Below are 57,671 nucleotides of genomic sequence, written 5' to 3'. Positions count from 1 at the left end.
TCACGGACCACTCGATGTCCACCTCGGCCTTGAAGAAGGTGGTGCCGCCGGCGGCGGGCAACTCCATCTGCAGCGGCGTCACATAGGTGCCGAGCGCGATCTCGCAGATGCTGTGCGGTCTGGCCAGCACGGGCTTGTCGACGTGCTGGACGCCGTTGGCCCGCTTCACCGTGTAGCCGCCGTTCCGGTAGAACTGCACCACCGCCGAGCGGGGACTCACCCGCGGGTAGCCGTCCGCCAGGGTGCCGAAGTCCCGAAGGAACGGACCCGCGGGGCCCACCGACGCGCTGCTCTGCGACCCGTCCGCACCGGCCGCCCCGTCCTCGTTCTCAGCCATACCTCTCCTCCTCGCGCGTCCTGTCCCGACGCGTCCTGTCCTGGCGCGGCACTGCCTGGCGCGGTCTCTCCCGCGGTTCGACGGCGAGCCACCACAGGTCGCGCGCCTTCGGCTCGGGGAGCGGTTTCTCCGGGTCGTTCATCATGCGGCGCAGCAGCCAGTCCAGCCGCCGCCGGTCGTGCTCCTCCGTGGCCAGGGCGGGCAGCAGTTCCGCCAGCCCCGGCCGGGTCCACTCGGTGCCGTCCTTGCGCTCGGCCGAGCGCAGCAGTTGCTCCAGCGCGTCCATCGCCACGTCCTTGGACCGTGCGGTGTTCAGCGCGGACCACATCAGGTCCGCCATCGGATCCACGAGTTCGGGCCGGACGGCGGCGAGCGCGAGCACCAGCGGCCAGTCCCCGCAGTCCCCCCACGGCGAAGCGCAGTCGTCCGCCAGGGAGTCGGGATCCATCAGCAGTTCGTCGACCGTCGTCAGGGCGAGCCGGACGGTGGCGGCCAGCCCCAGGTCCTGGTACGGCTCGCGCTTGTGGTGGGTCCATTCGGCCATCCGCGCCAGCACTTCAGCGGCGTCCGGGAGCACCAGCAGCCGTACGACGTTGTGGGAGGCGACGGAGACCAGTTCGCCGTCGTCCCGGACCCCGATCCGGGCCAGGGCGTCCAGGGCGTCGTCCGTGGTGGCCGCGGCGTTGCCGTAGCCCAGCGTCCACGCGGCGGTCCAGCGCTGGGACGGGGTGCCCTTCCTGCTCCAGTCGCCGATCAGCTTGTGCACGGTCCTGCGGTGCGAGGCGTGACCGGCGGTCTGGTCCAGCGTGGTGGCCGCGAAGATCAGCCGCCGGTGGGTGGTCGCCTCGGCGAGCGGGCGGACCAGCTCGGTGTAGCCGTGGTCGAAGTCCCGTACGCACAGCTCCCCGGCCGCGACCGCGGCACGCATCCACACCTGGGAGCGGGGGTCGTCCGCCAGCTGCCGCAGCCAGCGCACCACCGGCGCCCGGACCGGGAAGTGCCGGTCCCACAGCTCGGTCAGCACCGCGGACGGCAGGGCGGACCCCCGGTAGAAGACCAGCCGGGCGGGCACGTCGTGCCCCTCCACCTCGACCTTGCCGTCGGTGAGTTCGGCGCGGGAGAGCGCCACGTCGGCTTCCGGGTCGTCGCAGAACAACGGTCGCGCCGGGGTGTTGTCGGGGTCGGACTGCACCGACAGTTCCCAGGTGAGCAGCTGGGCGGCGGTGGCCACGGCGCTGTGCGAGGCTCCGCCGAGCACGGCGAGCGCGATCCGGAAGGCCACCGGGTGGAACAGCGTCGCCGCCCCCGACCGCATCGCGCCGCGGTCCGCCCGCTCCGGCTGGTCCGCAACCGCCGTCAACGCGCGGTCCACTCCGGCGAACCACTCCTGGGCCTGCTCGGCGGCGATGCTGCGGCAGCCGGACAGCAACTCCTCGTAGGAGACGTCTCCCAGGACATGCCCGGCCAGCAGGGACGCCAGCAACTCGGCCTCGGCGGGACGCAGATCGTCCAGCCCGACCGCCTCCGTGACGTCGTCCCCGGCCGCGAGGTCCTCCGCGCGGGCCAGCAGGTCCTCCAGCGGTGTGTCGTCCTCCCGGGTCCGGGCGGCCCGTTCCTCCAGCCGCTCGCGCAGCCGGGTGGCGAGCAGTTCGTCGGTGGGCGCGGGCGGGCAGAGCATGCCGTAGCGCCCGGCCAGCAGAGGATTGGCCGCCGACCCGACCGTCACGACGATCACCGCGAACGCCTCGCGGCGGGACAGGGCGGCGGCGAGCTCGTCGAGGTCCATCTCGTCCGGAGGCAGCGCGCCGGGCCGAGTGAGCGACAGCTCCAGCAGATAGCCGGTGCCGCGCCGGTTCTCCTCGCCCTCGCCGTCCAGCATCTGCGCCAGCTGCCGCGGCCCGCCCTCCGGGTCGACCCGCAGCACCCGGGGGCCGGCGGTGGTCTCGGGTGCCGCGCCGCCCGGCGTGCCGCCGTCGCCTCCCGGCTCGGGCGAAGCCGACAGCTGGGGGACGGTGACCTCGTCGAGGAGCGACAGCGCCGTGCTCGTACGGCCGGTGCCGGGCGCGGCGCCGAGCACGAGCAGCCGCCGGGCGCGCAGCGCGGCGCGCAGCCGCAGATAGCCCTGCGGCTCGACATGGGCCCGCCGGAGCCTGAGCAGCTCCTCCTCGGGCACGGGGCCGCTGCGCATGCCGGCGCCGGTCCGGCCGGTGCCCAGCAGCAGGTTGAAGTTGTCGCCGATGTGGGCGTTCTGGAGCCGTGAGTGGGCGAAGCTGATCAGGTCCCGGCGGACGTCGAAGAGCTGCCGGGTGGCCCGGCGGGTGCGCGCGGCGGCGGCGAGATCGGTGGGCCCGTCCTCGCCCTGGTCGTCGGCGAGCGGGTCACGGGTGCGCTCCTTGAACCGCCCGGCGGCACGCTCGCGTTCCTCCTGCCGCTCCCTCTCCTTCTCCGCCTCCTCGTCCTGCGCGGACTTCTCCTCGTCGGACGCGCCGTCGTCGTTCCGGGACCGGTCGTCCCGGTCCTGCTTCCTGTCGTCCCCGGCCCGCTTGCCGTCGCCGGCCCCGCGCTTGCCGTCACCGGCCTTCTTGTCGTCGTCGGACGACCGTGCCGCGCCGGGCTGCTCGGGGGCGTCGTCGGCGCCGCCGCCCGCCTGCTCGTCGTCGCTCACCCGCCTCAGCCCTTTCGCGGCTCGGTGCCGTGGTGGGTGGCGCCGCCGCCCATCCGCACGTTGCCGTGGTAGACGTTGTGCTCGTTATGGAACGTGTCCCGGCTGACTTTCGGATGAATGCCGAGGTCAGGGGCTGCTTCACCGGTCATGTCCACGACCTCGAAGTCTTCCTCGCCGCCGTCGCCGGGGGCGTCTGCGAGGGCCTCGGCGAGGGCGGGCGGAGGGCCGGCCACGGCCTGGTGGATCACCGGAGCGGGCCGTCCCGGCAGGTGGAACCAGGCGGTGACCTCCCCCTCCTTGAGCCGCAGCCGGGCCGGGGCGTAGTGCGCGGGCTCGATGAACTTGCCACCGGCGCTGACCACTTCCTCGTACAGGGACCCGGAGGTCACCAGCACGAGGTCGGCCTTCTCGGCGTCGAGGAGGTCCCGGGCGACGGAGGAGTCGGCCAGCCGGCAGGCCAGGTCGACGGCGCGTCCGCTGATGCCCCGGCCGTCGTGCCGGACCGGTCCGACGTGCATGCCGATGCGCAGCCCGAGCGGAACGGCCAGGTCACGGTTCTCGTCCCGCAGCTTCTCGTGCACCTCGACCAGCCACAGACCGAGCAGCCGGCTCGCCGCGATCCGGCCCGGCACCGACAGCAGCACGCCGTCGCCGCGGTCCTCCAGGTGCACGGCCTCGCGCGCCACCTTGGCGTGTGTGAAGGCCGTCTCCAGCACCCGGTAGATCCGGGCGCGCATACGCGGCTTGTCGACGTCGTCGTACTCGCCGGACCGTCTGGCGTCGACGCTGATCACCAACTCGTAGTGCGCTTCGGTGAGTTCTGATGCGTCGTGGTTCACCCGTGCCCCCTGCGTCTTCCGTTCGCTTGCCGAAGTGATGGTTCGTCCTGCCGATGAGTGGTCCGCGGAGCCGGCCAGGACGCTGGGCGACGGCGGTGGTCCGCGGAGGGCCGTCCCTTCAGGGTCGGGCCCGGGACGAGAGGCGTCTGTAGCCGTTTACACACGGCGAGGCGTGGGTCTACTCCTGATGGCCGTCCGCGAGGAGGGCGAGGAGCGCGGGGTCGAGGATCTCCACCATCCGGTTGCCGGTGCGGACGATGTTCTGGGTGCGCAGCAGCCGCAGGGCCTTGGCGACGGCTTCGCGGGTGGCTCCTACCGTGGCGGCCAACTCGTCCTGGGCCAGGTGGACCACGGGGCCGGAGACGGCGGTGCCGTTCGGGCGGCCCGCGCCGGAAGGGGCGTAGGGGCCGGAGGGGTCGACTCCCGACAGTTCGACCAGTCGGCCGGCCAGGCGCTGCAGCACGGTGAGCGAGGCGAGCGCGGACCGCTCCTGGTCGGCGCTGCGCAGCCGGGAGGTGAGCTGGCGTATGACCAGGCCGCTGACCCGGGGGTGCAGGGCGAGGAAGCGACGGAACGCGTCCCCGGATATGACCTGGGCCTCTATGGGGCCCAGCGCGCGCACGGTGGCGCTGCGCGGGTGCTGGTCCAACGCGGCCATCTCGCCCAGCAGTTCACCCGGTCCGCGCAGGCCGAGTATCAGCCGGGTGGCACCGCGGTCCGTCGCCACGGACACCGTCACCCACCCCCGAATTACGATCACGACATGGCTGGAACGGTCACCCTCGGTGAGGAGATGGGTATCGGCCGGGTAGCTCTTCCGATTGCCGAGAGCCATGACGCTCTCGCGCTCCTGGGGCGTCAGCGTGTGCGCGAACGCCAGCTCATTTCCGAGCAGCCCCATGGCCAGCCCCCCGCCGCAGTCCGGACGCCTGGAATTTCGATGGGTGTCGATGGTGGCAGGGCGAACGTTCGGGACGAGCGGATTGCGCCATACCAGGGGTACCGGCCGGTAGTTGCGGAATGCCAGGCTGGTCGCCCCGCGGCCATCCCGACCCCGCGGAGCCTGCGCCTCCGCATCCACGGCAGGTGACACGCGCCACGTCCGCGACCGGGGGATCGACCGTGAGGTCAGACCCGACGCTCGAACAACAGGGCGTATCGGCGCCGGAGTTCGGCCAGTCGACGGAGAGTTGGCGCAAACTCGGGTTTGGGCTGTGACAGCGGTGATGACGTGGTGGTGGGGAGGTGAGGGGACCGTGCGCCCCGCGAGATGTGTGGGAGGGGAAAACGTCGAGACCTTCACGGCTGTCGCTCCGATGCCCTGCGGTGGTTGCGCTCGCGGATCGTGAGGGGTGCCACCGTGGTCGCGGCCCCGTGTGACACGGTCAGCCTTCCAGGACGGGCGTGAGGGAATGTTGGGGAAACCTGTACGCGCAGGTCGCGGGGGCGGGATCATGGCCCGTCCGGCCGCGCGGGCGGCGACCTGGGCCGGCTGCGGCAGGGGGGCGTACCGACCGCGCCTTCATGGCGGCCCGCCGGGTGGTGCCGGTCGAGGCCCTGGAACGGTCCGCGGGGGCTGAGGAGTTGACCCGGTTGCGTGTGGCCCGGACCGACGACGCCTCCGCCGTGGTGCGGCTTCCGGGGCGCCCCTGACCCGGGCCGGGGTGCTCACCGCGTCCGCCGCCGCGCACCGCGCACTCGTGTGCGTCGACCGGGTGCCGGAGGCTGACGGGTGCGCGGCGGAGGGGCGCCGGAGGCGGGCGGGCCCTCGGTCCTCCCGGCCTGGCCCGGGGCGCACGGGGCCGACGGACCGAGCCGGACGGTCTGCTGGGCCTGGCCCTGTCACATCGGCGACGGGACCGGTACGACGAGGCAGGCGGCCACGCCCGACGGGCGCTGCGTCAGGCGCGCGAGCACTCGCTGCGAGTGGTGGAGGGCCAAGGCCCTGACCAGTCGGCGAACGGCCGCAGGCCCCGCCCGGGACGCTCCGGAGCGGGGCCTGCGGCCGTCGTGCGGGGTGACTCAGATGAGGCCGAGGGAGCGGACCGCCTCGCGCTCCTCCGCGAGCTCCTGGACGGAGGCGTCGATACGGGTGCGGGAGAACTCGTTGATCTCCAGGCCCTGGACGATCTCGTACTTGCCGTCCTTCGTGGTGACCGGGAAGGAGGAGATGAGACCCTCGGGCACGCCGTAGGACCCGTCGGACGGGATGCCCATGGAGACCCAGTCGCCGTCGGCGGTGCCGTTGACCCAGGTGTGCACGTGGTCGATGGCGGCGTTGGCGGCCGACGCGGCGGACGAGGCGCCACGGGCCTCGATGATGGCGGCGCCGCGCTTGGCGACGGTCGGGATGAAGTCGTCGGCCAGCCACTTCTCGTCGTTGACGACCTCGGCGGCGTTCTTGCCGGCGATGGTGGCGTGGAAGATGTCCGGGTACTGGGTGGCGGAGTGGTTGCCCCAGATGGTGAGCCGCTTGATGTCGGAGACGGTCGAGCCGGTCTTCTTCGCCAGCTGGGTCAGCGCGCGGTTGTGGTCGAGGCGGGTCATCGCGGTGAACCGCTCGGCCGGTACGTCGGGCGCGGCGGCCTGCGCGATGAGCGCGTTGGTGTTGGCCGGGTTGCCGACGACGAGGACCTTGATGTCGTCCGCGGCGTGGGCGTTGATGGCCGCGCCCTGCGGCTTGAAGATGCCGCCGTTGGCCTCCAGGAGGTCACCGCGCTCCATGCCCTTGGTGCGGGGACGGGCGCCCACGAGCAGCGCGACGTTGGCACCGTCGAAGGCGACGTTCGGGTCGTCGGTGATGTCGATGCCCTGCAGGAGCGGGAACGCGCAGTCGTCGAGCTCCATGGCGGTGCCCTCGGCGGCCTTGAGTGCCGGGGTGATCTCAAGGAGCCGAAGCTTGACCGGCACGTCCGCGCCGAGCAGCTGGCCGGAGGCGATGCGGAAGAGCAGGGCGTAACCGATCTGGCCGGCCGCGCCGGTGACGGTGACGTTCACGGGAGTGCGGGTCATGGCGTTCTCCGTATGACAGCTGGCGGTGGGCGTCCCCGCCCCGAGGGGTGGGACGTACAGATGATCGATCTCTTGGCGTCAAGATAGATCCAGCGGTCAGGCTATCGCGCATCCGGGATCACGGACGGCCGGGTCCGTGTGGCCCACCCCACAGAAGGGCCGCCGCTGCGGCGAAAAGGGGGGCGGCCGCCCGGTCCGGGAGAGGGGGGACTGGAGCGGCCGCCGGGTGGGGGTACCGATTGCCGGACTCCCGTGGGGGTACGTTGCGCGTGCCCACTTTCCCGACGCCCATTCCTGCTCATCCCGAAAACTTTCAGCGCCGGGAAACCACCGCCCCGAAATCCCCCCTTCATCCGGCCCGCGCGCCCCTCATCCCCCTCACGGCGCACCGCTCCCCGGTCTCCACCCGGACCACCCCGGAGCCTCCCGGCCGCAGCCACACCGGGATGGGAGAGGCTGCGAGGGAAGACCACGACACCCGGGCCTTGCCGGGCGGGCCCCCGCGCCCGGACCCCGAGAAACCCGTGTCCCTCAATGCCACACCCCGGGGACCGGACGGCCCCCGGGTCCTGTCGGCACGCGTTCTACTGCGTGCACCCTTCCTGGCCCACTGCCAGCGTCACGCAGGCCGTGGCGTCGCCCGCGTCCTTCACCGCCACCATCGGCGTGTAAGCGATCGTGTCACCGGCGACGGTGATCGAACCGCTCTGCTTCGCCTTGCCGGCCGTCACGACCACCTCGTCGCCCTGCGTGGCCTGGGTGATACGGCCCCACGCCGCGCCGCACGCCTCGCTGTAGCGCACCTCGACCACGGCCGTGCCGACGGTCGCGGTCTTGGCCGTGGTGACCAGGTCACCGCTGCAACCCATGCTCTCCGCGTCCTTGCCGGTACAGGAGTCGCCGCTGCACTTCACCCCGGCGGGCAGATCGGGGTCGGTCGTCACGGACGGCGAGGGCGACTTCCCGGCCTGCTCGTTCTTGCCGCCGCGGCCGCCGTCGAGGAAGAAGAACACCGCCGCGATCACGACCAGCACACCGACGACCCCCGCGAGGAACATCGTCAGCCGCCGCTTGCCACCGCCGCCGGACGCCCCACGCCCCGCACGAGGCCCCCGCGGAGGCTCACCGTACGGACTCGGCGTCCCCGGCACGGGCGTCCCCGTGCCGCCGGGCGTCCCGGCCGTTCCCGGCGCTCCGGACGGCATCGCCGTACGGCCGCCCGTCGGCGACGGCCCCCGATACCCCGCGAGGCCCCACGAGTTGCCCTCGGAGGAGCCGTCCTCCCGGACGTCACCCCCCGACCCCCGCACCGCCGAGTCACGCACCTCCGGCGCCGTCGGCTGCACCGGCACCGAGGGCGGCACCGTCGGTGCCACACCCGCCGGGCCCGCCACTCCGGGGGTCGCCGTGACACTGCCGCCCTTGCGGACCGCCTTGCCCGCCTTCGCGTTCCCCTTGGCGTTCGCCGGGGGCGCCCCGAACTCGCTCAGCGCGGCGCGCGCCTGGGAGATCCGGATCGCCTCCATGGTCATGTCGTGGCGCATCTCCGAACGGCTCCACGCCCGCTCGGCGAGCTCCCACATCGTCGTCAGATGGATGGGGTTGGTGCCCGTGACCTCGGCGAGCGCCACGATCGCGCCCTTGGGCGCGAGCAGCCGCCCGTTCAGATACCGCTCCCAGGACGTCTTGCTGTATCCGGTGCGGTCGGACACCGCCGCGATGCTCAGACCACTGCGGTCCACGAGCCGCCGCAGCTGGCTCGCGAACTCCCTGACCTGCGGATCGAGTTCATCCGGCAAGTCCTTCCAACGAGGCATTGCTTCCCCCCTCTTCCCCCCGGTTCGTGCTGGTGTTTCTCGCGTTCCCCCCGCGCGTGACGCCCTCTGCCGAGTCCCCGATGTGGCTACCCACAGGGATGCGCCCAGTAAGGATCTCAGTTCCCGGGGTGGGGGCGCACGGGAGCATTGGGGCCGTGGGCATGCACCGTTGCACGCCCGATCGACCGCGTCCAGTGTTCCACCGGCGCCCCCGGCCGGCCGACGCAACCCTGGCAGTAAGCCCTTGCAGACACGCGGGACGCCCCGGACCGTCCCGAACGACCACGCTAGCCCGCTTGTCGAACGACTTCCTCGCAGATGCGCGAATTTGTCAACACATCGACACACAGAACGCACATAAATGATCGCTGGCGTCACATGTGACGCATCCGGGTAAGTCAGACACGACTGCCACACCGGGCTCAGCCCAGTGCCAGAACCCCGATCGCCGCCGTCAGCGCCAGAACGACGACGAGCGCGAGAGCGACCACCAGCAACCGCCGGGACGGCGGCCGCGGCTCCTGCGGCGGCGCGTCCCACCAGGGGAGCGTGGGCTCGTCCTCGTACTCCTCGTACTCCTCGTACCTCTCGGCCCCCTCGGCCCCCTCGCACTGCTCGTGCCCCGGGCGCTGCTGCGGGCGTTCGGGCTGTTCACGCCGGCCCTGCCGGTCGTGCCGGTCGCCCCGGTCGTGCCGGTCGCCCTCCGGCTTCGTCGGCACCGTCGCCGTCGCCGCCTTCGGCCACGCCCGCACCGCCAGTTCCCACCGCACGCCGAAGCGTTCCGCCTCGGCCTTCTCGACCCCCGCCACCCGGCACAGCGCGGCGACCGCCTGACGGGGCGGGGGCTGCGTGGCGTTGAGGTAGCGCTGCCAGGAGGACTTGCTGTACGCGGTACGCGCACCCAGCGCGACCAGACTCAGTCCCGTACGGTCCTTGAGCTGCCGCAACTGCTCCACGAAATGCCGCACCTCGGGCGGCAGACCGTCGGGCAGCGGCTGCCAGGCACCCATCACTCACCTCCGAACCAGACCCGATCGGGTGACGACGCGGAGCGGCGCCTTGGTTCCCGGCGGCCCGGCGGTGGAAGCGCCGACGGCGGCCCGTTCTCGCCCGGAGGGGAGAACGGGCCGCCGTCGCGGGCGGGTGCTTCAGTTCTCGACCGTGAAGTGCAGCGCGTCCTTGAGGAACGGGACCTTCAGCAGCGGGTCCGGCTGCGCCATCAGCGCCAGCAGCACGATGACCAGGCCCAGCACGCCGTACGTCACGATGTCCGTGAAGCGCGAGCGCACGGCGAGCATGCCGACGCTCGGCAGCAGCCAGCGCAGCACCGCGCCGGTCAGCAGGGCGGCGCCGATCACCAGCGTGCCGGCCCGGAAGACGTCGAGCGCGGTGATCATCAGTCCGATCCCGACCAGGCCGAGGACCAGCAGGACGGGCCACTGCCGGGCCGGCGCCGGCGCGTCACCCGGCGCGGCGCGGCCACCGCCCTCGGGGCGCGCCGTGTCCCGGGTGAACAGCGGGAAGCGGCGGGTGACCCGGCGGGGCACACCGTCCGCGTCCGGTGCGCTCACCGGATCCCGGACCTCGATCTCCTCCGCGCTGTCGGCGCGCCCCTCAGCCGACACCGCGCTCCGCCGCCTCGACCACGTTGACCAGCAGCTGCGCCCGGGTCATCGGGCCCACGCCGCCGGGGTTCGGGGAGATCCAGCCGGCCACCTCCGCGACACCCGGGTGGACGTCACCGACGATCTTGCCCTCGGCGCTGCGCGAGACCCCGACGTCGAGGACGGCTGCGCCCGGCTTCACGTCCTCGGGGCGGATCAGGTGGGCCGAGCCGGCGGCGGCGACGATGATGTCCGCGCGCTTGAGGTGGGCGGACAGGTCACGGGTGCCGGTGTGGCACTGGGTCACCGTCGCGTTCTCGCTGCGCCGGGTCAGCAGCAGCGGCATCGGGCGGCCGATGGTCACACCGCGGCCGACGACCACGACCTCGGCGCCCTTGATCTCGACGCCGTAGCGGCGCAGCAGGGTCAGCACGCCGTTGGGGGTGCAGGGCAGCGGGGCGGGCTCGTTCAGGACCAGGCGGCCGAGGTTCATCGGGTGCAGGCCGTCCGCGTCCTTGTCCGGGTCCATCAGTTCGAGGATGCGGTTCTCGTCGATGCCCTTGGGCAGCGGCAGCTGGACGATGTAACCGGTGCAGGCGGGGTCCTCGTTCAGCTCGCGGACGACGGCCTCGATCTCCTCCTGGGTCGCGGTGGCCGGCAGTTCGCGCTGGATGGAGGCGATGCCCACCTGGGCGCAGTCGCGGTGCTTGCCGGCGACGTACTTCTGGCTGCCGGGGTCGTCCCCGACCAGGATCGTGCCGAGGCCGGGCGTGACGCCCTTCTCCTTCAGCGCCGCCACGCGGGCGGTCAGATCGGACTTGATCGCGGCTGCGGTGGCCTTGCCATCGAGAATCTGGGCGGTCATGGGTCCCATCCTCCCGGATGGGACCCGCCCGGTTCCAATCGGGCCCGGACAGTGGTTCGTATCGGCGCGGCGGGAATACGAAGATTGCATCTGCACAACAGCTTCCGCCGCAGACTGGACAAAATCGCACCGTACCTAGAACGATGAGCGGCGCAGTTTCGCGGATCGCACTCGGGGGGCAAACCGCTCAAACTATGACGTTCCTCCGTGTAATGCCGCACCGTCCCCGCATTTGCAACGGAGGATTCCGGCCATGAGTTTCGGCTCGCCCAACCAACCTTACGGTCAGCCACAGAACCCGCAGCAGGGCTACGGGTACCCCCAGCAGGGGCAGCCCGGTTACCCGCAGCAGCCGGGTTACGGCTACCCGCAGGCGCCGCAGGGCGTGCCGCCGCAGGGGGGTTACGGATACCCGCAGCAGCCGGGTTACCCCGGTGGTCCGGGCACGCCCCGCGTCGCTTCCATGGGCCGCCGCTTCGGCGCCCGGCTGATCGACGGCGTGGCCTTCGGCATCATCTACTTCGTCCTCGCCGCCATCGGTGTCGCCGGTTCCTTCAGCGCGGCGCAGGACTGCGACCCGTATGCCGCCGACTACAACACCTGCATCAACGACGCCAGCACCAACATCGTGGCCTCGATCGGCGCCGTGGTCGGTGTCCTCGCGCTCATCGGCCTGCTGTACGAGTGGCTGATGGTCGGTCTGGTGGGGGCCACTCTCGGCAAGATGGCCGTCGGCCTGCGGGTCGTGAAGGTCGACACCGGCCAGAAGCCCGGCCTGGGCTCCTCGTTCATCCGCTGGATCATCCCGATCGTGGGCAGCCTGGCCTGCGGTATCGGCCAGCTCCTCGTCTACCTGTCCCCGTTCTGGGACAAGTCGGGTCGCCAGCAGGGATGGCACGACAAGGCCGCGAGCACCATGGTCGTGCAGAACTGAGCGGTGCCCGCGGGCATCACCGGGACGCACCCCGGCCGGGCTGTCCTCCCTCCTCTCGAAAGGAGGGAGACAGCCCGGTTCGTCTTTTACGCCGGATCCGTTCCGTCCGCGGACGAAATGCCGCTGGACAACCACGAGGCGCTGAAGAACGATGAGTTCCGCAGTGCCGCGGGCAGCACCGGGGGGACGAACCGCAGACGCACAGCCTTCCTCCGAACCGTGTCACGCGTCCCCACGCAAGAAGGTGAACGGAGGAAAGACCACGATGAGTTTCGGCGACTCGAACAACCCCTACGGGAATCCGCCGCAGCAGCCGGCGCAGCCCGGCTACGGCTACCCGCAGCAGGGCCCGCCCTCGGTCCCGCCGCAGCAGCCGTACGGCGCCTACCCGTCCGCTCCGCCGGTGCAGCCCTACGGTGGCTACCCGCCGGCCGGTCCGGTCGCGATGCCCGGCAGCGCCAAGGCCGCGCGGATCATGCTGGGCCTGGTCGCGCTCGCCCACGTGATCGTCGCGGGCGGGTACCTCTGGGTTCTCTCCCGGTGGGACCGGGAGATGGCTGACGCGGGCATCAGCGGTGACACGGAGGCGGAACGTATCGCCGACGTGGGCAAGGGCTTCGTCGTCTTCCTGGTCGGGCTCGCCACGGTGTTCGCGATCCTCGGCGTCGTGCTGCTGCTGCAGTACGCCAAGGGCGGCAACGCCGTCCGCGTGTGCTCCATCGTCTACGGCTCGTTCGCCGTCATCACCGGCATATTCATGCTCGCCGCCTACGGGCTCGGACTGCTCATCATGATCGCTGCGATCCTGCTGATCGTCTTCTCCGCGAAGCGCGCCAGCGCCGAGTGGTTCAAGCGCCCGCGTTTCTGAGGCCGCCCACGGCTCCTCGCCGGGCCCTCACCAACTCCTTGCGCGGGAGCGCGGTTCGCGCTGAACAGCCGCCGGGGCCGTGTCTCACCCGTTCGAGGGGGACACGGCCCCGCTGCGTCGCCCTACTCTGACGGCATAGCCGTCAGGCACGGGGAGACACACCTTGTACAGCATCATCGTGGTACCTCCGCCGACCACGGAGGACGACAACCACCGCACCCCCATCCGGCTGGCGCCCGGCGAGCGGCTCGGCTTCGGGCGCTCCGCTTCCGGCAACGACCTCACGATCGCGCACGACGGGGTCTCGCGCAGGGCCGGGGAGATCACCGCGCAGGGCGCGTTCTGGATACTGAGCAACCTCAGCCGCGAACAGACCTACGTCGTGGAGAACCCGGAGGGCGCCGGCGAGCACATCAAGGCCGGGCCGGGGCGCCTCGACGCGCCCATCCCCTTCGAGTTCTCGCGGATCGTGCTGCCGGCGGCGGGTGACCTGCTGCCGATCGAGGTGTGGGCGCCGCGCCACGACTACATCGGCTCCGAGGGCGGTCTGGACGGCGCGACCACCGCCCCCGCCTTCTCGGTCGACCGCACCAAGCGCTACTTCGCGGTCCTGGCCGCCCTGTGCGAACCCCGCCTGCGCGGCGAACCGCACGCGCCGCTGCCCACGGTCGACCAGGTGGTGGACCGCCTGCGCCCCAACTGGCCCGCCGCGTCCCGCGCCTCGGTCCAGTGGAACATCGACTACCTCGCCGTGAAGCTGCGGCTCAAGCCCGGCCCGGAGACGGCGGACACGGGCCCACGTCTCAACGGCAAGAAGGAGTCGCTGGTCTCGCTGGCGCTCCGGTTCGATCTCGTGCGGGAGGACGACCTCGTCGTGCTGAGGGAGCCCCTGCGGACGGCTTCGCCCGGCCGCGCGTCCGGCCGGGCGGACCGGTGACCGAGCCGTACGCCGTGCCGGTGCCCAAGGGGTACCGGGTGGGCGCCTGGGAGGTGCGGGAGCCCATCGCCACCGGGGCGTTCGGGAGTGTGTACGTGGGGAGGCGTGTCGCCGCCGACGAGGACCTCGCCGAGGCGCTCCCGAGGACGGTGGCGCTGAAGTTCCTGCCCACCGGCACCGGCACCCCCCGCCAGCTCACCCACCTGCGCGAACTCGTCGACCGCGAGGTCGAGTTGCACCGTCGGCTCCGGCAGCCCCGGCTGATCCGGATGTACGGCACCCTCACCGTCGACGACCCGGCCCGCCCCGCCCTCGACGGCGCCACCGTCCTCGTGCTGGAGAAGGCGGAGGGCTCCCTGTCGGCGCTGCTCACGGCCGAGCCGCGTCCCGCCGCCGGCCCCGCCCTGCTCGCGCAGATCTGCGAGGGGCTGGCGCAACTGCACCACGCCGGCTGGGTGCACGGAGACCTGAAACCGGCCAACGTGCTGCTGATGCGGGACGGCTCGGCACGGCTCGCCGACTTCAACATGGCGGCCGAGCTGGAGGGCACCCACGCCTACACGCCCGCCTTCTCGACGCCCGACTACACGCCTCCGGAGCTGCTCTGGTCGGAGATCGGCGAGCGGGGCCGCCGTATCCGTCCCTCGGCGGACGTCTGGGCCTTCGGTGTTCTGACCCATCTGCTCCTGACCGGCTCCTTCCCGCTGCCCGGCGCCACTGCGACGGCCCGTCGCGACGCGGCCGCCGCCTACGCCCGCGGCACCGACGACCTGCGGCTCTCCCCCGAACTTCCGGACGTCTGGCGGGAGATCGTGCGGGACTGCCTGACCCGTACGCACGCCGACCGGATCGGCACCCAGGACCTGCTGCGCCGGGTGGAGGCCGCGGCCGGCACCGGCCGCTCCCCCCGCCTGACCCGGGCGCTGCTGCCCCGCCGCCGCCCACGCGGTACGGCGATGCTGGCCGCCGCGACCGCCGTGGTGGCCGTCTCCGCCCTCGGCTACGGCGTCAGCACCTGGGCGGACGGCGGGCCGAAAGCGGGCGGGGCGCCCGGCGGCGCCGGCACGAAGGTCACGGCCGCGACCTACGGCGCCTCCGAACTCCGTACGGACAAGGGGGTCCCGGTGGCCTACCGCCGCCTGATCGTCGACTCCGCCCACGACTGCGTCCAGCCGGAGGTCACCCCCGCGCTGATCGCCGCCCTGCTGAAGGCGGAGAGCGGCTTCGACCCCGACCTGTCCGACCCGGACGCGGGGCGTGAGGGCGAGTACGGCATCGCCCGCTGGACGCCGAGCCTGCTGCGCTGGTGGATCCGCGCCGACGGCGTCCCCGCACGCGAGACCCCCAGGCCGCCCCTGTCCCCCGCCGAGTCCATCCCGGCCGTGGGCCGCTACCTGTGCTTCATGGAACCGCGCCTCGACCGGACCGGTCTGTCCGGCGACCGCCGGGTGCTGCTCGCGACCGCCTACCGCACATCGACCAGGGTCGTGAACGGCGCGGGCGGCGTTCCCCCGAAGTACCGCGACTACGCCGACCGCGTCGCCCACTGGCTCAAGGAGTACACGCCGCCCGGGAAGAAGTGACCCTGAGAGTTACGAGGTACCGCCCGTCGCGGGCCGGCGCCATCGTGGTCCGTGTCCACCAACGGGGGTGGCAGAACCGGAAGGACACCGACCATGAAGCGCATGCTCGCCACGCTCGGCGCGGCGGCCGTACTCGCCACGGGCGCCGTCGCCCTGACTCCGACGGCCGCCTCCGCGGCACCCGACGGCTGCTGGGGCAGCGGGCCGAACAACTCCCGCTACTGCCACAACTACCAGGGCGGCAACGTCATGTTCAACGGCGCCGTCGCGGGCTGGCTCAACGCGGGCGACAACTGGTTCGTCTGCCAGAAGAAGTTCCCCGGCCAGGAGAACCCGCCGGTCGGCGACGCCCGCAACGACTGGTGGCTGTGGACCCAGGCCGACACCGACGTCAGCAACGGCGGCTGGGGCTGGTTCCCCGCCAACAAGGTCTCCGGCGGCGTGAACTACGGGGCCGTCCCGGGGCTGCGCACCTGCTGACGCTCCCGTACGCGCACGGTCTCCGGTCCCCTCGGGGGAGGACCGGAGACCGGCACGGAACTCACCGTCCACGGCGACACGGGGCAACGCGTCGCCCGGGTGCAGTGCATGCTGACCGAGCGCGCTCACAGCGCCGGCGAGCCGGGCGTGGACGGCCGGTTCGGCGGCGCCCGTCAGTGGAAGAAGTGCCGCGTCCCCGTGAAGTACATCGTGATGCCCGCCTTCTGCGCGGCCTCGACCACCAGCTCGTCGCGGACCGAGCCGCCGGGCTGGACGATGGCCTTGACCCCGGCCTCGCCCAGCACGTCGATGTTGTCCGGGAACGGGAAGAAGGCGTCCGAGGCGACGTACGAACCGCGGGCGCGCTCGGCCCCGGCCCGTTCGACCGCCAGCTTGCAGGAGTCGACGCGGTTGACCTGGCCCATACCGACACCGACCGAGGCGCCGTCCTTGGCGAGCAGGATGGCGTTGGACTTCACGGCCCGGCAGGCCTTCCAGGCGAAGGCCAGTTCCGCGAGCTCCTCGGTGCCGAGCGCCTCGCCCGTCGCGAGGGTCCAGTTGGCGGGGTCGTCGCCGTCCGCCTGGAGGCGGTCGGTGACCTGGAGGAGGACGCCGCCGTCGACGGGCTTGACCTCGACGGGGTTGCCGGGGCCCTCGGGGCAGCGCAGCACCCGGATGTTCTTCTTCTTGGTGAGGGCCTCCAGGGCGCCGTCCTCGTAGTCGGGCGCCACGATGACCTCGGTGAAGATCTCGGCGACCTGCTCGGCCATCTCCTTCGACACCGGGCGGTTGACGGCGATCACGCCGCCGAACGCCGACAGCGGGTCGCAGGCGTGCGCCTTGCGGTGCGCCTCGGCGACGTCCGCCCCGATCGCGATACCGCAGGGGTTGGCGTGCTTGATGATCGCGACGCAGGGCTCGGCGTGGTCGTACGCGGCACGGCGGGCGGCGTCCGTGTCCGTGTAGTTGTTGTACGACATCTCCTTGCCGTGCAGCTGCTCGGCCTTGGCGAGGCCGCCGCCGCTGCCGTCGACGTAGAGGGCGGCCGGCTGGTGCGGGTTCTCGCCGTAGCGGAGGGTGCTCTCGCGCTCCCAGGTGGCGCCGAGGAAGTCGGGGAACTGCGAGTCGTCCACGGGGGCGTAGGAGGAGGCGAACCAGCTCGCGACGGCCATGTCGTAGGCGGCCGTGTGCTGGAACGCCTCGGCCGCGAGCCGCTTGCGGGCGGCGAGGTCGAAGCCGCCGTCGCGGACGGCCGCGAGGACGTCGGGGTAGCGGGACGGGCTGGTCACGACCGCCACGGAGGGGTGGTTCTTGGCGGCGGCGCGGACCATGGACGGGCCGCCGATGTCGATCTGCTCGACGCACTCGTCGGGGGTGGCCCCGGAGGCGACGGTCTCGCGGAACGGGTAGAGGTTGACCACGACGAGGCCGAACGGCTCGACGCCCAGCTCGGCCAGCTGCCGCTGGTGGTCCTCCAGCCGCAGGTCGGCGAGGATGCCGGCGTGCACGCGCGGGTGGAGCGTCTTGACGCGGCCGTCCAGGCACTCGGGGAAGCCGGTGAGCTCCTCGACCTTGGTGACGGGGACACCGGCCGCGGCGATCTTCGCGGCCGTGGAGCCGGTGGAGACGAGTTCTACGCCCGCCTCGTGCAGGCCGCGCGCGAGGTCTTCCAGACCGGTCTTGTCGTAGACGCTGACGAGCGCCCGTCGAATGGCCCGCTTGTTGCTCTCGGCGGTCACTGGATAACTACCTTTCGTCCCTCAATGCGATAGCCGTTGCGGGCGAGCCGCCCCACGACCTCGACGAGCAGCCTTCGCTCGACTTCCTTGATGCGCTCGTGCAGAGCGCTCTCGTCGTCCTCGTCCCGGATCTCGACCACGCCCTGAGCGATGATCGGCCCGGTGTCGACGCCGTCGTCGACGAAGTGGACGGTGCAGCCCGTGACCTTGGCTCCGTACGCGAGGGCGTCACGGACGCCGTGGGCGCCGGGAAAACTGGGGAGCAGGGCCGGGTGGGTGTTCACGAACCGGCCGCCGAAGCGTGCGAGGAACTCCTTGCCCACGATCTTCATGAACCCGGCCGAGACGACGAGGTCCGGCTCGTGGGCGGAGACGGCCTCGGCGAGTGCCATGTCCCACTCCGCGCGGCTGCCGTAGTCCTTGACCTTCCGCACGAAGGTCGGCAGCCCGGCGCGCTCGGCGCGCGTGAGCCCCTCGATGTTCTCGCGGTCCGCGCCCACGGCCACGATCTCGGCGCCGTACGCCTCGGGGCCGACGGCGGCGATCTCGTCGAGCAGCGCCTGGAGGTTGGTGCCGGATCCGGAGACCAGCACGACGAGGCGCTTGGCCACGGGCTTGGCGGCCACGGTGGGGGCCCTTTCTCGGGGGTGCGTTCCTTCGTGGGCGGCGGCATGGACGCTCACGGTTCACCGTTTGTACGTTCATACGAATGCATCGCGCCCCGCGATACGGGGAAGTCTACGAAGCAGCCGACCGTCAGCAACGATACCGGCACACCGGGCAGCCCCCATGGGACGGGGGCACGGCCGGCAGGTACCGTCTGCCGGGAGCGGGCTCGGGAACGCGGTCGGTGTGCGGTGCGTTCACGCAGTGACAGCTCAAACGCGAGACAGCCGGGGCCGACTGCCAGGGGCAGCCGTGTCCCCGGTGGTACACGGTCGTATCCAGCCGCTTTCACAAGGGGAAGACGCTCACTTGATGCCGGACCGCAGCCTGCGACTCCTCACGCTCCCCCAGCATTCGGTGCAGGGAGGGGAGCACAGCGGCGTGCTGCTGCGAGAGCGCCCCGCCTCACCGCCCGACGCGCCCTCGGGCGGGCAGAACGGCGACGCGGGGGGCCGCGGCGGCCCGGCGCAGGAGGACAACCCCTTCGCCCCACCGCCCGAGGGCACGCCGGACCGCCCGTGGCAGCCGCGGCGCCCCGAGGGGGAGGACGGCTCGCGGGACTCGGGCGACGGCGACGGGAACGCGCCCTGGGGCAGCCAGTGGAGCGACCGCCAGCCGGGACGCTCCTCCAGCGGCTTCGGCGAGCGCCCGCGGGGCGGCGGCCAGGAGGGCCCCGGAAGCGGCGGTCCGGGCACGGGCATGCGCTGGGACCCGACCGACCCCGCGCAGCGCCGCGCCCGCTATGCCCTGCTCTCCGGCATGTGGGCCTTCTTCTTCGCCCTGTTCAGCTGGCCGTACGTGGCCCTGCTGCTGGGCGCACTGGCCCTGTACTGGGGCATCAGCAGCCTCCGCGCCAAGACCCGCACCCCCGACCCGGACACCCCGGCGGCCCGGACCACCGGCCGCCCTCAGACGACAGCGGCGATCAGCGGTCTGGTCACGGCGTCCCTCGCGATCGCGGTGGTCGCCGCCGGGTTCACCGCGCAGGTGGTCTACAGCGACTACTACACGTGCACCAACGACGCCCTGACCCACGAGGCCGAGCAGGCGTGCAACGAACTGCTGCCGAAGGAACTGCGCGGGGTCCTGGGGACGACCGACTGAGACCGGCTCGGGGCCCGGGCGGGGCTGCCCCGGGTTGCGAACGCCCCGTCGGCTGTCCGTCGTTTGCTCACTCCGGGGCCGCGTCCGGTTGCGCCTTCGGGACGTCACGGTCCTCCGGTGCCTCCGGGGCGGTCCGGTTATCCGGGGCGATCCGGTTCTCCGGCGCAGCCGGGACCTCCGGGTTCTGGGTGACCTTCGCGTCCGCAAGGGGATGCGGGGGGTTCGGAGTCTCGGCGGAACCCGAGGGCTTGGGGGCGTCCGAGGCTTCCGGCATTCCCATCCCGGCGGAGATCCCCTTCCCGGCCGAGATCCCCTTCCCGGCTGGGATCTGCCGGCAGCCCGGACCGTCCGCGCCTTCCGGGCCCGCCAGGGCGTCCCGGGCCACCGGGGGCTCCGGGGTTTCCGGGGCTTTCGGGGTTTCCGGTGATCCTGGGGCCTCCCGCGTTTCCGGCGGCTCCGCCGGGGTGTCGGCGGACGGGAAGCCGTGCGGCTCGAACGTGGTGTCGTGGTCGTACTCCAGGTACGGGATCTCCTGGTCGGACACCTCACCCGAGGCGTCCTGAGCCTGCGCCACGCGTCTGCCGCCCTTGTCGCGTCCCTTGGACCGCACCTCCACGGCGCCGCTCTGGGACGGCACCGCCCGCTCCCGCGCGGACGCCCTCACCAGCGCCTCCTGGTCATAGACGGTGCTCTCCGTCCGCGATCCCGCCGACGCCGTCTCGCCCGTCTCCGCCGCCCGCGCACGCCACCGGCCGACCAACGGCAGCCGCTCCCGCAGCCGGCGCCCGTCGGCCCCCGGCTCGCTCTGCGCCGCCCCCTCCACCCGGTGCCTGCCGATCCGGGCATCCTGAGCCTCGCTCCCCCGGTCCGCACGCGGCCGCGGTACCGAGCGGGCCCGCCACCATCGCGCCACCACCGCCACCGGAACCGCCACCACCGTGGCCCACCCCAGCGCCGCCGCCCCGGCCTGCCACCACACCGGCCCGAACTGCGCCAGCGCCCCGACCCCCAGCGGCCCGCCCGACAGCGCGGCCAGCGCCCCGACGAAGACCGCGCAGCACACCGCGGCCTGCAGGGCCACCAGGGCGGTCCGTCCACACGACCAGACGGCGGCAGGCGCCTGGGCGGCCGTGGAGCGGGACTTCGCGGCCGCCTGGCCACCCTTGGTCCGCGGCCCCTCGGGTGCGCGGCCACCGTTCGTCCGCGGCCCTCCGGTCACTCGCCCCCCGAGCGTCCGGGGCCCGCCGGACGCCCGGCCTCCCGATGTCCGAGGCCCCTCGTAGGCGGAGCCGTCCTCCGTCCGGGACCCCCCGTGGACCGCCACGCCCGCGACGAACCACCCCACCACCACCCCGGCCGCCACCGGCACCGCCCCGACCGCCCACTGCACGGGGACCCCGACGCCCGCTCCCGGCACCGCCTCCAGCAACGGGAACGGCGGCAGCGACGGCGTCGGCGCCGAGGAAACCGGCCCCACCGCATGCCCCACCCCGAGAACGAAGCCCGGCCCGAGGGCGTACGACGCCGCCCACACGGCCGCGTTCGGCACGAGGGCCGCGCACAGCATCAGCACCGCGAACCGCCCCGACCACCCCTCCGACAGCTGGAGGAAGGACGTCCGCGCGGCCCCGCCGTGCCACACCAGCGAGACGCCCACGAGCAACGCCCCGCCACCGACGAGCGCCGCTACCCCGGCCCCCGCGGCCCGTGCGGCGACCCCGAGCCGGGCCCGTGCCCGCACGCCGGGCACCAGCCGCCGCACCCGCCTCGGCAACGCGAGCAGTACCTCCTCCACCACCTCGGGCGGCCGACCGCACGCCGTCCACACCCCTGCCCCGGCCACCCCCGTCACGAGCAGCGGCACGAAGAACCCGGTCCACAGCCATGCCGGCCGCAGATCACCCCCCGTGGCGTAGGCGGCGGCGCTCACACCGACCCCGAGGTACCCGAGCACGACGCCCGCCCACGCGGTACGCCCCGACACCAGCAGCTCTCCCTCGCCGCCGTCCGCGGCCTGGTCCCGTGCCGCCCGGTACACCAGCCACACCGGCAGCACGAACATCAGCAACGGGGTCACGCCCACCGGCGCGGGAACACCGGAAAGGGTGTCGGCGCGGACGAGTTCGGCACCGTGGGCCAGCAGCCACAGCACCGCGGCGATCCGCAGCGCGCCCCCCGGCCCGCTGTCGGGGTAGGGCGAACTGACCCACAGCACCATCACCAGCACGGCGAACACACCCAGCCCGAGCCCCGCCGCGACAGCGCCGCTCAGCAGGCTGGCGCCAAGTCCGGGCGAGCGGTGTCGCATGCGTGCGAGCAGGGACGTACGGCGAGCGGTCATCTCGATCACGTTCGCCATGCTCCCAACGACACGCGCTTTTCCGGCGTAACGGGCAAAGCTCCGATGTGTCGCTCAATATATGTTTATGTACTTTTTCGTACGAAAGGGTGTCCGGTGACGCAGAGCCCTGCAACCCCGCTCCCCCCGCCCGAGGAACGCCGACGCCTGCGTGAGGCCGCCTCCATGACGCGGGCTCAGCTCGCCGCGCGCGTGGGCGTGAGTCGCGAGACGGTGCGCGCGTGGGAGACGGGCCGTACGTCACCGAGCGGCCCCAGGAGGGAGGCGTACACCCGGCTGCTGGACGATCTCGCGGCGAAGAGGCAGACGCAGAGGCGGGAGCCCGAAGGGGAGGTGACGGCGGGTCAGCCCGAGGCCGGGTCCACGTCCGCCCCCAGTGCCGCCCACCCCGAACACCCCCTCACCCCCGCCCAGGCCTTCGACGCGCTCTACGCGTTCTGCGCCCCCGCCCTCGTACGGCAGACCTACCTGCTCACCGGACGCCGCGAACTCGCCCGCGAATCGGTCGAGCAGGCCTTCCAGCTGGCCTGGCAGCGTTGGCCGGAGGTGGCCCGCGACCGGGACCCGGCGGGCTGGGTGCGGGCGACGGCGTACGACTGCGCCCTGTCCCCCTGGCACCGGCTCCGCCCCCGCCACCGGCACCCCGAGCCCCCGCCCGCCGACGCATCCCACCGCGCCCTGATGGACGTACTCCTCACGCTCCCGCCGCCCCAGCGCCGCACACTTCTGCTCTACGACGGTGTGGGGCTCGACCTGCCGGAGACCGCGGCCGAGACCGAGGCGAGCACCCTGGCGGCCGCGAACCGCCTCCTGCACGCCCGCGCCACCGTCGCCGAGCGCCTCCCCGTCCTGTCCGACCCCGAGGAACTCCACCGCGAACTGGCCGAACTGGCCGCCACGGAGCGCCTGCGGGCGGCCGAGCCGGCGACGGTACGCGACGGCAGCGAACGCCGGGCCCGCTTCTGGACCCGCGCGGCGATCGCGTTCACCGTGGCGCTCATCGGCACGACGGCACTGACGCTGCGCACGGCCCCGACCCATTACGAACCCCCGGTACCGCCCGGGGAGACGGTGCTCGGCGTCCCGCCGAAGGTGGCGCCGGGGCCGCTGTCGGCGAAACAGCAGAAGCTGCGGGACAAGCTTCGCGCGGACGCCCGGCACGGCCCGGAACGCCTGGCACCACAGCCGCGGTGAGTCCGGCCCGGTACGCGGAAAGCCGGTGGGCCCGTCCCCGTGCGGGGAACGGGCCCACCGGCGTACGGCCGGGCGGCGCCTGCGTGAGGTCAGCCGCCGAGGATCTCGCGGGCCAGCTTCGCCGTCTCGGTGGGCGTCTTGCCCACCTTGACGCCCGCGGCCTCCAGGGCCTCCTTCTTCGCCTGGGCGGTGCCCGACGAACCGGAGACGATGGCGCCGGCGTGGCCCATGGTCTTGCCCTCGGGCGCGGTGAAGCCCGCGACGTAGCCGACGACCGGCTTGGACACGTTCTTCGCGATGAAGTCCGCGGCCCGCTCCTCGGCGTCGCCACCGATCTCGCCGATCATGACGATCAGGTCGGTCTCGGGGTCGGCCTCGAACGCGGCGAGCGCGTCGATGTGCGTGGTGCCGATGATCGGGTCGCCACCGATGCCGACGGCGGTCGAGAAGCCGATGTCACGCAGCTCGTACATCATCTGGTACGTCAGCGTGCCGGACTTCGAGACCAGGCCGATACGGCCCGGCTTGGTGATGTCGCCCGGGATGATGCCGACGTTCGACTGGCCCGGGGTGATGATGCCGGGGCAGTTCGGGCCGATGATGCGGGTCTTGTTGCCCTTCTTGCCGGCGTACGCCCAGAACGACGCCGAGTCGTGCACGGCGATGCCCTCGGTGATCACGACGGCCAGCGGGATCTCGGCGTCGATGGCCTCGACGACGGCGTCCTTGGTGAACTTCTCCGGCACGAAGATGACGGAGACGTTGGCGCCGGTCTTCTCGATGGCCTCCTTGACGGTCCCGAACACGGGTACCTCGGTGCCGTCGAAGTCCACGGACTGACCCGCCTTGCGCGGGTTCACGCCGCCCACGACGTTGGTGCCGTCGCCGAGCATGAGCTTGGTGTGCTTCATGCCCGTGGCGCCGGTCATGCCCTGGACGATGACCTTGCTGTCCTTGTTGAGCCAGATAGCCATGGTGTGTTGGTGTCCTCGTCCTGAGTGCTTACTTGGCGGCGTGGGCCAGCTCGGCGGCCTTGTCGGCCGCGCCGTCCATGGTGTCGACGCGCTGCACCAGCGGGTGGTTGGCGTCGGTGAGGATCTGCCGGCCGAGCTCGGCGTTGTTGCCGTCGAGACGGACGACCAGCGGCTTGGTGACCTCCTCGCCGCGGTCCTCCAGCAGCTTCAGGGCCTGGACGATGCCGTTGGCGACCTCGTCACAGGCGGTGATGCCGCCGAAGACGTTGACGAAGACGGACTTGACGTCCGGGTCGCCGAGGATGATCTCCAGACCGTTGGCCATGACCTGGGCGGAGGCGCCACCGCCGATGTCCAGGAAGTTGGCCGGCTTGACGTTGCCGTGGGCCTCACCGGCGTACGCGACGACGTCCAGGGTCGACATGACCAGACCCGCGCCGTTGCCGATGATGCCGACCTCACCGTCGAGCTTGACGTAGTTGAGGTTCTTCTCCTTGGCGGCGGCCTCGAGCGGGTTGGCCGCGGCCTTGTCGTGGAGCTCCTCGTACTCCGGGTGACGGAACTCGGCGTTGTCGTCGAGCGACACCTTGCCGTCCAGGGCGATGACCTCGCCGGAGGCGACCTTCGCGAGCGGGTTGACCTCGACGAGGAGGGCGTCCGACTTGATGAAGGTGTCCCACAGCTTGATGAGGACGTTGGCGACCTTGTCCGCGACCTCGGCCGGGAACTTGGCGGCCTCGACGATCTCGCGGGCCTTGGCCTCGTCCACACCGTCGATGGCGTCGATCGCGATCTTCGCGACGGCCTCCGGACGGGTGGCCGCCACCTCCTCGATCTCCATGCCGCCCTCGACGGAGGCGATGGAGAGGAAGGTGCGGTTGGCACGGTCGAGGAGGAAGGAGACGTAGTACTCCTCCAGGATCTCCGGGGCCGTCTCGGCGATCATGACCTTGTGGACCGTGTGGCCCTTGATGTCCATGCCGAGGATGTCGGTCGCCCGGGCGACCGCCTCGTCCGCGCTCGCGGCGAGCTTGACGCCACCGGCCTTGCCGCGGCCGCCGACCTTCACCTGTGCCTTGACGACGGACTTGCCACCGAGGCGCTCAGTGGCTGCGCGGGCCGCCTCAGGCGTGTCGATGACTTCACCGGCCAGCACCGGTACATCGTGCTTGGCGAAGAGGTCCCTCGCCTGGTACTCGAACAGGTCCACGCGCTTCCGTCCCTATCAGTGATCTCGCGGTTCGTTGTCTGCGTGGGCGTGCCGCGAGGGCAACGTGACGTCCGACCGCTGTCTGTCACAAGGGAGGCGCACACGGTGTCCGAGCGCGCGGCATGTCCGTCTCGCAGGTTATCGCTGCTTGCGGGGGGCCTCTAAATCGCGGGTCACACCTGAGCGGTGATACCTGTCACATGATGCCGCGATCAGCAAAGATCTCTGGCACGGCGTGCCGACTGTGAGTTCTCGGTGATGTGACGGGCGAGGACCTCACCGGGCTGGGGTTGACCCGGTGAGGCCCCCTGAACAGCCCGAAGGGGCGCGAATGGGCCACCCCTCGGGGCACCGGCCGGGTGGCCCCCACCCCAATGGGGACCACCCGTCCCTTCCGCGGGGTTCCGGCCGGACGGACCGACGGCTTTCGGCCGTTCGGGGCCGTCTGCCCCGCGGAGTCGTGGTTCGCCTCGGCGGAGCGGCTCGCGCCGCCGGGCGGCGGAGCGTCGTACGCGGCCGAGGCCGTCGTACGACGTCCGGTTCGGTCCGGTCAGATGCGGTACGCGCCTCCCGGGTGCGGGTCCTGCGCGTAGTCCGGTGTGATCGACCCGGCGACGCCCTGCACGCCGGTGGCCGCGTTGCCCGCCAGCGGGCCGGCCGAGTCCCGGACCGTGCCCGTCAGGTCCTCACCGAAGGGCGCGACCTGGCCCGAGACGCCGTGGGCGAAGGGGCCGGCCTCGCCGGCCAGCCCGTCCGCGAAGGGCCGCACGTCGCCCGTGACGCCGTACGCCAGGCTGGTGGCGCTGCCGCCGACGCCCGTCACGACCGGCTGTGCCGTGTCCACGACCTCGTGCACCAGGGGCTGCGCGGCGCCGGCGACGCCGTACGCGAACGGCCGCACCTCCTCCGTGACGCCTTCGGCGAAGGGAACCGTCTGCCCGGCCACCCCGTGAACGAACGGATCGACCTCGCCGACGACCCCGCCCGCGAAGGGCCGGACGTCACCGACCGCTCCGTGGGCCAGCGCGCCCGCGTCCCCGACGGCCTGACCGGCGACCGGCATCGCGCCGTGCACGGCGGTGCCGGCGACGGGCGGCAGGACGGCACCGGTGACATCCGCTGCGGCCTGGTCGGTCAGGCCGGTGGCGTACCGGGGCACGTCGGCGGCGACGCCCCGCACGGCCGGCCGGGTGGCGGAGACGATGTCGGCGGCGAGGTGGCCGGCGCCGGAGACGGTACCGGCGGCCACGGGCCGGACGTCGGCGACGGTGCCGTACGCGAGGTGCTCCACACCGCCGGCCGCGCCGTGGGCCGGCGACCGCACGTCCTGGACGGCATCGACGGCGATCGGCCCCACGCCCGCGACGGCCTGGGTGGCCAGCGACCGTGCCTGCGCTGCGATGCCGTAGGCCAGCGCGGTCGCGGCGTCGGCCGTGTGCCCCGCCGCCCCGGCTGTCCCGGTCACTGCCCCGTTCGCGACCGGCACGACGCCGTCAGCCGTCCCGCCGACGACCGGCCGCACCCCGGTCACCGCCCCGGCGGCCACCGACCGCACGCCGTCCACCGCGTTCCCGGCGAGCGGGAGGATCCCGGCGACCGCGTGCCCGGCGGCCGGGGTGACGCCGTTGACGGCGTGCCCGGCGACGGGCAGGACGCCGTGCACGGCCTGGCCGGCGATCGGCGGGACGACCGCGTCGGTGGTCTGCTCCACCACCGGGGCGACCGTGCCGGGGACGGTGGCGACCGTGCCGACGACCCGCTGCTCGACGCCGCCGACGGTGCCGGTGACCGCGCCGGTGACCACGCCGGTGACGTGCCTCGGGACGGCGGAGACGGAGCCCTCGGCGGCGGTCTCGACGGCGGCGGCCCGTTCTGCTGCGGCGGCCCGCGCGGCCGTCGCCGTGCCCTTGGCCTCACCGTCGACGTGCGCGGCGGCGGCCTGGGCGACCTGCTGCACACCCGCTCCGGTGCGGCCCGCGCCGGCCACGGCGTACTGCGTCTTCGCCCGTACGACGCCCTCGACTCCCCCCGCCTGCGAACGCGCCGCCGCCTGGGTGCCCTGCAGCTTCGACTGCGCGGCAGCGAGCGCCTGCTCCAGCTCGGGGGCGAACGCGGCCAGCGGGCCGAAGAGGTAGTCGATGGTCTGGGAGGGCCGCGGAGTGTGCCGGGCGATCTGCTCCGCTGCCCGGTCGGCGCGGGCGGCCTTGGCGCCCTGGATGGCCTGGGTGGCCTTCGGAGAGGTGGCGGAGGTGGAGAGGGAGGTGCCGGTGGAGGACGGGACGGTGACCTCGGCGTCGACGTAGCGGCGGGCTTGGTCGGCGGTGCTCGTCGGCGCCTGCTGGGCCTTGCGAGCCGCGTCGGTCGTACCGGTCGTACCGGTCGCGCCGGTCGTGCGGGCTGTGCCGGTCGCTTCGGTCGTGGCGGTGACCGCGCCGGTGGCGCCGCTGGCGACGTCCGAGACCGTGCCCCTCACGTCGGAGACGACACCGTCGGCCGCGTCGAGCAGGTCGGCGGAATCGGGGTGATGGGCCGTGGCGTCGCTCGCGTCGGCGACGGTGTCCGCTGCGGAGAGGGAGGAGGCGGGCAGCTCGTCCGCGTTGGCGGCGGTCGAACCGAGCGCCCAGGCGCCGGTGACGCCGGCGGCTATGACGATCGAACGGCGGATGTTCTTGTTCATGCGTACGTCGAATCCCTGAATCTTGGGGCTCCGAAGGCCTCCGGAGGTTCGGCGGATGCGCGAGGCTCCGGGGCTTCGGACGGGTTGGGGACATTGCGGCGCCGGTTCCGGTCGCGGTCCGGGGGATCGAGGACCAGCGGGAGCGGATACGGCTCCGGCGGCTTGCGTCCGGAAGACGCCCGGTGAATGTCCTCAGGACGTTGGGAACCGGGTTCCGGACGGGCGGGCAGACCTGTTTCCACCCCCCGCGCGGCAGGTCCGCGGCGGGGAGGCAGGTCCAGCCGGCCTGCCGGCCTAGGCGGGGGAAACCGGTATGTCCCGGTGCCTGTCCCGGATCTCGTCCGCGTCGGCACGCGCCGCGTCGCCGGGCAGCAGCCGCACAGGCGCCCGCTGAGTCACCGACAGCGCGTGCGCGTCCCCGTGCCGCGGTCCGCCGCCGTCGCCAGCCGAACGGTTGCCCGTCACACCGGGACGCTCGGCCGACACCCGGTGGTCGGGGACGTCCGCCGCGGGCGCGGTGCGGTGCGCGTCGGTGCGAGCGAAGGCACTGGACACGGCGGCGCCGGCGCCGTACCGCGGACCGTGGGTGACGGTCACGGCGGCACGGGAGCGCCCCTCGTCCGCACGACCGCCGTCTTGCGCCGACACCGCCGCTTCCGGCCGCGGCGTCGCGGTGACGGGGGCGGGCGGGGTGTGGCCGGGGGTGTCAGGAGAGGACGGCAGATCGGGGATGCCAGGGGTGTCGGGGAGACCTGGGGTGTCGGGGAGACCTGGGGTGTCGGGGAGGGAGGGGAGGCCGGGAGTGGCGGGGGCGTCCGGCAGCCCGGGGAGCCCGGGGAGCCCCGGGCCGTCGGGGAGGTCCGGGATGGTGGGCAGCCCCGGGAAGCCGGGCGGGTTCGGCGCGTCGAAGCCCGGGAGGGACGGCACCTGCGGCGCCTCGTGCGCCCCCTCGACCACCGACTCGACCAACGCGCCGACCGGCTCGACGACGCGCTCGGTCACGGGCCGCAGAGGCACGCCGACAAAATCGCCGGCGGCCGCGGCGGTGGACTCACCGTCGTCCACGGCGTGCAGGGTGCTCCCGGACGCCGACAGCGCGGGCTCGAACCCGACGGAGGCCGAGGGCACGGCGTCCGCGGGCATGGCGTACGAGGGCACGGTGGCTGGGGGCACGGCGTCCGCGGGCACGGCGTACGAGGGCACGGTGGCTGGGGGCACGGCGTCCGCGGGCACGGCGTACGAGGGCACGGAGGCTGGGGACGACACGGTGCCGCCGCCGACCGGCACCCGGTCCGCCGCGTACGCCCGTTCGCCGCAGAGGAACGCCAGCGCGAACAAACCGCCTACCAGCAACGCCGCCTGCAGCGCACGACGCCCGGCCGCCGTGCGCAGGACACGCAGAGCGGCGACAGGCGAAGCGGCTGGCCAGGTCAAGACGAGACGGGTCCTCCCGTGCGGCGGAACGAGGTACACGTGACGGCAACGAGTCGGCGCGAAACGGTACGGACGAGCGGCGCGCGGGCGCACCGCTGAAGAGAGAGCGATCCTTGCACGCCCCTCCCGAGGTCGCGCAAGCCCCCCGTTACCGATGGGTACTCATGTCCGTTTTGCTGGCCCGAGCCGGTGGTCATCACGTCGACAAATCACCGGGGATCCTCGCCGTTTGCCGTCCGCCTCCACCTGGACAGAGGCTGCTCGGCGCCTTCATCCCTCCTCTTCCGTCCGTCAGTCGGTGTCCGGCACCGGAACGGGCCGCTTCTCGATGGCCGCCGCCATCACCTCCGGAAACAGGTCCGGCGTGCAGGCGAACGCCGGTGCGCCCAGTGCCGCCAGCGCGGCGGCGTGCTCCCTGTCGTACGCGGGCGCCCCCTCGTCCGACAGCGCCAGCAACGCCACGAACTGCACCCCCGACGCCTTCATCGCCGCGACCCGCTTGAGCATCTCGTTGCGTATGCCGCCCTCGTAGAGGTCGCTGATCAGCACGACCACCGTCTCCGCGGGCCGGGTGATCTGCGACTGGCAGTACGCGAGCGCCCGGTTGATGTCCGTGCCGCCGCCGAGCTGGGTGCCGAACAGGACGTCGACGGGATCGTCGAGCTGATCGGTGAGGTCGACGACGGACGTGTCGAAGACGACGAGCCGCGTGCTGATGGACCGCATGGACGAGAGCACGGCTCCGAACACGGACGCGTACACCACCGACGCCGCCATCGACCCCGACTGGTCGATGCAGAGGATGACCTCCTTCTTCACCGACTGCGACGCCCGCCCGTACCCGATGAGCCGTTCCGGCACGATCGTTCGGTACTCGGGCAGGTAGTGCTTGAGGTTGGCCGCGATCGTGCGGTTCCAGTCGATGTCGTGGTGACGTGGCCGGTCGACGCGGGCACTGCGGTCGAGGGCACCGGTGAGAGTGGCCCGGGTACGGGTGGCGAGCCGCTTCTCCAGGTCCTCGACGACCTTGCGTACGACGGCCCGTGCCGTCTCCTTCGTGGTCTCCGGCATCGCCTTGTTGAGCGACAGCAGCGTGCCGACGAGGTGCGCGTCCGCCTCGACCGCCTCCAGCATCTCCGGCTCCAGCAGCAGCGTGGACAGCCCGAGTCGGTCGATGGCGTCCCGCTGCATGACCTGGACGACGGAGGACGGGAAGTACGTCCGGATGTCCCCGAGCCACCGGGCCACCGACGGCGCCGACGCCCCGAGCCCGGCCGACCGGTCCTTCCCGGACTGCCCCTTGTCCCGCTTGCCGTAGAGAGCGGACAGCGCCCCGTCCATCGCCGCGTCCCGTCCGGAGAGCGCGCATCCGGTGCCGTCGGCGGCGTCCCCGCCCAGCACCATCCGCCACCGCCGCAGCCTCTCCTGGGCGGGATCCGACGCTTCGGTCGTCATCAGCACACTCCCTTGCGACGCCGCCTCGCCAGGTGAACCACCGGCATCGTCGCCGTCATCGCCACGCCCCCTCACGAGCCCGCTCCCACAGCGGCATCACCGGCACCGTCGTCGTCCTCGGACGGCTCTGCGCCGCGCAGCCGGCCGGTCGCCCGCCGAGGCCGACCGCCGCGACCCGCACTGCCGGTGCCTTCACCGCGTCAGTTGTCATCCCGTCACTCCCGCAAGGTCGTTGTCGCCGAGGCCGCCTTCGACGTCCTCTGCCGCTTCCGCTTCCATCTGGTCCAGCCCGAGCAGCAGCCGCACCACCGGCACCACTGCGTCCGCCCGCTCCGCGTCGAGCCCGGCGCCGAAGCCGGGTATGCCGGAGCCCCCGGCACCCGTGCTCCTCCGCTGTCCTGGCCCACGACGGACCAGCTCACCCAACGTCCGCCGCACTCCTGGCTCGTACGCCGAGAAGGTGCGCCGCAGCAGTGGCAGCACATCCGTGAACGCCTCCCCCGGCACCCCCGTCAGCCATGCGTCGACCAGCCCGAGCAGGCGCTCGTCGTGCACGAGCAGCATCCCGCCGCCCGAGCCCCCGCCGACGAACCCCTCGATCCACACGGCGGCATCCGCCGGCGGAGTCCCCGGGGACAACGCCAGCCCCATCAGCCGCGCCGCCTCCTCCTGCGCCAACTCCCCGTCGTCCAACAGCAGCCGCACCGCACGCCCTCGGATGACACCGGGCACGCTCTCGCGCGCCGACAGCACCCGAAGCACCCCGTGCCAGCGGCCGCGCAGGCCACCGTGACCGGGAGCGGGCGGATGTCCGGGGCCGCCCGGAGTCACCGGCCCCGCCCCGTCCTCCAGCAACGCCACCGCTCCCTGCACCGCGTCCACATGGCGCCGCATCTCCTGCGCGGCCTCCGCGTCCAGCGCCGCGCAGGCCGGGGGCAGGCCGACGAAGACGCGCTCGGCGAGGCCCGCGGCGACCTCCGCGAGAGCTCCGGTGTCCGTGCCGCGCACGTCGCCGTATCTGAGGGAGCGGACCAGCGCGGGCAGGGCCTGGGCGAGCCGGCCCACGTCCGTGTCGAGGGCGGCCCGGTCGGCGAGGATCCGCATCACCGCGGGCAGCGCGTCCGGCAGTTCGGCCAGCAGGCAGCGCTCGGCGAGAGCGGTGACATCGGCCAGACCCTGCGCGGCGACGGCGTCCGCCTCGGCCTTGGCCGTCGCCGCGGCCAGTACGGTCGTCCCCCACACCCCGGCTTCCGCGACCCGTACGGACAGCTCCGGTTCCCACCGCAGCCGCCACGTCTCCCGGAAGGTGCCCGTGCTCCCCCGGGACTCGACCGCTTCACCCCAGGCGACGCCGAGCAGCCGCAGCCGGTGCAGCAGCCTGCTGCGTCCGGCGTCGTTCTCCTTGCGCAGGTCGAGTTCCAACTCGCGCTCCAGCGCCTCCGGTTTGAGCCGAAGCCGACGCTGAAGCCGGTCGAGGTCCCGCTGCAACGGCACCGCCGGCGCCGCCCGCGGCACCTCCCCCAGCACGTCCCCCACGACCAGCCGGTCCCGCACCAGCGCCAACGGCACGTCCGAGCCCTCGCACATCACGGCCCGCACGGCGTCGGTCGTCTCGCTCAGCCCCGCCAGCGGCCGCCCGCGCATCGCCGCGAGCGTCTCCGCCAACCGCACCGCCTCGATCACATGCGCCGAGGACACGATCCGGTCCTCGTCACGCAGCAGCCCGGCCACCTTGGTCATCCACCGCTCGACCGGCCGGTCCGGCGCGCCGAAGAGGTGCCCGTACCACCCCGGAGAGTCGATGCCGGCCCCGTACCCGCTGGCCCGAGCCAACCGGCGATACGTCCACGGCACCCAGGTCATGTCCGCCTTGACCTTGGGCAGCCCTTTCAGCAGCGCCTTGTCGGCGGCCACGGTGCTCTTCCGCCGTAGCGCCGGAACGTGCCACGCCCCGCAGACCACGGCCACCTCGTCGCCGAACTCTCGCTGCGCAGAGCGAAGTTGGAGCCGCATCTGCGCCTCGCGTACGAGATCCCGCTCATGTCCCCCGCTCCCGTACGCCTCCCGCAGCGCCCCCATGGCCTCCTCGAGCCCGGCGAACGGGGCGAACACGTCCCCGTCACCCGACCCCCGGTGCTCGACGACGTCCTCCCACCACCGCTCGGGATCGTCGTAACCGGCGGTTTCGGCCAGGACGGCGAGGGGGTCCAGTCGGACGTCGGCGTTGGGGCCGCGCTCGTCCGGCGTACCGTCGTCGGCCGCGCCGGGCGCCGGCACCAAGCCTCCCGTCCCGTCGGTGTCAGCGGGCCCACCCTCCGGGGCGCCGCCGCACCCCGGCTGAGCACCGGCATCCGGCTCATCCCTCTCACCGGGCCCCGCGCCTGCCGTGGCCTCGTCCTGCTTCCCCCATGCCAGCGTGTGTGTGGCGGGCAGGTCGATGAAGCGGGCCGGGACCTGGTGCTCCAGGGCCCAGCGCATCGCGACCCACTCCGGGGAGAACTCGGCCAGCGGCCAGAAGGCCGAGCGTCCGGGCTCGTCCACGGCGTGGGCGAGGAGGGCGACCGGCGGTCGCATCGCCTCGTCGGCGGCGAGCGGGATCAGTGCGTCCGCCTCGGGCGGTCCCTCGATCAGCACGATCCGGGGCCGGGCGGCCTCCAACGCCGCCCGCACGGCCCGAGCCGATCCGGGCCCGTGGTGCCGCACGCCGAGCAGCAGTGGTCCTGGCGGGTTCGACGCCGTGGCGGCTGCGGTCGAGGGGTCCCCGTCCGCGCGTCGTCCGCCTGGCGGGTACCCGCCCCCGTGGCACCGCTGCCGGCCTCGCCGGCGCTCCGGCTCTCGGCCCTCTCCACACCTGTCACACCGAACCCCCTCACCTACGTGTTCCCTCATCGCCCCTCCTGCCGGCCCCGACCGCGCGGTGCCTCACGGTCACGGACCGCCGTCACGGCACCACCGCGCAACAGCTCGCGGTCACGGCACCATCGCGAGCCGATTCGCCGTCACAGCACCATCGCGAGCCGATTCGCCGTCACAGCACCATCGCGAGCCGACTCGCCGTCACTGCACCACCGTGCGCCGACTCGCCGTCACAGCTGCGGCATCCGGCCGTCGCCCACCACCCGGTCGCGCCCTGTGACGCGAGTCGGCGGGTCACCCCCTCGGGGCAGCCGCCACGTGCCGCACCCGCGGCCCACTGGCTCGGGCCCACCCGCCCGGCCTCGTCCGTCCGCCCTCGCGGCACCGCGTCAACGGGCCGCCCCGGCCACCGACCGGCCCGGCTTGGATCCACCCGCCTTGGACCCCCCGCTCGGGCGGCCCCACCCCAGGTCGTCGTTCACGCGCTCACCTCTCGGCACGCCCGGTAGAAGTCCGTCCAGCCGTCCCTCTCGCGTACCACCGCCTCCAGGTATTCCTGCCAGACGACCCGGTCGGCCGCCGGATCGCGGACGACGGCGCCGAGGATGCCCGCGGCCACGTCGCCGGATCGCAGCACCCCGTCCCCGAAGTGGGCGGCCAGGGCGAGGCCGTTGGTGACGACGGAGATCGCCTCCGCGGTCGACAGCGTGCCGCTCGGCGACTTCACCTTCGTGCGGCCGTCGGAGGTGACTCCGTCGCGCAGCTCACGGAAGACGGTCACGACGCGACGGATCTCGTCGGTGCCGTCGGGTGCGGCCGGCAGATCGAGGGAACGGCCGATCTGGTCGACGCGGCGCGAGACGATGTCCACCTCGGCCTCGACGCTCTCCGGCAGCGGCAGCACCACGGTGTTGAAGCGGCGGCGCAGGGCGCTGGAGAGGTCGTTGACGCCACGGTCACGGTCGTTGGCCGTGGCGATGAGGTTGAACCCCCGGACCGCCTGCACCTCCTGCCCCAACTCCGGTATCGGCAGCGTCTTCTCCGAAAGGATCGTGATCAGCGTGTCCTGCACGTCCGCCGGAATCCTGGTCAGCTCCTCGACCCGCGCCGTCATCCCCTCGGCCATGGCCCGCATGACCGGGCTCGGCACCAGGGCGTCACGGCTGGGCCCGTGCGCGAGCAGTTGCGCGTAGTTCCACCCGTATCGGATCGCCTCCTCCGGTGTGCCCGCCGTGCCCTGCACCAGCAGCGTCGAGTCCCCGCTGACGGCTGCCGCCAAGTGCTCGGAGACCCATGTCTTCGCGGTGCCGGGCACGCCGAGCAGGAGCAGGGCGCGGTCGGTGGCGAGCGTGGTGACGGCGACCTCGACGATGCGGCGCGGCCCCACGTACTTCGGCGTGATCACTGTGCCGTCCGCGAGCGTGCCGCCGAGCAGATAGGTGGCCACGGCCCACGGTGACAGCTTCCAACGGGCCGGACGCGGACGGTCGTCCTGCGCGGCCAGCGCCGCGAGCTCCTCGGCGAAGGCGTCCTCGGCATGCGGTCGCAACGCGTCGGCCGCCGCGGGCTCCCCCGTTTCGACGGTGATCGGTTCTACGGACACAGGCATGGCAAAGTCCCCCTCCAGCTCGGCCGGTTCAGCCGTTTCGGATCTGGCATCCACGTTGCACCACGCCACTGACAATCCGTTCCGACCTGCGAAAACGTCCTCGCGACGCCGCTTGCGGTGCCTCGGCGCCGACCGATTGTCAGTGGGGGGATCTACCTTCGGTGTCATGACTCAGCAGGGGGTGCGCTGGACCGCGGACCAGGTGCTGGCACTGGCGCCTGACTCCGCGTCACGCAAAGCGGGCAGCAAACTCGGCACGGCGGGACCGTGGTCCGAGGCGGGGAGTTCCGACGAGGGGACGGTGTGGGGGCTGTGCAAGGGCAGTGGCAGCAAGCCGTATCAGACGGTCATCGACATCGCGGACGCGTCCGGGCCCGCGTACAAGTGCAGTTGCCCGAGCCGGAAGTTCCCGTGCAAGCACGCGCTCGGGCTGCTGCTGCTCTGGGCGAGCGGCGAGGGCGCGGTGCCGCCCGGGTCACCGCCGGACTGGGCGGAGCAGTGGATCAAGGGGAGAAGGCAGCGGGCGGAGGAGAAGCGGACGGCGGGCACGTCCGGTTCCCCTCCCGCATCCGGTGACCCCGAGGCGGCGCGGCGCAGGTCGGAGCGCCGGGCCGAACGGGTCACCGCGGGCGCCACGGAGCTGGAGCAGCGTCTGGCCGACCTGCTGCGCGGCGGCCTTGCCGGTGCGGAACAGGCCGGGTACGGCCTGTGGGAGGAGACGGCGGCCCGTATGGTCGACGCCCAGGCCCCCGGACTGGCGGCACGGGTACGGGAGTTGGGGACCGTGCCGGCATCCGGCCCCGGCTGGCCGGTGCGTCTGCTGGAGGAGTGCGCCCTCCTCCACCTTCTCGACCAGGGCTGGCTGCGCCGCGAGGAACTGCCCGCGGATCTGTCGGACACGGTCCGCTCCCGCGTCGGCCTGCCCTCGTCCGCGGACGGCAAGCCGGTGCGGGACCGATGGCTGGTCCTCGCCCAGTACGACACGGCGGACACCAAACTGACGACGCGCAGGATATGGCTGTACGGCGCCGACTCGGACCGCACCGCGCTGCTCTTGTCCTACGGCGCCGCCGGCCGTGCCCCGGAGCTGGCGCTGCCGGTGGGGCTGGTTTTGGAGGCCGAGGTCTCGGCCTACCCGGGCGCCGGGCAGTTGCGGGCGGCTCTGGGCGAGCGGTTCGCACCGCCCGTACCCGCGGAGACACGGCCGCCAGGGGTGACGACGGCCGAGGCGGCCGCCCGGTACGGCGAGGCACTGCGCGCCGACCCTTGGCTGGACTCCGTCCCGGTGACGCTGGACCGGGTCATACCGACTCCGGACGGGGACTCCTGGCAGCTGGCGGACGCCGAATCGGACACGGCCCTGCCGCTCACCCCGTCCGCCCGCGCCCGCCCGGGCCTGTGGCGTCTGGTCGCCCTGTCGGGCGGGGCTCCGGTCAAGGTGTTCGGCGAGTGCGGACACGGCGGCTTCACCCCGCTGACGGCTTGGCCGCAGGGGGCGGGAGAGGCGGTGCCTCTGTGCTGAGCGACGCGCTGGGCGACAGCGACCGCAAAGCGACCGCCTCCGACCGCTCCTCAGCACCCCGGGGCGGCACGGAGCGACCCCACGACGGCAGAGAGGAATGAACCGATGGCCAGTCCTACCGCTCCTATGGCTCCCGTGACTCCTATGGCTCCTGTGACTCCTGTGACGTCGTCGGCGCCGGACGCCTGGGAGGAACTAGTCACGGCGGCGCTGCTCGGGACGGACCGGCGCACGCCACCGGGTGGTGCGCCGGGGCGCGAGGCGCCGGTGGCGCTGCTGGACGCGGCGGCCTTGGAGACCGTACGGCGACGGGCCGGTCTTCGTCCGGCGCGGGCTGCGCGGCGGCCACAGCCCGCCCCCGAGGACCCGCGACCGGTGCTGCCCCCGGCGGCGGCCCGGCGGCTGGCCATGTTGCTGGCCGATCGCCCCGGCACCGGGGGCGGCGGCCGTCGAGGTACGGCGCCGGACCTCATGGAGCTGCTGCCCCAGTGGCTCGCGGCGGCGAACGACCGAGGTTTCGCGCCGCCCCCTGAGTCGCTGCCGGCCCTTCTGGACGCGGCGCGGGGGCGTACGGATCTGCGGCCGGCGGCACTGAGCTTCGCGGGCCCCCGGGCCGTGTGGCTGGCCCGGCTGAACCCGGAGTGGCGCTTCGCCCTGCGTGCGACACCCGGCGGGGGCGCGCCGTTGCCCTCGCTCGGGGACTCCGGCGAGGTGTACAGGCTGTGGCAGGAAGGGCTGTTCGCCGAACGGGTCGCCCTGCTCTGCGCGATCCGCGCCCAGGAGCCCGCCGCCGCACGCGAGCTGCTGACCACGACATGGGCGACGGAGCGGGCCGAGGACCGGCTGATGTTCCTCGACTCGCTGCGGACCGGGCTGGGCTCGCGGGACGAGCCGTTCCTGGAGCAGGCGCTGGCCGACCGGAGCCGCAATGTCCGGGCGACGGCGGCGGAGCTGCTCTCCGCGCTGCCGGGCTCGGCGCTCGCCGCACGGATGGCGGTGCGCGCGGGGGCGTGCGTGGCACTGGACCACACGCACGACACTGCGACGATCAGTGTCGAGGCACCGCACGAGTGCGACCCGGGCATGGAGCGTGACGGTGTGGTGTCCAAGGCTCCGGCGGGGCGGGGTGAACGGTCCTGGTGGTTCGGCCAGTTGGTGGAGGCCGCGCCGCTCGGGGTGTGGCCGGGGCGGCTCGGTGGGCGCACGCCTCAGGAGATCGTGGCGCTACCCGTGGCGGACGACTGGCAGAGCGAGCTGCATGCGGCGTGGTGCCGGGCGGCGGTCCGGCAGCGGGACGCCGAGTGGGCGAGAGCGCTCCTCGGGTCGCCGTCGGCGCCCGAGGCCGGAGGTCCGGGGGCCGTGTCCCTGGCGGAGCGCGCGAAGCTGCTGGGCACGCTGGGTTCCGCCGAGCGGGCCGAGTGGGTCGCCGGGTTCATCGCTACGCATGGGCTGTCGGAGGCGTTTCAACTGCTCGGGGTGTGTGCGCTCCCGTGGGCGCCGCCCTTGGGAAGGGCGGTGGTCGACGCGCTCAACATCGCGCGGGACGCGGGGAGTTATCCATGGAGTTTCAGTGGTGTGATGGGTTTGGCCGAGCGCTGTCTCGACCCGGCCGAGGCGAGCCGTCTCGACGGCCTGCTGGCCGTACCCGACGAGGCGGAGGACGCGTCGCCGGGAGCCGGGGGGTACTGGGCGGAGGCGTTCCAGCGGCTGGTCACGACGCTGCGGTTGCGGGCAGCCATGATCGAGGAGATGGGACCGCCACCCAGCTCGTCCGACGCGTGAGGGGTGGGCCCCCAAGAAGCGAAACCGACCCCGGACGCAAACCGGAACCGCCCGGAACCGACCCCGGACCGAAACCAACCCCGGGCGGAAACCGAAACCGACCCCGGACGCAAACCGGAACCGGTCCCAACCCCGCACCGGAACAGGAACCGGACCGAAACCGGAGCCCGAGCGAGACCTGGGGGGCGGCCGCCTGCCCGGGACGGTCACCCCACCGACGGTCAGTCCGCCGGCCCGCGCCCGAAGCCGGCTCAGCCGCCGGAGGCAGCGGGCTGCCGCACGTTCGCCCGCACCCAGTCCACGATCGACTGCGTCGTCGCGCCGGGCGTGAAGATCTCCGCGACGCCCTTCTCCTTCAGCGGCGCAATGTCCGCCTCGGGAATGATTCCGCCGCCGAAGACGAGGATGTCCTCCGCCTCGCGCTCCTTGAGGAGGTCGATCACGGCGGCGAAGAGGGTGTTGTGCGCTCCGGAGAGGATCGAGAGGCCGATGGCGTCGGCATCCTCCTGGATGGCGGTGTCGACGATCTGCTCGGGTGTCTGGTGAAGCCCGGTGTAGATGACCTCCATACCGGCGTCGCGCAGCGCCCGCGCGATGACCTTGGCTCCTCGATCGTGGCCGTCGAGCCCCGGCTTGGCCACCACCACGCGGATCGGACCGGCTGCCACACCCATCACTGCCTCCATGAAGCGACTACATCCATCCGTACCGACAAGTACCGCTCATATATGAGTTATGCCGCACAGGGCGCACATGCCATACATGGTGCGTGTATCGCACTTTCCGCCGCTCACGCGCCGGACGTACCGTCCCCGGCACGGACGCCCCGGGCCACGCCGCCCGAGGAAGTGAACGAACGTTATCTCCAGCATCCCGCAACCGGCAGTTTCGCGGTGCGGACCGAGGGGGAAATCACACGGTGGGACACGTTCGCCGCGCACCGTTCCACATCTTTGCGGCACACGGGCCGCAGCAGTCCGCGGCACGCGCGTCGCAGCGGGACCACGCGCAACGGGAGCCGCAACGAGGTCGCCGCACCACGCGCCGCAGGCCGCGCGCCGTGACGGTGCGGCGCGTCGACGGTGGCACGAAGGGCACGCAGGGCAGGTCAGGCACGACAGCGGGGAGCCTCGTAGCCGACACCGGCAGGGCACCCCGTCAGGCGATCGACGCACCACGGCCACCAGGGCCGGCGAACCACGACGCCACACGCCTCGCCTGCCCCACGCGCTCTCCGTACCTTCGCCGATCACCTCCGCAGCGACTTCCACGAGGGCACACGGGGGCCGGAGTCGTCCTCCTGCGTGCCGCAAGGAGGTCGGCCATGAAGGTCACCGGGGCAGTCTTCCCCTTTCTTTCAGTCTGTCGGCGCCTGCTCCCGAGCAGGCTGGCCGGCCTCTCCGTAGCCCTGCTGAAGGCGACCGCCCTGGAGATCGCGATCCTCGCCGGGCATCTGCTCCTGTATCCGTCCGGCATCACGCAGGAGCGCCGGGCCGCCCCCGCACTCCCCACGGAGGACACCGCACACCTGCCCACAAAGACCCGGCCCCCCGTCGTCCTGCTGCACGGCTTCATCGACAACCGCTCGGTCTTCGTCCTGCTGCGGCGCAGCCTCGCCCAGCACGGCAGGCACCAGGTCGAGTCCCTCAACTACTCGCCCCTGACGTGCGACATACGCGCCGCCGCCGAGTTGCTCGGCCGCCACATAGAGGAGATCTGCGAGCGCACCGGAAGCCGTCAGGTGGACATGGTCGGACACAGCCTCGGTGGGCTGATAGCCCGCTACTACGTCCAGCGCCTCGGCGGTGACCTCAGGGTCCGCATGCTCGTCACGCTCGGCACCCCGCACTCCGGCACCCGGGTCGTCCCGCTGGCCAACGCGCACCCGATCGTCCGTCAGATGCGCCCCGGATCACCGGTCCTGGAGGAGCTGGCGGGCCCGGCGCCCGGTTGCCGTACCCGCTTCGTGAGCTTCTGGAGCGACCTCGACCATCTGATGGTCCCGCTCGAGACGGCCTGCATCGACCACCCTGACCTGCTGGCGCAGAACATCCGCGTGAGCGGCATCGGCCATCTCGCCCTGCCGGTGCACCCCGCAGTGGCGACCGGGATACGGCAGGCCCTGGACACCGCCGGACCGGGAGCCGAAGCGGACAGGGAGGCGGACGGCCTGACCGTGGCGTGAACGGCCCGTCCCCTCGGCCGCGGACGGCCACCTGAGCAGGTCTCCACAGCCGACTCCGACTCGCCGCACAGCCGCCGGACAGCCGAGCAACGTCGAACAATCTTCGAACACAAGGCCAAACTCGCGCCCGCAGTCCGCCAAAACACGGCCGAATGCCCGTTTCCTGCGCGCGTGAAACCTGCCGAAGATTGTCGTGCCCGCGTACCGCCGGGTACAGTCGCCGCACTGCTCTGGCAGCCCCTGTCGTCGAGGCGAGAGAGAAGTTGGTGAACGATCGTCACCCGTCGGGGACAATGACCTCCCCGGCTCCGGCTTCCGATGCCGCCACGGCGCACTACGCGTCGTACGGCGCCCAGGAGGCCCACTACGGTGACTCCACCACGTACGGTGCCTACGACGCCACACATTTCGACGCCGCGGGCCACACCTCCACCTTCGACGCGGACCCCCTGTTCGGCAGCCTTCCCGGCGCGAACACGGGCGCGCACGACGCGACGCAGTGGTCCACGGGCAGCCAGCAGATCCTGAACCACGACGCCTACGCGGCCCAGCACCACGCCGCCTACGACACCGGCGCGTACGACACCACCGCGTGGACGACCGGCCACCAGCAGCTGTCGTTCGTCCCGCAACAGGCCACCGGTCACGACACGTCGGGCCAGTGGGACGCGAGCGCCTGGCTCCAGCCCGACCAGTCCGGCGCCCCGGCGGACCAGACCCAGCACTGGGAATGGGGCACGCAGACCTTCGAGACGGGGACGTACGACGCCACGCAGTGGAACTCCGACGGCGGCACCGACACCACCGTGCAGCCGGGCGGCGAGTACGAGCAGTCAGCAGAATCCTTCGATCAGCAGGCCACGGCCCACTTCGAGCAGATCGAGCAGCCCGGCTACGACGACCCCGCCCACGACGACACCGAGCTGACCTCCACCGGTCAACTCCCCGAGGTGGCACCGCTCCTCGACGACCAGGAGGAGGCCGCTCCGGCTCCCTCCCCCCGCGCCGCGTCCCGCAGCGGGACGCGTTCGCGCCGCCGTACGCCGCCCAAGCGCTCCGCGCTGCTGACCATCGCCGTGCCCTCGGCGTGTGTGATGGGTGTCGCGGGCATCGCGGCCGCCTCCGTCGGCACCCTGACCGAGGACCAGGGAACGGTGACGACCGCTTCGGACGGCGAGGCCGTGAAGCCGTCCACCGCGAACAACAAGCTGGACGCCCAGCTGGAGACCCTCGCCGCCGGCGCAGACGACTTCGGCGACCGGGTCAGCCGTACGCAGGAGCGGATCGACCTCAAGGCCCAGCAGGAGGCCGAGAAGCGGAAGGCCGCCGAGGAAGCGGCCCGCAAGGAGCGGCTGCGCCCGAAGTTCGCCCTTCCGGTCGCGCAGCACGGACTCAGCGCCTACTACGGCCAGTCCGGCATCAACTGGATGTCCCTGCACACCGGCATCGACTTCCCCGTCTCCTACGGCACGACCGTCATGGCCGCGACCGACGGCACCGTCCGCACGCAGTGGAACAGCGCCTACGGCAACATGATGATCGTGACCGCGAAGGACGGCACGGAGACGTGGTACTGCCACCTCTCCAGCTACCGTGTCGCCTCCGGTACGACGGTCAAGGCCGGCGATCCCATCGCGTACTCCGGCAACTCCGGCAACTCCACCGGCCCGCACCTGCACTTCGAGGTGCGTCCCGGGGGCGGCTCGGCCATAGACCCGCTGCCCTGGCTGCGCAGCCACGGGGTCGACCCCACGTAAGAGGCGCCCGCGGCCCCTGACTTGCCTGTGCGCCCCGCTCCACGGCGGGGGCGCACACGTGTCCGCCGCTACAGCTTCTCCACCGGCGCGTACCGCAGCAGCAGCCGCTTCGGCTTGGTGTCCCCGAAGTCGATCGTCGCCTCGGCGTTCGCCCCCGTGCCCTTGACGCCCGTCACGGTGCCGAGGCCGAACTGGTCGTGGGTGACCCGGTCACCGACCGCCAGCTGGACGACCGGCTTCTCCGAGGTGCGTCGCGTGGCGAAGCCCGATGCGCCCGACGCCGAGGAGCGCGAGCGGGACGACGACAGCGAGGCGGCCACGCCGGCCGCGGGACCGGAGGACATGGGCGCGCTCGCCCCCGTCCGCTTCCAGTCCACGTGCGCCGCCGGGATCTCCTCCAGGAAGCGGGAGGGCGGGTTGTACGACGGCTGCCCCCACGCACTGCGCATCGACGAGCGGGTCAGGTAGAGCCGCTCACGCGCGCGCGTGATGCCGACGTAGGCGAGGCGCCGCTCCTCCTCCAGCTCCTTGGTCTGACCGAGGGCACGCATGTGCGGGAAGACGCCGTCCTCCATGCCGGTGAGGAAGACGACCGGGAACTCCAGGCCCTTGGCGGTGTGCAGGGTCATCAGGGTGATGACGCCGGAGCCGTCCTCCTCCTCGTCCGGGATCTGGTCGGAGTCGGCGACGAGCGCGACCCGCTCCAGGAAGTCCGCCAGCCCGCCGGAGGTGTCGCCCTCACCCGTCTCCTGCTCGAACTCCAGGGCCACGGCGGCGAGTTCCTGGAGGTTCTCGATACGGGTCTCGTCCTGCGGGTCGGTCGAGGCCTGCAACTCGGCGAGGTAGCCGGTTCGTTCGAGAACCGCCTCCAGGACGGTCGCCGGTCCCGCGCCGGACTCGACGATCGTACGGAGCTCCTCCATCAGCGTGTTGAACCGCTTGACGGCGTTGGTCGACCGGGCGGCCATGCCGTACGCCTCGTCCACGCGCCGCAGCGCCTGCGGGAAGCTGATCTTCTCCCGCTGGGCGAGGGCGTCGATCATCGCCTCGGCACGGTCGCCGATGCCCCGCTTGGGCACGTTCAGGATCCGTCGCAGCGGCACGGAGTCCTCGGGGTTGGCCAGCACCCGCAGGTAGGCCAGGACGTCCCGGACCTCCTTGCGCTCGTAGAACCGCACACCGCCGACGACCTTGTAGGGCAGGCCGACCCGGATGAAGACCTCTTCGAAGACACGGGACTGGGCGTTCGTCCGGTAGAAGACGGCGACATCGCCGGCCTTCGCGTGGCCCGCGTCCGTCAGTCGGTCTATCTCCTCGGCGACGAACTGCGCCTCGTCGTGCTCGGTGTCCGCGACATAGCCGGTGATGCGCGCGCCCGCGCCCGCGTTGGTCCACAGGTTCTTCGGGCGGCGGGATTCGTTGCGCTCGATGACCGCGTTGGCGGCGCTGAGGATCGTCTGCGTCGACCGGTAGTTCTGTTCGAGCAGGATGGTCGTCGCGTCCGGGTAGTCCTCCTCGAACTGGAGGATGTTGCGGATCGTCGCGCCTCGGAAGGCGTAGATCGACTGGTCGGCGTCGCCCACCACGCACAGCTCGGCGGGCGGGATGTCGAACTCGCCGGGCGGCACGTCGACGGGGTGTTCGCGGGTGCCGACGAGTTCGCGCACGAGGGCGTACTGGGCGTGGTTGGTGTCCTGGTACTCGTCGACGAGGACGTGCCGGAAGCGGCGGCGGTAGTGCTCGGCGACGTCCGGGAAGGCGCGCAGCAGGTTGACCGTCGTCATGATCAGGTCGTCGAAATCGAGGGCGTTCGCCTCGCGCAGCCGCGACTGGTAGAGGGCGTAGGCCTGGGCGAGGGTCTTCTCGAAGCCGTCGGTGGCCTGCGCGGCGAAGTCCTCCTCGTCGATCAGCTCGTTCTTCAGATTGCTGATCTTGGCGCTGAAGGACTTGGGCGGGAACCGCTTGGGATCGAGATCCAGATCCCGGCAGACGAGCGCCATCAGCCGCTTGCTGTCGGCGGCGTCGTAGATCGAGAAGGACGAGGTGAACCCGAGCTTCTTGCTCTCTCGCCGCAGGATGCGCACGCACGCGCTGTGGAAGGTCATCACCCACATCGCGTTCGCCCGTGGGCCGACGAGCTGCTCGACGCGCTCCTTCATCTCGCCCGCGGCCTTGTTGGTGAAGGTGATCGCGAGGATCTGCCCCGGATGCACGTTCCGCTCGGCCAGCAGATGGGCGATGCGGTGCGTGAGCACCCGGGTCTTGCCGGAGCCGGCACCGGCCACGATGAGCAGCGGGGTGTCGGAGTGGACGACGGCGGCACGCTGGTTCTCGTTCAGCCCCTCCAGGAGCGCGGCCGCGTCGAGCGCCGGGCGTGGAGCACCGTCGCGGTAGTAGGCGTCCCGGTCCGGCGGCACGTCGAACTTCCCGCCGAACAGATCGTCCGGAACCGGCTCCGGAGCATGATCGTCCTCGGGCGGTGGCGGGTGTTCTTCCTCATGGGCCCGCGGGGCCTGGAGGTCCGCCAGGAAGCTGTCGTCAAAGAGGCTGCTCATCGCTCTCCGAGTCTAGGGCGCCCCACTGACAGCCCGCCCCCGCCCTGAGAACATCGCCGGATTCCGCACCCGGAGCCCGCCCAGGCCCGCACTCCAGGCACTCTCCACCACGACTCCCTCACGCTCTGCGACCAGTACCCACTCGCCGTAAGCGGTCGCACTCCTCAACCGACACCGGCCACCCGAATCCACGGCCGACGACCACACGATCGAGCTACCCGACCACGGCGAGGACCACGACGGACGAGAACCGGACATAGAACCAGAAGAGGACCGGACGAGAACCGGGAATGCGGCGGGAAGCCACGACGGAGAACCCGACCAGAAAGAGACAGACATCACTTCTCTCCCCGAACCTGAACAACTCCCCACAACCACCCACCGATCGACCCTCGACCAGGCCCACCTGACTCAAGGTCACGAAAATGTATCGGGCATATCGAACATCAACCTTCACAGGGGCCACACGAGTTGGCTACCGTGCCCGGCAGGCCGTACGACCCCCTCCGGCGAACGTCGCCGGGCCGCGCGGCCTCCGTCGAGTCCGGCGTGCCACCGCGCAGCCGGAGCCGGGGACCCACCTAAATTGGGGTGAATCGGCCACATCCCGTACAGGGAAGGCCGTAGGGCAACCCTTCCGAACCACCCGCCCGAACCCGACAGCTAACTCGGTAGGCGGAACATGGAAGGAGTCGCCTCCCTTGGCGTCGCACCGCAAGTCGCGTCCCGCTGGTACGCGCGTAGCAGGCATACGGACCCCCGCCCTCGCCACGGCGGCCCTCACCTCCGTGGCCCTGCTGTCCCAGTCGGCCAACGCGAGCCCCTCGACGGACGACAAGCCGAGCCTCGAAGAGGTCGAGAAGAAGGTCGACGACCTCTACCGCCAGGCGGAGTCGGCCACCGAGAAGTACAACGCGGCCAAGGAGAAGACCTCCAAGCAGCGCAAGCGCGTCAGCGCCCTCCTCGACGACGTCGCCAAGCGCACCCAGAAGCTCAACGAGGCGCGCGAGGAGCTGGGACGCAACGCAGCCGCCCAGTACCGCACCGGAGCCGCCGCCCCCGACACGGCGACCTTCCTCCTGGCGGACACCCCGCAGGACTACTTCGACCAGTCCCAGCTGATGGACCGTATGACCGGCCGTCAGAAGGAGGCGGTCGACGAGTACTTCACCCAGCAGTCGGCGACGATGAAGAAGCGCCGGGAGGCCACCCGGAGCCTTGAGACGCTCACCGAGTCGCAGAACGACCTGCAGGCCGCCAAGACCACCGTTCAGAGGAAGCTCTCCGACGCGCGCGAACTCCTCTCCAAGCTGACGGCCGAGGAGAAGGCCCGCCTCGCCGCGATCGAGAAGCGCAAGCAGGAAGAGGCGGCGCGCAAGGCCGCGGAACTGGCCCGGCAGCAGGCGGAGGCCGAGCGTCAGCGCCAGGAGGCCGCCCAGCAGCAGGAGGCCGCCCAGCAGGGCAGCGAGTCGGCGGACTCGGGCGCCTCGGAGGCACCGGCGCCCGACTCCTCGTACGCCACCAAGGCCGAGAAAGCCCTGGCCTTCGCCCGCGCCCAGATAGGCAAGCCGTACGTCTGGGGAGCCACCGGCCCCGACTCCTACGACTGCTCCGGCCTCACCCAGGCCGCCTGGAAGGCCGCGGGCGTGGACATCCCGCGCGTCACCTACGACCAGGTCGAGGCCGGCACCACGGTCCCCCTCTCCAGCGCCCAGCCCGGCGACCTGGTCTTCTTCTACGACGACGTCACCCACGTGGGCATCTACATCGGCAACGGCATGATGATCCACGCCCCCAAGCCCGGCACGTACGTCCGCGAGGAGTCGATCTACTACGACGGCGAGTCGTCGATCCACAGCGTGGTCCGCCCCGCCTGACGCCAGCCCGCGCGGAGAGGGCGAGGGCGCCGCCAGCCCTCTCCGTGGCCGCCGCCGTGGACGTCCCGCGGCTCAAGGCACCGGCGAGGTCCTGCACTGTGGACCTCCGTGGCGGCGTGGCCGGCGGTCGCGGTGCGGTCCTACGCCGAGGTCATGTCCACAGAACGGCGATGAAGACGTTCGCCACGGTCAGCAGCCCCACCAGTGCGAACAGGCGCTTGTCGACCTTCTCCTCGTCCCGCTTCACATAGACCAGCCCGAGGATCACGATCAGCAGCGCCAGCTTCACGCCGATCTTGATGTTGTCGACGGACTGGTCGTCCGCCTGATTGAGGCCGACGAGGATCACCCCGGTGACCAGCATGGTCAGCGCGCCGTGCAGCATCGCGGGCACGAACCGGGCGGCACCTTGGCCCATCGCCTTCATCTGGGTGAGGAAACCACCGAGCAGCGCGGCGATACCGATGATGTGCAGGCCGACGAAGAGGTGGATGAGTACGTCCATGGAGCCGGAGCCTAATCAGCGCCGCGAAACCACCCCACACCGCCCCACTCACTCCTCCGCCCTCGCCCATCCGACCTGACTCGCCCCCCCTCACTCACCGTCACCGCCGAGTGGCCCCCTCAGCGTCCGCCGCTCGCTCCCGCCTCCTGGAGCGCGCATATATGCGCCCCATAGCACCCCATCACCCCCACCGTTCCCGGAACCGCCACATCGGTCAGCACCCCATGCGAACCCGACGCCGCCGTCCCGGAATCACGCTCACTTACGGTCACCACCGGTCCGCTCCCGGCACTTCCGTACAACGCGTTACCGAACCGTCACAGTGAGGTTTAACGTCCTTCACCAGGTGACCGGCTCCCCACCGCCGCCCGGGCCAGGGGCGGCAGTCGGACACCACCGCCGAGAAAGTCCGGCGGCGGCCCGCTCCCCCTGTGTGGGCCGTCGCCGGACGCGTATCCCGCCCCCGGCGGCCGTACGTCCGCTCCCCAGGCGCTCGTGCGTCCACCGCTCCGCCCGGGGCGTCGTGCGTCCGCCTCCCACGCGGACGCACGGGACGAGGCGGTCGTACGAAAGGACGTGCAGTCCACGTGGCAGCGCACCGAAAGCCCCGTCAACGCTCGGTCGGCGGCAGTACGGCCCGCACGGCATGGACGATCGCCCTGGCGGGCGCGGCGACGGCGACGGGCTTCGACGGAACCGGACACGCGGAGCCACGACCGACACCGGAGCAGGTCAAGGCGAAGGTGGAGAAGCTGTACCAGGAGGCGGAGGTCGCCACCGAGAAGTACAACGGCGCGAAGGAGCAGGCGGACACGGCACAGCGGCGCATCAGGACACTGCAGGACGAGGCCGCCCGCCGAACCGCGAAGCTCAACTCGGCTCGGGACACCCTGGGTTCCATGGCTGCGGCCCAGTACCGCGACGGCGGCCTCGACCCCGCCCTCCAGCTCGCCCTCTCCGACGACCCCGACCGCTACCTGGACTCGGCGGAGTTCGCCGAACGCGCCGGCAACCGGCAGGCGACCTCCGTCGCGAGCGTCCGCAACCAGCTCCGGGAGATCGAGCAACTGCGCGGGGCGGCACGCGTCGAACTGACCTCGCTCAAGTCCCGCCAGGCCGAACTTCGACGGCACAAGAACACGATCACCGGCAAGCTGGCCACGGCCCGGGACCTGCTCGCCCGGCTGACCGCCGAAGAGCGGGCGCAGCTCCAGGGCAGTGGAACGGACCGCGCCGACCGCTCCTTCGCCGCCCGCGAAGCCCTCACGCCCTCCGGCTCCACCACGACCCATGCCCCCAACGCACGCGCCGCCGCCGCCATTTCGTACGCCTACTCCAAGCTCGGCAGCCCCTATGTCTGGGGCGCGACCGGCCCGGACGCCTTCGACTGCTCCGGCCTCACCCAGGCCGCCTACCGCTCGGCGGGAGTCTCTCTGCCCCGCACGACCTACTCCCAGATCGACGCCGGCCGCCGCGTCGCCCGCTCCGAACTGCTCCCGGGCGACCTGGTGTTCTTCTACTCCGGCATCAGCCACGTCGGCCTCTACATCGGCGACGGCCAGATGATCCACGCCCCGAACCCCTCGGCGCCGGTCCGGATCGCCCCGCTCGACGAGATGCCGTTCGCCGGGGCCACGCGGGTGGCATGAGGGGTGAACCGGGCCGGTCCCAGGGCAGGACGGGCTCAGACCAGGCGCCGCGCCGTCGCCCACCGTGTCAGCTCGTGCCGGTTGGACAACTGGAGCTTGCGCAGAACCGCCGAGACATGCGACTCGACCGTCTTGACGGAGATGAACAGTTGCTTGGCGATCTCCTTGTAGGCGTAGCCACGGGCGATCAGGCGCAGCACCTCGCGCTCGCGCTGGGTGAGCCGGTCGAGGTCCTCGTCGACCGGCGGCGCGTCCGTCGACGCGAACGCGTCCAGGACGAACCCGGCGAGGCGCGGCGAGAACACCGCGTCGCCCTCCTGGACGCGGAAGATGGAGTCGATCAGATCGGTGCCGGTGATCGTCTTCGTCACGTATCCGCGGGCGCCGCCTCGGATCACGCCGATGACGTCCTCGGCCGCGTCCGAGACCGACAGCGCGAGAAAGCGGACCGGCTGCTCGGTGTCCGCCATCAACGGGGCGCAGCGGCGCAGCACTTCGACCCCGCCGCCCCCGGGCAGGTGCACGTCGAGGAGGACCACCTCGGGACGGGTCGCGGTGATGACCGTGACCGCCTGGTCCACGTCCGCGGCCTCGCCGACGACCTCGACGCCGGTCTGCTCGGTCCGGCCGATCTCGGCCTGGACGCCCGTACGGAACATGCGGTGGTCGTCGACGAGGACCACGCGCACATGCCGGTCGCCCGTGCTCCCGCCGGTCGACTCCACGGGCTCGTTCGCCTCGGTCGGCTCGCTCATGACGTCTTCTCCGCCCTCTCCATCTCCAGCTCGACCTCCGTGCCGCCGCCGGGTACCGCCCGGAGCCGGGCCGTACCGCCGTTGCGCTCCATGCGGCCGATGATCGATTCTCTGACACCCATGCGGTCGGCGGGTATCGAGTCGAGGTCGAAGCCCGGACCGCGGTCCCGGACGGACACGAAGACGGTCTTCCCCTCCACCTCGGCGTAGACCTGCACGGCGCCGCCCTCGCCACCGTACTTGGCGGCGTTCACCATCGCCTCGCGCGCGGCCTGCATCTGTGCCGCGATCTTCTCGTCGAGCGGACAGTCGCCGACGACCACGACCTCTATGGGGACGCCGTGCTTGTCCTCGACCTCGGCCGCGTTGCGCCGGACCGCGTCGGCGAGGTCGGTGGGTTCGTCGGCCTCGTCCTTGCCGGTGCCCTCCGGTTTGTACAGCCAGGTGCGCAGGTCGCGCTCCTGGGCGCGGGCGAGGCGGCGGACCTCGCTCGCGTTCTCCGCGTTGCGCTGTATCAGGGTCAGGGTGTGCAGGACCGAGTCGTGGACGTGCGCGGCGACCTCGGCGCGCTCCTGAGCGCGGATGCGCATCAGGCGCTCCTCGGACAGGTCCTGGGTCATCCGGACCAGATACGGGCCCGCGAGGAGCGTTATCCCGACGAGGACCGCCAGGGCGGCCTGCAGGACGGAGCCGAGGTGGGCGGCGGAGCCCTGCAGGACGAAGATGCCGGAGACGCCGGCCGTGACCAGCACGACGCCGGCCGCGGCACGCAGCAGGGTGAGGGTGCGCCGGCGTCGGCCCACCTCCATCCAGCGGGCCCGGCGGGCGTTGTCCGCCTGGCGCCAGACCAGGGCGACGCCCGCGCCGACGAGCACGGCGGGCAGCAGGTACGCCTTGGCGCCGTTGCCCAGGTCCACGCTGCCGACGAAGATCATCGCCACCACGACCATGAGGAGCAGCGCGACGATCTGTCCCCTGTCCGGCTTGCGGGCGACGAGTCTGCGGCGGCCGTCGGCCGCGGTCTCGGTGGCGAAGGGGGACGGCCGGTGCGCGTCGACACCGCCGAGGCCGAGCGGCACGAAGAACCAGAACGCGGCGTACAGCAGCGCACCGAGGCCGTCCGCCATGAAGAGGCCGACGAACACCAGGCGCACCCAGATGACGGGCAGGCCGAGATGCCCGGCGAGCCCCCGCGCCACGCCCCCGAGCCAGCGTCCGTCGCTGCTGCGGTAGAGCTTGCGCGGCGGCCGCGGTTCGGAGAGGGGCGCTGCTGCGGCTTCCGGCATGTCATCGATGTTCACACGGCCGGCCGAGCGGAGCATCAGGGTCGATCCCCTAGACGCCCCTGATCTTCGGGGCGGGTCGACTCGAACGCTTCCCCCGCACCTGCCTCAGGGCCGATATCAGGGTCCGACCAGGGTCGTTCCGACTCCCGTCGAGCCGACCCGCCCGTCACCATGGACACATGACAGATCACCAGCCCGCCGCGGACTCCGTGCCCGAGCCGGACGCCGTGCCCACCGCGGGCACCGCGTCCGGCGCGGCGTCCGCGAGCGCCGCGGGTGAGGAACCGCGCGCGCACCGGGACGCGGGGGCGGGAGCGCCGGCGGGGGCGGGCCCACTCGACCCGCCGCACAGGTTCCGCCGCGACCGGCGGTACAAGACGCTGGCCGGTGTGTGCGCGGGCCTCGGACGGCAGTGCGACATGGACCCGGTGATCTTCCGGATCACCCTCGCCGTGCTCTCCGCGACCGGCGGCATAGGCCTCCTCTTCTACGGCTTCGCCTGGCTCCTCGTCCCTTACGACGACGAGGACGAGAACGAGGTGCGCAAGCTGCTGACGGGCCGCGTGGACGGCCAGGCGCTGACGGCCGTGCTGTTCGCGCTGATCGGCTGCGGCGTGTTCCTGACGATGCTGAGCAACGGCGGTGTGCTGGCGTTCGCCGTCGTCCTGTCCGTCCTGCTGGCGGGCGCCGGGTACTGGTCGCGGAATCGCGGCACCCCCGATCCCGACCCGCTGGCCGCCCAGGCCGTCGCCGACGCCCCGCCGGAGGCCAAGGCGCCGCCGGTGCCCGCCGCCTACCCCTCGTGGTGGCGGGACCCGATCGTGAAGGACGGCACGCACGAGGGCGGTACGGGATATCTGTGGGGCCCTCGTGACTCGCGCGACCGGGACGTCGCGGCCGCGGTCACCATCGGTCTCGGCGCGACATGGAGCAGCCGCGAGGAGCTACGCACCCGCCGCCCGTCCTCTCCGAAGCCGCGCGGCCCCCGCTGGATCGGCGGATGGGTGTTCCTGCTGGCCCTGCTGGCGGGCGCCCTCGGCACGGGCGCGACCTGGGAGGACCGTTCCCTGGGAGCCAGCCTGCAGACGGGGCTGGCCTGCGCGCTGCTCGTCATCGGCCTGGGCATAGCGGTGAGCGCGTTCGTGGGCCGTACAGGAGCGGGCTCCGTCTTTCTGGCGATCATGACCGCGGGCCTCCTGGCCGCCTCTGCGGCCCTGCCCGGGGACATCGGCACCCGCTGGATCGAGCGGAGCTGGCGGCCGGCGGCCGTGACCGACGTCCGCCAGAACTACGAGCTGGGCACCGGTGTGGGCACCCTGGATCTGACCGGGGTGCCGTTCACCGAGGACGGGACGGTCACCACGCGGGCCGACGTGGGCGTGGGCCGGCTGAAGGTGATCGTCCCCAAGGACGTGACCGTGAGGCTGAACGTCGACGTGGGGGTGGGGGACATCCAGTTGCCGGGCGACGACAAGCGGGACGTGGACGTGGCACCGGGCAAACGCAAGGAGCTGACCCTGACACCGACAGCGGGCACCAAGGAGGCGGGCACACTGGACCTCGATCTCAGCGTGGGCGTCGGACAGGCGGAGGTGAGCCGTGCTGCGTCATGAGTTCCAGCCCGGGAGGCTGGTCGCCGGCGCCTTCCTGACCCTGGCCGGGATCGTCTATGTCGGCGACGCGGGCGACGCCTGGGAGACCCCGTGGTTCGTGGTGATCCCGCTGGTGGTCGGCGGCCTGTTCCTGGCAGGCACGGTCGGACTCCTGAGCCGGGGGATACGCAGACGCCGCGGCCCGAGCCCCACACCCGTCGCACCGCCCACCGACCCCCGCCCGGACGCACCTCGCTGACCGGCGAAGCTCCCCCCATGCCCCCGCCCCCGGTCGTCCGGCCGACGCGAGCTAGCGGTAGCCTCCGGCCCGCTGCCGTCGCCGGGAACGGAGTGCGGCATCGACGGACAGCATGGGGGCGCCCGCCAGCACCAGGGGCAGCCAGGCCATCAGGTAGGCGAGGTCGTTGCCGTAGTAGTACGGATCGGAGGCCCAGCTCACGGTCAGCCAGAGACTGAGCGAGATGAGCGCACCGCCGAGCGCCGCCAGCCGGGCGAACAGCCCGATGAGCGTGCCGATACCGACGGCCAGCTCGCCGAAGGCGATGGTGTAGCCGAAGGCGACGGGGTTCTTCAGGGCCATGTCGACCAGCGCGGGGATGGCAGAGGAGTCACGGACGGCACGCATCATGTCGCCGATCGACCCGGAACCGGCGTCCTTCATGAAGGCGCTGTCGGTGAGTTTGTCCAGGCCGGCGTAGATGAAGGTGACGCCGAGGAAGACGCGGAGCGGGAGGAGGGCGTAACGGGTGGCGGTGTCCCGCCAGCCACGGCCGCCGTCGAGGGGCGGGATGTGCGTATCCATATGCATACGGTGAGTCATCGCCCCTAGCCGCCTCTCGCCCGCCGTGCCGTGACCCCTCAAAAGAACGACACGTACGCAGTGACTGCGCCGCTCAACAGTTCAGACCCGTATTGTCCGACCCGGACCGTCGGGGGGAAACCCCGCGGGGACGCCGGAGACGGGCCACCGCGGGCACCCGGCCGGCCTCGCCGCCGGGGCAGGCGGCAGGGCGGGGGCAGACGGCACACGGCAGACGGCACACGGCACACGGCACACGGCACACGGCACACGGCACACGGCACACGGCGACAGTCACTCCGTCACATCGATCGCGTACCCGTTCGTCTCCACCCCGGCCGCGGTGACCACCCGCACCTCGACCCGCCCCGGCTCCACGTCCGCCGGCACCGGCACCCTCAGCACCGCGTCCGTGGGGTTGCTGAAGCCTCCTGCCACCGGCACCAACGGCACATGCACATGGACCGCCCCGATCCGCACCACCATGCGCGACAACCGGTCCGCGGTCTGCGCCCCGGGCGGCACGAACCCGGCGCCCCGGATCTCGATGTCGTCCCCGGTGCGGATGGGTGCGTCCAGGTCCCCCGCCTCCCGCGCCCGCACCACCGAGAGGATCACCGGCCGGCCGCCCTCCGCATACTTACCGGCCAGGTACGTCGCCGCCGAGATCAGCACCACCGCCGCCAGCCCCCACGGCAGATCCGGCAACTGATCCGGCCGCCGGCCCAGCCGCACCGCCGCGAACAGCAACCCGACCCCGCCGATCACGACGTACTGGATGTCCGCGAACGTGCCCCGTCCCGCGTCGTCCGTCAGCAGATCCGCCGCCCGGGGCCGATCCGCGCGCACCTTCTGCAGACGCTGCCCGAGCACGCGCACCCCGACCACCCGCCGCACCAGGACGGCGATCGCGCAGACCACGGCGAGCACGGTGACCACACCGGCGCCCCGCCCCAGTTCAAGCCCGGCGATCAGCGCGTCGCGCTCCTCGTGCCCGGACGCCGCGGCCAGCCGCCCCACCAGCACCAGCACCGCATAGGCGAGGAACAGCACCCACGCCCCGGCCATCGCACGCGAGGTGGACAGCCGGTTGTCCTCACCGATGACCGGCGCCAGCACACCGCCCCGCGCCCGGTGGAACCACGACGCCGCGGTGAGCGCGCCGGCCGTCACCAGCGCCGCCAGCAGCCCGGCCGTACGGGCCGGCGTCCACCCCGCCCCGATCGCCGTGAGCGCCTGCACCAGCAACAGCACCACGACCAGCAGCCAGACGACCGACGTCGTACGCCACCACAGCCGCGCCAGCCACACCGCGCTCTCGGCCCGCCCGCGCTCGGCGACCAGCTCCGCCGACTGCGTCAGCTCCTCGGACACCCACTGCCGGGAGGCCGACGCCGAGTGGGCGACCGCGGCGGGAAGGCCCTGCCCCGCCGCGAACTCGTCCCGCTTCAGCAGGAACTCCGCGACCGCCCGCCGATGTCCCGCACGTGCCCCGTGCGGACAGTGCCCACAGGTGCAGCCGCCCCCGTGCACGCCCATCGCCGTGCCACCCTGCCCAGCCTCCTGCACCGCCACGCCCGACGCCCGCCTTCCCCGCGACCTCATACCCTCATGACCTCACGGCCCTCGTGGCTTCCCGCCCTTCGAGCCCTTGCACTTTCACACCGCGGGGTCCGACGACACGACACCCCGAAGACCCTCACGACCCCACCGCTTCATGGCCTTATAGCCCGTACGGCCCCACGGTCGACAGCCCGTCTCGTATACCGGCCACCGGTCACCGCGGCGGCCGCCCCGCCGCCCCGGTCCGCTGACACCGCTCCACCGGCAACTCCCGCACGACGCCAGCGAATTGTGCCCTATGTCATCCCCTCCGCGCCCCGCAGGCCCACCCTGCGCGGGTGAAGGAAGAATCCACCGTGTTGACCCGACTGCGAGAATTTCCCCATGGCCGAGATCATCCAGCGCGACGGGACCTGGGCCTTCGACGGCACCACGGTCCGGATCACGCCGGGACTCCACCGCTCCGTGCCACTGTTCCGGCAGACGTACGGGGAGATCGCCGTACCCCTGGAGGCCGTGGCGAGCGTCGCCTTCGAACCCGAGCGCAAGCGCGGCCGACTGCGTATGCGGCTGCGGGAGGGCGCCGACCCGCTCCTCCAGGCCACCGGAGGCCGCCTCCCCGACGCGGCGGATCCGTACCGGCTGACGGTGGACATCGACCGGGCCGGAGTCGCCGAGTACCTCGCCGAGGAGATCCGCCAGGCGCTGCTCCTGGACCGGATCCCCAGGGAAGCGACCAGGACGTACCTGCTGCCCGGCCCGCCGGTCCCCGTCTCCGTGCGCTCCTCCGACGGTACGGTCTCGTTCGACGGCACCCAGGTGCGCATCGACTGGTCCGAGACCTCCGACCGGGTCAAGCGGGCCACCGGCCCACGTGTCATCACCATGGGCGACCTCGTTCAGGTCTCATGGCTGCCCAACACCCCCCACGAGGACGGCTTCCTGCGCTTCGTGACCCGCGAGACCGCGTCCTCGCAGCTGCCGCCGGAGAAGGACCCGTACGCCCTGGACCTGTGGGGCAGCGCCCGCCGCGACCTGCTCACCGCCCTGGTCGCCACCGCGGTCACCGCCCGCCTGCCGCACCCCTCCACCCGCCCCGGCCCCGGCGACCCCGAGGCGCGGAACGGCCGCCGCCGACCGGCCGCCGCCGTCCCGCCCCCGGCCGACCATCACGACGTTCTGCTGCGCCGCCTGAGGGAGTTGGGCGAACTGCACCGCGACGGCGTACTCACGGACGAGGAGTTCGCGAGGACGAAGGCGGTCGTCCTGCGCGGCTTCTGACCGAGGCGTCCGCGCGCCTCCACGCGGCGGTTCCACGGCGTTCACGGACGCTCAGCTCAGCAGGTCCGGCTCGCTGCGGCTGACGTCCTGCCACAGCGGCTGGTAGTTGATCCAGGCCACCAGATCCCCGCCCAGCTGCTCCCGCGTGGCCACCGCCTGCCGGTGCTCGATGAGCACCGGACGCCCCGCGGCCCGGGCGGTCAGCTGGACCTGGCAGGACCGTTCCATCGACAGGAACCACCAGGCCGCCGCGTCCACCGAGTCTCCGACGGTCAGCAGACCGTGGTTGCGCAGGACGAGCCCCTTGTGCGAGCCGAGTGCGGCCGCGATCCTGCGGCCCTCCTCGGCGTCGACGGTCACGCCCGAGTAGGCGTCGTAGAGCGTGTGGTCCTCGTAGAAGGCACAGCTCTCCTGGGTGATCGGGTCCAGCAGCTCCCCCAGCGCCGCCAGTGCCCGCCCGTGCACCGAGTGGCAGTGCGCGACGGCGACGACGTCCGGGCGGGCGGCGTGGACCTGGGAGTGCACGGTGAAGGCCGCCTGGTTGACGTGGTAGCGGCCGTCGATCACCTGGCCCTCGGAGTTGGCGAGCACCAGGTCGCTGACGGTGACGTGCTTGAACGGCATCCCGAAGGGGTTCACCCAGAAGCAGTCGCTGAACTCGGGATCGCGCGCGGTGATGTGCCCGGAGACCCCGTCCTCGAACCCGAGCCGTCCGAAGATCCGCAGCGCGCCCGCGAGCCGCTCCTTGCGGTGCCGGCGCTCGTCCTCGACGGACTCGTGCATCGGCGGCATCGCGAACCGCAGCTGGTCGGTGGGCAGGGGCGGTGGCGGAGTGGGCCCGAGGGGCGTCCCGTGCATGCGTCGTCCTTCGGCGCTGGGTTTGCGGTACGGGGCGGAAGTTACCGGCGGTCAGCGCAGGAGAACAGAGCCGTTCTGTAAAGATGCCGCGCGTAACACGGCGGAAGTCCCCGCTCGGCCGCATACCCGACAGCGGATGTCGGGTATCGGCGCCACACTCACGGTATGACAGCGAACTGGGCAACCTTCACCGAGGCGGAACCCGACCTCGCCCGCACCGTCGAGGACCGTTTCGGCGCCTTCACCCACCACGTCCTCGCGACCCTCCGCAAGGACGGCTCCCCGCGCACCACCGGTCTGGAGGTGCGCTTCCTGCACGGCGAGCTGTGGCTCGGCATGATGCCGGACTCGCTCAAGGCCCTCGACCTGCGTCGCGACCCCCGCTTCGCGCTCCAGGCGAACCCGGGTGAGGGCACCACGATGGGCGGCGGGGACGTCCGGATCAGCGGGCGGGCGATCGAGGTCG

The 57,671-nt window shown here is 72.3% G+C and carries 45 protein-coding genes and 1 riboswitch (2 of these 46 running past the window's edge); of the genes, 18 read left to right on the top strand and 27 right to left on the bottom strand.

What is annotated here, in order from left to right; genetic code table 11:
- The 4 genes from ACWCPI_RS07070 to ACWCPI_RS07055 form a co-directional block, all read right to left on the bottom strand.
- Window positions 1-337 carry the 5' end (the start) of a hypothetical protein gene (locus ACWCPI_RS07070; RefSeq protein WP_451037110.1) on the bottom strand. 1,373 nt of this gene lie to the left of the window's left edge, so only the first 337 of its 1,710 coding nucleotides appear in the window; it begins with the start codon at window positions 335-337; the stop codon falls past the left edge of the window.
- On the bottom strand, window positions 330-3,002 hold the full coding sequence (locus ACWCPI_RS07065; RefSeq protein WP_451037109.1) for a hypothetical protein: 2,673 nt from the start codon (window positions 3,000-3,002) through the stop codon (window positions 330-332). The genes ACWCPI_RS07070 and ACWCPI_RS07065 overlap by 8 nt, the downstream gene beginning before the upstream one ends.
- A gap of 5 nt (window positions 3,003-3,007) precedes the next feature.
- Complete coding sequence (locus ACWCPI_RS07060; protein ID WP_451037108.1) at window positions 3,008-3,841, bottom strand: hypothetical protein; 834 nt, start codon at window positions 3,839-3,841, stop codon at window positions 3,008-3,010.
- A gap of 178 nt (window positions 3,842-4,019) precedes the next feature.
- Window positions 4,020-4,742: a Crp/Fnr family transcriptional regulator gene (locus tag ACWCPI_RS07055; protein WP_451037107.1), complete on the bottom strand. Its 723-nt coding sequence runs from the start codon at window positions 4,740-4,742 to the stop codon at window positions 4,020-4,022.
- A gap of 623 nt (window positions 4,743-5,365) precedes the next feature.
- Between ACWCPI_RS07055 and ACWCPI_RS07050 the strand changes: the two genes are divergently transcribed.
- Window positions 5,366-5,494, top strand: a complete 129-nt coding sequence (locus tag ACWCPI_RS07050) for a hypothetical protein (protein ID WP_451037106.1) — start codon at window positions 5,366-5,368, stop codon at window positions 5,492-5,494.
- A gap of 369 nt (window positions 5,495-5,863) precedes the next feature.
- Here ACWCPI_RS07050 and ACWCPI_RS07045 read toward each other — a convergent pair whose 3' ends face one another.
- The 5 genes from ACWCPI_RS07045 to ACWCPI_RS07025 form a co-directional block, all read right to left on the bottom strand.
- On the bottom strand, window positions 5,864-6,853 hold the full coding sequence (locus tag ACWCPI_RS07045) for a malate dehydrogenase (protein WP_451037105.1): 990 nt from the start codon (window positions 6,851-6,853) through the stop codon (window positions 5,864-5,866).
- A 584-nt stretch (window positions 6,854-7,437) separates the two neighbouring features.
- On the bottom strand, window positions 7,438-8,670 hold the full coding sequence (locus ACWCPI_RS07040) for a DUF2690 domain-containing protein (protein ID WP_451037104.1): 1,233 nt from the start codon (window positions 8,668-8,670) through the stop codon (window positions 7,438-7,440).
- A gap of 422 nt (window positions 8,671-9,092) precedes the next feature.
- Entirely contained in the window at window positions 9,093-9,680 is a 588-nt protein-coding gene (locus ACWCPI_RS07035) for a helix-turn-helix domain-containing protein (RefSeq protein WP_451037103.1), read from the bottom strand.
- A 138-nt stretch (window positions 9,681-9,818) separates the two neighbouring features.
- Window positions 9,819-10,295: a DUF3017 domain-containing protein gene (locus tag ACWCPI_RS07030; RefSeq protein WP_451037102.1), complete on the bottom strand. Its 477-nt coding sequence runs from the start codon at window positions 10,293-10,295 to the stop codon at window positions 9,819-9,821.
- On the bottom strand, window positions 10,285-11,139 hold the full coding sequence (locus ACWCPI_RS07025; RefSeq protein ID WP_451037101.1) for a bifunctional methylenetetrahydrofolate dehydrogenase/methenyltetrahydrofolate cyclohydrolase: 855 nt from the start codon (window positions 11,137-11,139) through the stop codon (window positions 10,285-10,287). The genes ACWCPI_RS07030 and ACWCPI_RS07025 overlap by 11 nt, the downstream gene beginning before the upstream one ends.
- Before the next feature lie 253 nt (window positions 11,140-11,392).
- On the opposite strand from ACWCPI_RS07025, the gene ACWCPI_RS07020 reads away from it, so the two are divergent.
- From ACWCPI_RS07020 to ACWCPI_RS07000, 5 genes are all read left to right on the top strand, one after another.
- Window positions 11,393-12,073, top strand: a complete 681-nt coding sequence (locus ACWCPI_RS07020) for an RDD family protein (protein ID WP_451037100.1) — start codon at window positions 11,393-11,395, stop codon at window positions 12,071-12,073.
- Between the two features lie 265 nt (window positions 12,074-12,338).
- Window positions 12,339-12,941 (top strand): proline-rich domain-containing protein, encoded by a 603-nt coding sequence (locus tag ACWCPI_RS07015; protein WP_451037099.1) that lies wholly within the window; start codon window positions 12,339-12,341, stop codon window positions 12,939-12,941.
- 163 nt (window positions 12,942-13,104) lie between these two features.
- Window positions 13,105-13,878 (top strand): FHA domain-containing protein, encoded by a 774-nt coding sequence (locus ACWCPI_RS07010; protein ID WP_451037098.1) that lies wholly within the window; start codon window positions 13,105-13,107, stop codon window positions 13,876-13,878.
- Entirely contained in the window at window positions 13,875-15,461 is a 1,587-nt protein-coding gene (locus ACWCPI_RS07005) for a protein kinase domain-containing protein (RefSeq protein WP_451037097.1), read from the top strand. The genes ACWCPI_RS07010 and ACWCPI_RS07005 overlap by 4 nt, the downstream gene beginning before the upstream one ends.
- Window positions 15,462-15,554: 93 nt before the next feature.
- Window positions 15,555-15,941 carry a hypothetical protein gene (locus ACWCPI_RS07000; RefSeq protein ID WP_451037096.1) on the top strand — a complete coding sequence of 129 codons (387 nt, stop codon included), beginning with the start codon at window positions 15,555-15,557 and terminating at the stop codon, window positions 15,939-15,941.
- A 173-nt stretch (window positions 15,942-16,114) separates the two neighbouring features.
- Here ACWCPI_RS07000 and purH read toward each other — a convergent pair whose 3' ends face one another.
- Window positions 16,115-17,680, bottom strand: coding sequence for a bifunctional phosphoribosylaminoimidazolecarboxamide formyltransferase/IMP cyclohydrolase (purH, locus tag ACWCPI_RS06995; protein ID WP_451037095.1), 1,566 nt, complete (start codon window positions 17,678-17,680; stop codon window positions 16,115-16,117).
- Window positions 17,677-18,306 (bottom strand): phosphoribosylglycinamide formyltransferase, encoded by a 630-nt coding sequence (purN, locus tag ACWCPI_RS06990; protein WP_451037094.1) that lies wholly within the window; start codon window positions 18,304-18,306, stop codon window positions 17,677-17,679. Before purN ends, purH begins: the two co-directional genes overlap by 4 nt.
- Window positions 18,307-18,658: 352 nt before the next feature.
- Here purN and ACWCPI_RS06985 point away from each other — a divergent pair, with 352 nt between their 5' ends.
- Window positions 18,659-19,450 (top strand): hypothetical protein, encoded by a 792-nt coding sequence (locus ACWCPI_RS06985; protein WP_451037093.1) that lies wholly within the window; start codon window positions 18,659-18,661, stop codon window positions 19,448-19,450.
- 67 nt (window positions 19,451-19,517) lie between these two features.
- On the opposite strand, the gene ACWCPI_RS06980 is transcribed toward ACWCPI_RS06985, so the two are convergent.
- Window positions 19,518-21,809, bottom strand: a complete 2,292-nt coding sequence (locus tag ACWCPI_RS06980; protein ID WP_451037092.1) for a cell division protein PerM — start codon at window positions 21,807-21,809, stop codon at window positions 19,518-19,520.
- Window positions 21,810-21,905: 96 nt separating this feature from the next.
- Here ACWCPI_RS06980 and ACWCPI_RS06975 point away from each other — a divergent pair, with 96 nt between their 5' ends.
- Window positions 21,906-23,003 (top strand): helix-turn-helix domain-containing protein, encoded by a 1,098-nt coding sequence (locus tag ACWCPI_RS06975; protein ID WP_451037091.1) that lies wholly within the window; start codon window positions 21,906-21,908, stop codon window positions 23,001-23,003.
- 89 nt (window positions 23,004-23,092) lie between these two features.
- On the opposite strand, the gene sucD is transcribed toward ACWCPI_RS06975, so the two are convergent.
- The 7 genes from sucD to ACWCPI_RS06940 all read right to left on the bottom strand — a co-directional run bounded on the left by sucD (window position 23,093) and on the right by ACWCPI_RS06940 (window position 35,218).
- On the bottom strand, window positions 23,093-23,977 hold the full coding sequence (gene sucD, locus ACWCPI_RS06970) for a succinate--CoA ligase subunit alpha (protein WP_451037090.1): 885 nt from the start codon (window positions 23,975-23,977) through the stop codon (window positions 23,093-23,095).
- Window positions 23,978-24,005: 28 nt separating this feature from the next.
- The gene (gene sucC, locus ACWCPI_RS06965) at window positions 24,006-25,187 is read right to left on the bottom strand and encodes an ADP-forming succinate--CoA ligase subunit beta (RefSeq protein WP_451037089.1); all 1,182 of its coding nucleotides are present in this window, start codon (window positions 25,185-25,187) and stop codon (window positions 24,006-24,008) included.
- 550 nt (window positions 25,188-25,737) lie between these two features.
- On the bottom strand, window positions 25,738-27,864 hold the full coding sequence (locus ACWCPI_RS06960; RefSeq protein WP_451037088.1) for a hypothetical protein: 2,127 nt from the start codon (window positions 27,862-27,864) through the stop codon (window positions 25,738-25,740).
- Between the two features lie 294 nt (window positions 27,865-28,158).
- Window positions 28,159-29,298, bottom strand: a complete 1,140-nt coding sequence (locus ACWCPI_RS06955; protein WP_451037087.1) for a hypothetical protein — start codon at window positions 29,296-29,298, stop codon at window positions 28,159-28,161.
- 291 nt (window positions 29,299-29,589) lie between these two features.
- Complete coding sequence (locus ACWCPI_RS06950; protein WP_451037086.1) at window positions 29,590-30,753, bottom strand: VWA domain-containing protein; 1,164 nt, start codon at window positions 30,751-30,753, stop codon at window positions 29,590-29,592.
- 207 nt (window positions 30,754-30,960) lie between these two features.
- The gene (locus ACWCPI_RS06945; RefSeq protein ID WP_451037085.1) at window positions 30,961-33,642 is read right to left on the bottom strand and encodes a DUF5682 family protein; all 2,682 of its coding nucleotides are present in this window, start codon (window positions 33,640-33,642) and stop codon (window positions 30,961-30,963) included.
- 445 nt (window positions 33,643-34,087) lie between these two features.
- Window positions 34,088-35,218: an ATP-binding protein gene (locus ACWCPI_RS06940; RefSeq protein WP_451037084.1), complete on the bottom strand. Its 1,131-nt coding sequence runs from the start codon at window positions 35,216-35,218 to the stop codon at window positions 34,088-34,090.
- Between the two features lie 166 nt (window positions 35,219-35,384).
- Here ACWCPI_RS06940 and ACWCPI_RS06935 point away from each other — a divergent pair, with 166 nt between their 5' ends.
- On the top strand, window positions 35,385-36,740 hold the full coding sequence (locus tag ACWCPI_RS06935) for an SWIM zinc finger family protein (protein WP_451037083.1): 1,356 nt from the start codon (window positions 35,385-35,387) through the stop codon (window positions 36,738-36,740).
- A gap of 144 nt (window positions 36,741-36,884) precedes the next feature.
- Window positions 36,885-38,522 carry a DUF5691 domain-containing protein gene (locus ACWCPI_RS06930; RefSeq protein WP_451037082.1) on the top strand — a complete coding sequence of 546 codons (1,638 nt, stop codon included), beginning with the start codon at window positions 36,885-36,887 and terminating at the stop codon, window positions 38,520-38,522.
- Window positions 38,523-38,773: 251 nt separating this feature from the next.
- On the opposite strand, the gene ACWCPI_RS06925 is transcribed toward ACWCPI_RS06930, so the two are convergent.
- Window positions 38,774-39,196: a cobalamin B12-binding domain-containing protein gene (locus tag ACWCPI_RS06925; protein ID WP_019754804.1), complete on the bottom strand. Its 423-nt coding sequence runs from the start codon at window positions 39,194-39,196 to the stop codon at window positions 38,774-38,776.
- A 650-nt stretch (window positions 39,197-39,846) separates the two neighbouring features.
- Between ACWCPI_RS06925 and ACWCPI_RS06920 the strand changes: the two genes are divergently transcribed.
- Together ACWCPI_RS06920 and ACWCPI_RS06915 are read left to right on the top strand one after the other, a co-directional pair.
- The gene (locus ACWCPI_RS06920) at window positions 39,847-40,707 is read left to right on the top strand and encodes an esterase/lipase family protein (RefSeq protein ID WP_451037081.1); all 861 of its coding nucleotides are present in this window, start codon (window positions 39,847-39,849) and stop codon (window positions 40,705-40,707) included.
- 293 nt (window positions 40,708-41,000) lie between these two features.
- Window positions 41,001-42,464, top strand: a complete 1,464-nt coding sequence (locus tag ACWCPI_RS06915) for a M23 family metallopeptidase (protein ID WP_451037080.1) — start codon at window positions 41,001-41,003, stop codon at window positions 42,462-42,464.
- A gap of 68 nt (window positions 42,465-42,532) precedes the next feature.
- On the opposite strand, the gene pcrA is transcribed toward ACWCPI_RS06915, so the two are convergent.
- A complete protein-coding gene (gene pcrA, locus ACWCPI_RS06910; protein WP_451037079.1) occupies window positions 42,533-45,019 on the bottom strand; it encodes a DNA helicase PcrA in 2,487 nt (828 codons plus the stop codon).
- A gap of 540 nt (window positions 45,020-45,559) precedes the next feature.
- Window positions 45,560-45,712, top strand: a riboswitch (cyclic di-AMP (ydaO/yuaA leader).
- A gap of 8 nt (window positions 45,713-45,720) precedes the next feature.
- Here pcrA and ACWCPI_RS06905 point away from each other — a divergent pair.
- Window positions 45,721-46,896, top strand: a complete 1,176-nt coding sequence (locus tag ACWCPI_RS06905) for an NlpC/P60 family protein (RefSeq protein WP_451037078.1) — start codon at window positions 45,721-45,723, stop codon at window positions 46,894-46,896.
- Window positions 46,897-47,047: 151 nt separating this feature from the next.
- Here the strand turns inward: ACWCPI_RS06905 and ACWCPI_RS06900 are convergent, their stop codons facing one another.
- A complete protein-coding gene (locus ACWCPI_RS06900) occupies window positions 47,048-47,401 on the bottom strand; it encodes a hypothetical protein (RefSeq protein WP_451037077.1) in 354 nt (117 codons plus the stop codon).
- Window positions 47,402-47,988: 587 nt separating this feature from the next.
- Here ACWCPI_RS06900 and ACWCPI_RS06895 point away from each other — a divergent pair.
- Window positions 47,989-49,050 carry an NlpC/P60 family protein gene (locus tag ACWCPI_RS06895; protein WP_451037076.1) on the top strand — a complete coding sequence of 354 codons (1,062 nt, stop codon included), beginning with the start codon at window positions 47,989-47,991 and terminating at the stop codon, window positions 49,048-49,050.
- A gap of 35 nt (window positions 49,051-49,085) precedes the next feature.
- Here ACWCPI_RS06895 and ACWCPI_RS06890 read toward each other — a convergent pair whose 3' ends face one another.
- On the bottom strand, window positions 49,086-49,805 hold the full coding sequence (locus ACWCPI_RS06890; RefSeq protein WP_451037075.1) for a LuxR C-terminal-related transcriptional regulator: 720 nt from the start codon (window positions 49,803-49,805) through the stop codon (window positions 49,086-49,088).
- Window positions 49,802-51,127: an ATP-binding protein gene (locus tag ACWCPI_RS06885; protein ID WP_451037074.1), complete on the bottom strand. Its 1,326-nt coding sequence runs from the start codon at window positions 51,125-51,127 to the stop codon at window positions 49,802-49,804. Before ACWCPI_RS06885 ends, ACWCPI_RS06890 begins: the two co-directional genes overlap by 4 nt.
- A 143-nt stretch (window positions 51,128-51,270) precedes the next feature.
- On the opposite strand from ACWCPI_RS06885, the gene ACWCPI_RS06880 reads away from it, so the two are divergent.
- Window positions 51,271-52,704: a PspC domain-containing protein gene (locus tag ACWCPI_RS06880; protein WP_451037073.1), complete on the top strand. Its 1,434-nt coding sequence runs from the start codon at window positions 51,271-51,273 to the stop codon at window positions 52,702-52,704.
- A complete protein-coding gene (locus ACWCPI_RS06875; protein ID WP_451037072.1) occupies window positions 52,691-52,942 on the top strand; it encodes a hypothetical protein in 252 nt (83 codons plus the stop codon). Before ACWCPI_RS06880 ends, ACWCPI_RS06875 begins: the two co-directional genes overlap by 14 nt.
- 51 nt (window positions 52,943-52,993) lie before the next feature.
- Here ACWCPI_RS06875 and ACWCPI_RS06870 read toward each other — a convergent pair whose 3' ends face one another.
- Window positions 52,994-53,524: a DoxX family protein gene (locus ACWCPI_RS06870; RefSeq protein ID WP_451037071.1), complete on the bottom strand. Its 531-nt coding sequence runs from the start codon at window positions 53,522-53,524 to the stop codon at window positions 52,994-52,996.
- A gap of 273 nt (window positions 53,525-53,797) precedes the next feature.
- Complete coding sequence (locus tag ACWCPI_RS06865) at window positions 53,798-55,078, bottom strand: hypothetical protein (protein ID WP_451037070.1); 1,281 nt, start codon at window positions 55,076-55,078, stop codon at window positions 53,798-53,800.
- Between the two features lie 372 nt (window positions 55,079-55,450).
- Between ACWCPI_RS06865 and ACWCPI_RS06860 the strand changes: the two genes are divergently transcribed.
- The gene (locus ACWCPI_RS06860; RefSeq protein ID WP_451037069.1) at window positions 55,451-56,347 is read left to right on the top strand and encodes a DUF4429 domain-containing protein; all 897 of its coding nucleotides are present in this window, start codon (window positions 55,451-55,453) and stop codon (window positions 56,345-56,347) included.
- 51 nt (window positions 56,348-56,398) lie between these two features.
- On the opposite strand, the gene ACWCPI_RS06855 is transcribed toward ACWCPI_RS06860, so the two are convergent.
- Window positions 56,399-57,205, bottom strand: coding sequence for a class II aldolase/adducin family protein (locus ACWCPI_RS06855; RefSeq protein WP_451037068.1), 807 nt, complete (start codon window positions 57,203-57,205; stop codon window positions 56,399-56,401).
- A 165-nt stretch (window positions 57,206-57,370) separates the two neighbouring features.
- Here ACWCPI_RS06855 and ACWCPI_RS06850 point away from each other — a divergent pair, with 165 nt between their 5' ends.
- On the top strand, window positions 57,371-57,671 hold the 5' portion of the coding sequence (locus tag ACWCPI_RS06850; RefSeq protein WP_451037067.1) for a pyridoxamine 5'-phosphate oxidase family protein. The gene runs 173 nt beyond the window's last position; 301 of the gene's 474 nt are visible here — the first part of the coding sequence; its start codon is at window positions 57,371-57,373; its stop codon lies beyond the right edge, outside the window.

The organism is Streptomyces sp. NPDC001920 (assembly GCF_053594495.1).
Note: the sequence above shows the minus strand (reverse complement) of the source record. Positions and strands in the feature narration are given on the sequence as shown.

What these genes read in the sequence shown, in the direction of transcription:
- ACWCPI_RS07050 (WP_451037106.1), top strand. Translation starts at nt 5,366, where the DNA reads ATGGCGGCCCGCCGGGTGGTGCCGGTCGAGGCCCTGGAACGGTCCGCG.
- ACWCPI_RS06960 (WP_451037088.1), bottom strand. Translation starts at nt 27,864, where the DNA reads ATGAACAAGAACATCCGCCGTTCGATCGTCATAGCCGCCGGCGTCACC.
- ACWCPI_RS06940 (WP_451037084.1), bottom strand. Translation starts at nt 35,218, where the DNA reads ATGCCTGTGTCCGTAGAACCGATCACCGTCGAAACGGGGGAGCCCGCG.
- ACWCPI_RS06930 (WP_451037082.1), top strand. Translation starts at nt 36,885, where the DNA reads ATGGCTCCTGTGACTCCTGTGACGTCGTCGGCGCCGGACGCCTGGGAG.
- ACWCPI_RS06880 (WP_451037073.1), top strand. Translation starts at nt 51,271, where the DNA reads ATGACAGATCACCAGCCCGCCGCGGACTCCGTGCCCGAGCCGGACGCC.
- ACWCPI_RS06915 (WP_451037080.1), top strand. Translation starts at nt 41,001, where the DNA reads ATGACCTCCCCGGCTCCGGCTTCCGATGCCGCCACGGCGCACTACGCG.
- ACWCPI_RS07025 (WP_451037101.1), bottom strand. Translation starts at nt 11,139, where the DNA reads ATGACCGCCCAGATTCTCGATGGCAAGGCCACCGCAGCCGCGATCAAG.
- pcrA (WP_451037079.1), bottom strand. Translation starts at nt 45,019, where the DNA reads ATGAGCAGCCTCTTTGACGACAGCTTCCTGGCGGACCTCCAGGCCCCG.
- ACWCPI_RS06985 (WP_451037093.1), top strand. Translation starts at nt 18,659, where the DNA reads ATGCCGGACCGCAGCCTGCGACTCCTCACGCTCCCCCAGCATTCGGTG.
- ACWCPI_RS06860 (WP_451037069.1), top strand. Translation starts at nt 55,451, where the DNA reads ATGGCCGAGATCATCCAGCGCGACGGGACCTGGGCCTTCGACGGCACC.
- ACWCPI_RS06980 (WP_451037092.1), bottom strand. Translation starts at nt 21,809, where the DNA reads ATGGCGAACGTGATCGAGATGACCGCTCGCCGTACGTCCCTGCTCGCA.
- sucD (WP_451037090.1), bottom strand. Translation starts at nt 23,977, where the DNA reads ATGGCTATCTGGCTCAACAAGGACAGCAAGGTCATCGTCCAGGGCATG.
- ACWCPI_RS07015 (WP_451037099.1), top strand. Translation starts at nt 12,339, where the DNA reads ATGAGTTTCGGCGACTCGAACAACCCCTACGGGAATCCGCCGCAGCAG.
- ACWCPI_RS06935 (WP_451037083.1), top strand. Translation starts at nt 35,385, where the DNA reads ATGACTCAGCAGGGGGTGCGCTGGACCGCGGACCAGGTGCTGGCACTG.
- ACWCPI_RS07055 (WP_451037107.1), bottom strand. Translation starts at nt 4,742, where the DNA reads ATGGGGCTGCTCGGAAATGAGCTGGCGTTCGCGCACACGCTGACGCCC.
- ACWCPI_RS06890 (WP_451037075.1), bottom strand. Translation starts at nt 49,805, where the DNA reads ATGAGCGAGCCGACCGAGGCGAACGAGCCCGTGGAGTCGACCGGCGGG.
- ACWCPI_RS06925 (WP_019754804.1), bottom strand. Translation starts at nt 39,196, where the DNA reads ATGGGTGTGGCAGCCGGTCCGATCCGCGTGGTGGTGGCCAAGCCGGGG.
- ACWCPI_RS07045 (WP_451037105.1), bottom strand. Translation starts at nt 6,853, where the DNA reads ATGACCCGCACTCCCGTGAACGTCACCGTCACCGGCGCGGCCGGCCAG.
- ACWCPI_RS07040 (WP_451037104.1), bottom strand. Translation starts at nt 8,670, where the DNA reads ATGCCTCGTTGGAAGGACTTGCCGGATGAACTCGATCCGCAGGTCAGG.
- ACWCPI_RS07000 (WP_451037096.1), top strand. Translation starts at nt 15,555, where the DNA reads ATGAAGCGCATGCTCGCCACGCTCGGCGCGGCGGCCGTACTCGCCACG.
- ACWCPI_RS06855 (WP_451037068.1), bottom strand. Translation starts at nt 57,205, where the DNA reads ATGCACGGGACGCCCCTCGGGCCCACTCCGCCACCGCCCCTGCCCACC.
- ACWCPI_RS06920 (WP_451037081.1), top strand. Translation starts at nt 39,847, where the DNA reads ATGAAGGTCACCGGGGCAGTCTTCCCCTTTCTTTCAGTCTGTCGGCGC.
- ACWCPI_RS06950 (WP_451037086.1), bottom strand. Translation starts at nt 30,753, where the DNA reads ATGACGACCGAAGCGTCGGATCCCGCCCAGGAGAGGCTGCGGCGGTGG.
- ACWCPI_RS06945 (WP_451037085.1), bottom strand. Translation starts at nt 33,642, where the DNA reads ATGAGGGAACACGTAGGTGAGGGGGTTCGGTGTGACAGGTGTGGAGAG.
- ACWCPI_RS06870 (WP_451037071.1), bottom strand. Translation starts at nt 53,524, where the DNA reads ATGACTCACCGTATGCATATGGATACGCACATCCCGCCCCTCGACGGC.
- ACWCPI_RS07035 (WP_451037103.1), bottom strand. Translation starts at nt 9,680, where the DNA reads ATGGGTGCCTGGCAGCCGCTGCCCGACGGTCTGCCGCCCGAGGTGCGG.
- ACWCPI_RS06885 (WP_451037074.1), bottom strand. Translation starts at nt 51,127, where the DNA reads ATGCTCCGCTCGGCCGGCCGTGTGAACATCGATGACATGCCGGAAGCC.
- ACWCPI_RS07020 (WP_451037100.1), top strand. Translation starts at nt 11,393, where the DNA reads ATGAGTTTCGGCTCGCCCAACCAACCTTACGGTCAGCCACAGAACCCG.
- ACWCPI_RS06900 (WP_451037077.1), bottom strand. Translation starts at nt 47,401, where the DNA reads ATGGACGTACTCATCCACCTCTTCGTCGGCCTGCACATCATCGGTATC.